The 56850-nt window shown below is 68.1% G+C and carries 33 protein-coding genes and 2 pseudogenes; 17 read left to right on the top strand and 18 right to left on the bottom strand.

The features are described from left to right. On the top strand, positions 1-387 hold a 387-nt coding region (locus ABZS66_RS27150), incomplete at its 5' end, for a transposase (RefSeq protein WP_354762329.1). A 1023-nt stretch (positions 388-1410) separates the two neighbouring features. On the opposite strand, the gene ABZS66_RS27145 is transcribed toward ABZS66_RS27150, so the two are convergent. From ABZS66_RS27145 to ABZS66_RS27135, 3 genes are all read right to left on the bottom strand, one after another. Continuing rightward, on the bottom strand, positions 1411-2619 hold the full coding sequence (locus tag ABZS66_RS27145; protein WP_354762327.1) for a histidine decarboxylase: 1209 nt from the start codon (positions 2617-2619) through the stop codon (positions 1411-1413). 261 nt (positions 2620-2880) lie between these two features. Beyond that, positions 2881-3756 carry a hypothetical protein gene (locus ABZS66_RS27140; protein WP_354762325.1) on the bottom strand — a complete coding sequence of 292 codons (876 nt, stop codon included), beginning with the start codon at positions 3754-3756 and terminating at the stop codon, positions 2881-2883. Between the two features lie 334 nt (positions 3757-4090). Continuing rightward, complete coding sequence (locus ABZS66_RS27135; RefSeq protein WP_354762323.1) at positions 4091-5566, bottom strand: APC family permease; 1476 nt, start codon at positions 5564-5566, stop codon at positions 4091-4093. 1123 nt (positions 5567-6689) lie between these two features. Here ABZS66_RS27135 and ABZS66_RS27130 point away from each other — a divergent pair. After that, positions 6690-8816: a BTAD domain-containing putative transcriptional regulator gene (locus ABZS66_RS27130; RefSeq protein ID WP_354762321.1), complete on the top strand. Its 2127-nt coding sequence runs from the start codon at positions 6690-6692 to the stop codon at positions 8814-8816. 84 nt (positions 8817-8900) lie between these two features. On the opposite strand, the gene ABZS66_RS27125 is transcribed toward ABZS66_RS27130, so the two are convergent. Continuing rightward, positions 8901-9986 (bottom strand): TDT family transporter, encoded by a 1086-nt coding sequence (locus ABZS66_RS27125; RefSeq protein WP_354762319.1) that lies wholly within the window; start codon positions 9984-9986, stop codon positions 8901-8903. A 118-nt stretch (positions 9987-10104) separates the two neighbouring features. Here ABZS66_RS27125 and ABZS66_RS27120 point away from each other — a divergent pair, with 118 nt between their 5' ends. Both ABZS66_RS27120 and ABZS66_RS27115 read left to right on the top strand, forming a co-directional pair. Then, positions 10105-10452 (top strand): LysR family transcriptional regulator, encoded by a 348-nt coding sequence (locus ABZS66_RS27120; RefSeq protein ID WP_354762317.1) that lies wholly within the window; start codon positions 10105-10107, stop codon positions 10450-10452. Positions 10453-10589: 137 nt separating this feature from the next. Beyond that, positions 10590-11078: a LysR substrate-binding domain-containing protein gene (locus tag ABZS66_RS27115; protein WP_354762315.1), complete on the top strand. Its 489-nt coding sequence runs from the start codon at positions 10590-10592 to the stop codon at positions 11076-11078. Positions 11079-11457: 379 nt separating this feature from the next. Here ABZS66_RS27115 and ABZS66_RS27110 read toward each other — a convergent pair whose 3' ends face one another. Then, positions 11458-12663, bottom strand: a complete 1206-nt coding sequence (locus ABZS66_RS27110) for an alpha/beta fold hydrolase (RefSeq protein WP_354762313.1) — start codon at positions 12661-12663, stop codon at positions 11458-11460. 171 nt (positions 12664-12834) lie between these two features. Between ABZS66_RS27110 and ABZS66_RS27105 the strand changes: the two genes are divergently transcribed. Next, positions 12835-13389 carry a TetR-like C-terminal domain-containing protein gene (locus tag ABZS66_RS27105; protein ID WP_354762311.1) on the top strand — a complete coding sequence of 185 codons (555 nt, stop codon included), beginning with the start codon at positions 12835-12837 and terminating at the stop codon, positions 13387-13389. Positions 13390-14669: 1280 nt separating this feature from the next. Then, complete coding sequence (locus ABZS66_RS27100) at positions 14670-15389, top strand: SDR family oxidoreductase (RefSeq protein WP_354762309.1); 720 nt, start codon at positions 14670-14672, stop codon at positions 15387-15389. A gap of 286 nt (positions 15390-15675) precedes the next feature. On the opposite strand, the gene ABZS66_RS27095 is transcribed toward ABZS66_RS27100, so the two are convergent. The 3 genes from ABZS66_RS27095 to ABZS66_RS27085 form a co-directional block, all read right to left on the bottom strand. Continuing rightward, positions 15676-17016: a hypothetical protein gene (locus ABZS66_RS27095; RefSeq protein ID WP_354762307.1), complete on the bottom strand. Its 1341-nt coding sequence runs from the start codon at positions 17014-17016 to the stop codon at positions 15676-15678. Then, positions 17013-17972, bottom strand: coding sequence for a hypothetical protein (locus tag ABZS66_RS27090; protein WP_354762305.1), 960 nt, complete (start codon positions 17970-17972; stop codon positions 17013-17015). Before ABZS66_RS27090 ends, ABZS66_RS27095 begins: the two co-directional genes overlap by 4 nt. Before the next feature lie 1412 nt (positions 17973-19384). Further along, entirely contained in the window at positions 19385-20818 is a 1434-nt protein-coding gene (locus ABZS66_RS27085; RefSeq protein WP_354762303.1) for an MFS transporter, read from the bottom strand. 127 nt (positions 20819-20945) lie between these two features. Between ABZS66_RS27085 and ABZS66_RS27080 the strand changes: the two genes are divergently transcribed. The 4 genes and pseudogenes from ABZS66_RS27080 to ABZS66_RS27065 all read left to right on the top strand — a co-directional run bounded on the left by ABZS66_RS27080 (position 20946) and on the right by ABZS66_RS27065 (position 25103). Beyond that, positions 20946-21620 (top strand): TetR/AcrR family transcriptional regulator C-terminal domain-containing protein, encoded by a 675-nt coding sequence (locus tag ABZS66_RS27080; RefSeq protein WP_354762301.1) that lies wholly within the window; start codon positions 20946-20948, stop codon positions 21618-21620. Between the two features lie 228 nt (positions 21621-21848). Next, positions 21849-22739 carry a hypothetical protein gene (locus ABZS66_RS27075; protein ID WP_354762299.1) on the top strand — a complete coding sequence of 297 codons (891 nt, stop codon included), beginning with the start codon at positions 21849-21851 and terminating at the stop codon, positions 22737-22739. A 211-nt stretch (positions 22740-22950) separates the two neighbouring features. After that, positions 22951-23810 (top strand): annotated as a pseudogene (locus tag ABZS66_RS27070) (IS5 family transposase). A gap of 219 nt (positions 23811-24029) precedes the next feature. Further along, positions 24030-25103 carry an IS110 family transposase gene (locus tag ABZS66_RS27065; RefSeq protein ID WP_354762297.1) on the top strand — a complete coding sequence of 358 codons (1074 nt, stop codon included), beginning with the start codon at positions 24030-24032 and terminating at the stop codon, positions 25101-25103. 368 nt (positions 25104-25471) lie between these two features. Here ABZS66_RS27065 and ABZS66_RS27060 read toward each other — a convergent pair whose 3' ends face one another. Further along, entirely contained in the window at positions 25472-30901 is a 5430-nt protein-coding gene (locus ABZS66_RS27060) for an AAA family ATPase (RefSeq protein WP_354762295.1), read from the bottom strand. Between the two features lie 1158 nt (positions 30902-32059). Here ABZS66_RS27060 and ABZS66_RS27055 point away from each other — a divergent pair. Then, positions 32060-33727 (top strand): ricin-type beta-trefoil lectin domain protein, encoded by a 1668-nt coding sequence (locus tag ABZS66_RS27055; protein WP_354762293.1) that lies wholly within the window; start codon positions 32060-32062, stop codon positions 33725-33727. Between the two features lie 91 nt (positions 33728-33818). Here ABZS66_RS27055 and ABZS66_RS27050 read toward each other — a convergent pair whose 3' ends face one another. Next, a complete protein-coding gene (locus ABZS66_RS27050; protein ID WP_354762291.1) occupies positions 33819-34385 on the bottom strand; it encodes a hypothetical protein in 567 nt (188 codons plus the stop codon). 118 nt (positions 34386-34503) lie between these two features. Here ABZS66_RS27050 and ABZS66_RS27045 point away from each other — a divergent pair, with 118 nt between their 5' ends. Then, positions 34504-34686, top strand: a complete 183-nt coding sequence (locus ABZS66_RS27045) for a glycosyl hydrolase-related protein (RefSeq protein WP_354762331.1) — start codon at positions 34504-34506, stop codon at positions 34684-34686. A gap of 416 nt (positions 34687-35102) precedes the next feature. Further along, the gene (locus tag ABZS66_RS27040; RefSeq protein WP_354762289.1) at positions 35103-35714 is read left to right on the top strand and encodes a hypothetical protein; all 612 of its coding nucleotides are present in this window, start codon (positions 35103-35105) and stop codon (positions 35712-35714) included. A 254-nt stretch (positions 35715-35968) separates the two neighbouring features. Here the strand turns inward: ABZS66_RS27040 and ABZS66_RS27035 are convergent, their stop codons facing one another. Further along, positions 35969-36823, bottom strand: coding sequence for an oxidoreductase (locus ABZS66_RS27035; protein ID WP_354762287.1), 855 nt, complete (start codon positions 36821-36823; stop codon positions 35969-35971). Positions 36824-36923: 100 nt separating this feature from the next. Between ABZS66_RS27035 and ABZS66_RS27030 the strand changes: the two genes are divergently transcribed. Then, positions 36924-37763, top strand: coding sequence for a helix-turn-helix transcriptional regulator (locus ABZS66_RS27030; RefSeq protein WP_354762285.1), 840 nt, complete (start codon positions 36924-36926; stop codon positions 37761-37763). Between the two features lie 203 nt (positions 37764-37966). Here ABZS66_RS27030 and ABZS66_RS27025 read toward each other — a convergent pair whose 3' ends face one another. Next, the gene (locus ABZS66_RS27025; protein ID WP_354762283.1) at positions 37967-38575 is read right to left on the bottom strand and encodes a transposase family protein; all 609 of its coding nucleotides are present in this window, start codon (positions 38573-38575) and stop codon (positions 37967-37969) included. A gap of 41 nt (positions 38576-38616) precedes the next feature. Between ABZS66_RS27025 and ABZS66_RS27020 the strand changes: the two genes are divergently transcribed. Beyond that, a complete protein-coding gene (locus ABZS66_RS27020; RefSeq protein ID WP_354762281.1) occupies positions 38617-39195 on the top strand; it encodes a TetR/AcrR family transcriptional regulator in 579 nt (192 codons plus the stop codon). Between the two features lie 292 nt (positions 39196-39487). On the opposite strand, the pseudogene ABZS66_RS27015 reads toward ABZS66_RS27020, so the two are convergent. Beyond that, positions 39488-39763, bottom strand: a pseudogene (locus tag ABZS66_RS27015) (DDE-type integrase/transposase/recombinase); the annotation flags it as partial. A gap of 879 nt (positions 39764-40642) precedes the next feature. On the opposite strand from ABZS66_RS27015, the gene ABZS66_RS27010 reads away from it, so the two are divergent. Continuing rightward, on the top strand, positions 40643-40858 hold the full coding sequence (locus ABZS66_RS27010) for a hypothetical protein (RefSeq protein WP_354762279.1): 216 nt from the start codon (positions 40643-40645) through the stop codon (positions 40856-40858). A 173-nt stretch (positions 40859-41031) separates the two neighbouring features. On the opposite strand, the gene ABZS66_RS27005 is transcribed toward ABZS66_RS27010, so the two are convergent. From ABZS66_RS27005 to ABZS66_RS26985, 5 genes are all read right to left on the bottom strand, one after another. Beyond that, complete coding sequence (locus ABZS66_RS27005) at positions 41032-42435, bottom strand: hypothetical protein (RefSeq protein ID WP_354762277.1); 1404 nt, start codon at positions 42433-42435, stop codon at positions 41032-41034. Next, positions 42425-43477: a TerB family tellurite resistance protein gene (locus ABZS66_RS27000; RefSeq protein WP_354762275.1), complete on the bottom strand. Its 1053-nt coding sequence runs from the start codon at positions 43475-43477 to the stop codon at positions 42425-42427. Before ABZS66_RS27000 ends, ABZS66_RS27005 begins: the two co-directional genes overlap by 11 nt. Positions 43478-43759: 282 nt before the next feature. Then, a complete protein-coding gene (locus ABZS66_RS26995; protein WP_354762273.1) occupies positions 43760-46966 on the bottom strand; it encodes an exonuclease domain-containing protein in 3207 nt (1068 codons plus the stop codon). A 2-nt stretch (positions 46967-46968) separates the two neighbouring features. Further along, complete coding sequence (locus tag ABZS66_RS26990; protein WP_354762271.1) at positions 46969-48303, bottom strand: ATP-binding protein; 1335 nt, start codon at positions 48301-48303, stop codon at positions 46969-46971. Further along, positions 48300-50477: a TerB N-terminal domain-containing protein gene (locus ABZS66_RS26985; RefSeq protein WP_354762269.1), complete on the bottom strand. Its 2178-nt coding sequence runs from the start codon at positions 50475-50477 to the stop codon at positions 48300-48302. The genes ABZS66_RS26990 and ABZS66_RS26985 overlap by 4 nt, the downstream gene beginning before the upstream one ends. A 600-nt stretch (positions 50478-51077) precedes the next feature. On the opposite strand from ABZS66_RS26985, the gene ABZS66_RS26980 reads away from it, so the two are divergent. After that, positions 51078-56348 (top strand): DUF3883 domain-containing protein, encoded by a 5271-nt coding sequence (locus ABZS66_RS26980; protein WP_354762267.1) that lies wholly within the window; start codon positions 51078-51080, stop codon positions 56346-56348. The last annotated feature ends 502 nt before the right edge of the window (positions 56349-56850 follow it).

The following is a 56850-nucleotide window of genomic DNA, read 5'->3' as shown; positions in this document are numbered from 1 at the left end:
GTCCACCGCGCCCGCAAAGGCGAACGGCGCAGCTTCGCCGAAACCGACTACGCCGCCCTGCTCGATGCCGCCCACCAGTACCTCAAGGCCCCGATCGTGGTCATCTGGGACAACCTCAACACCCACATCAGCGCCGCGATGCGACAACTGGCCGCCAGCCGGGACTGGCTCCACGTCATCCAACTGCCCGCCTACGCCCCGGACCTCAACCCCACCGAGGGCGTCTGGTCACACGTCAAACGCAGCCTGGGCAACCTCGCCGTGACCGGCGTGGACCAGCTCGCCGCCGTGGTCAAGAACCGGCTCAAGCGCATCCAGTACCGCCCCGACCTCCTGACCAGCTTCCTCACCCACACCGGCCTGACCCTCGACCCCGAACCGCCGTAACCCTGACCTTTCAACCTCTGTAGCAAGCACGGCCGGCGTTGTCGCGTCAGCAGGGCCCGGACCGCAGGGTCGGGCAGAAGCGGTAGCACCGGTGGCGGCGAGCATCGGCCCGGCTCAGCCGAGCCCACGCCAGAGTGGCGAGCCTGCGCCGCGGCGGCCTGCACCAACTCACCACCCCGCAGGCCCGCCGCACGCCACCTCGCCGCTCCCGCGGCCAAGGTCACCTCCGCCAGGAGGCGAAGAAGCCCCAACCCGACTCCGCACCAGCGGGTCAGACCGGACCGTCCAGTCGCAAGTCAGGACAGCCGCCTGAGAGCCGCTCGCACTCAACGGCAACTGTCGATGGTCAGCGTAGCCGCTGCGCCGCTGTCGCCGAACCGGAAGCGCATGCCCGAACGGTCAGCAGATCGACGTGGACACCGTCGCCCGTGATGCTGGGTCAGCGCCGCCAGCATCCGCAGCGCGGCGCCGCGTTGCGGAGGTGGGGTTTCGCACATCGGCGAGGCGGCGAGGATCGCGACAATCGCCGTCGACCCACTGTTGTCGGAATGAGCGAGGCGAACCGTGTAGCGAGTAGACCGGCGGCGTCAGATACCGGGTCACCGATCTGGCTGTCGTAACCAGTGAGCTCTCCGGCACCGCCGCAACGACGGCGGCAACAGCGCACTGTTCGCTGGCACACCTACCTGGCGCCGCAACACCATGACGGCGCAGCACCGCGGCCAATCGCCCGACACGGCTGGCGACGGACGGCCTCCTTTCGGGTTGCGGCTGAAGGCGCTGGGGAGACCGCGAGCCCCTTCCCTGTCCTCGCGGCCTCCCCAGCAGTCGCTGGGCGGTCATGGCACTGACCGCCGTATGGCGAGCGGGCACAGCTGAAACGGATTGTCTGCTACATCGCACAGTTCCGGCCCACAGCGGGCCCGGTGCCCGGTGTGCGGTGCATCGGCCGCAGCGGCCCGTTCTGTAGCCGTCCGCGTCGGCCGCTGGCGTGGCCCTGGCAGCTGAGCAGCAATCTCATGGTCAACATGCCAGTACGCTTTCCTCGGCGACGGCCAGCGGGGTGGTAGCCCGCAGCTGGCGGTCGGACGTTGGTCGTACGTCGGCGAGGTAGGCACCGATGAACCGGCGCACGGTCTCTTCGTCCTTGCCGGGCATGCAGATGATGTGGGCCCAGTCGCCGTGCACCGCGATCGGCCAGGTGTTCAAGAAGGTGTCGGACGGGCGCGGGAGCACGACGGTGCAGGCAAGTGGATGCTTCCAGGCGGGCACCTCAGCTTGGGTGAGGAGATCGACCGCGCGGGCCGCCATGTGCCGGGATGCCGCAGCTCGGCGGCGCAGTCCGTCGCGGCCGAAGGTCCGCAGCGCCCACCAGATCATCAGCGGGGTGTGCCCCGATCGGGACCCGGTGAGGGTCATGTCGGGTGCGCCGGTGTAGGTGCGAGTCGGTTCGGCAGGCACGCCTCGGCTGGCCCGCGCGACCACAACACCGCATGGGGTCGGTACGCCCAGGAACTTGTGTCCACTGACACTGATTGAGTCGGCACCGTCGCCCAAGTCGAAACCAGGCCGGGCCGCCGGGTCCAGGCCCGCGAGCGCCAAACCGGTGAGTGCGGCGTCTGCGTGCACGTACCGGCGGCCGGCGGGCACGCCAGCTGCGTCGAGTGCGGCGTGAACGCGCCGGACGTCGTCGATCGCCTCAGCCATGGTCGTGCCGATGGTGGCCACGACCGCGACAGCCGCGCGCCGCGGTCGCCCGGCAGCGACGGCGACCAACGCGTCGTAGTCCAGTTCGTCACGTGCGTCAGCCGGCACAACCACGAGCTGAATCCGCAATTCGCGAGCGAGTTTCGCAACGCACGTGTGGGCCGCGCTCGAGGCGTACAGCACGACACGACCGAATCGTTCCCGGGCCTGCAGCAGCCCGTAGCGCACGCCCTCGGTCCCACCGTTGGTGACGTATCCCGTGATGTCGTCGGCGGGCCCGCGCAGTAGGTCAGCGACCTCGGACACGACGTCCCGCTCGATCTGGAGGGTGTGTCCGCGGAAACCACGGCTGGCCGCGAACGGATGCCCGACGTTGTTCAGCGGCGTGTCCCAGAACCGTAGTAGCGGGAACACATCCAGGTCTGTCGCGTTCGGGTACCCGATGTCGGTGTCAGCGCTCTCGACAAGGCTGCGATGCAGCCCGCGCAAACGGGCCAGCAATCTGAGGTCGCTGACCGCGGTCACGCCAGAAGGTCCTTCCAGCCATCGCTGCGACCGGCCAGATGCAGCATTCCGCTCGATGTGCCAGGTACCGTCCCGCCCGAAGCCGGCATATCAGCGGGCGTGGCAACGCGGTCAGGGTTGTCGGGGTGAACAGGCGGCTCCGTCGTCATGCGGTTCGCCTCCGGCGGTCCGAGCGGATGCGTGGAAACGCGTGGTGACCCCGGACCGTTGCCTGGTGCGACTGCAGCGGATGTGCTTGCACGGGTTCGGTGTTGACGGTGTTCACGGCGCCCATCCCCAATAGATCATGCGGGTCAATTCGGCCAGGAAATGCCAGGCGTAGGCACGGGGGTGGTTCGGTGGAAGCTCGTTGAGCTCGCGTCTGAAGCGATACGCATGCACTGGGCCGGCAGAGCCGAGGTTCAGCGAAACGCTGGCCTCTCGTTCGATACGGTCATACTCGCGGCTGGCGTGACGCAATATACGGATCCGTCCGCCGTCGACGAGTTGGACGAGGGCTTCGCCCGGGACATCATGCGACGACTCCGCCTCGCGCAGCACCTGCTTCCACATGCCGTACGGAGTGTCGAGAGACGACAGCGCTACCCCTGCCAGCATGGGCCTCTGGCGCCAGTCTCGTTCCGTCCAGCCCTCATCTCGACGGTTGAGTAACGCCGCGCGGACATCGAAGTCGCGTTGACGCCATCCGTTGTACACCTGGTCCGTGAGCGCCCGCAGTATGCCTGCCGAGTCTGCGGTCTTTCGGCTCGCCGGCCAGGTGCGCGTGTCCGCGCGCAGCTCGTATCGGGTCGGTTCACGGCCGTCCTCGCCGAGACGCGTCGGGACCGCGAACAGAAGCGCGAGTGCAGTGGCACTGATCGGTCGAGTCCGGCGCATCTGCCACGCCTGGTATGCGTGGTTGATATTCAGCGCCGTAGCCCTGACCACGATCTGGATGCGTAGATCTTCGACTGCCCAGCGGCCATGTGGGCTGAGGTGCGCCTCTAGGCGCACGGGCAGTCCGCTGCGCAGCTCTGGTGTGGGTGGGCGCAGTTCGGCTGGGGCGCGGGTCAGCCACGCCGACTCCGGGCCAGCTACGTGGCCCGATGGCGCGAGATTCGTCTCGAATGGCCTCGCACCGGACGCCGCCACGTGCATGCCAGCGACCCATTGCGTCTCACCACTCGCGGCCAAGCTCGCGGGATGAAGGCTGCCGTGCCCGGACTGCTTAGTCGGTGGGCGCTGTGGTGTACTCGGGAACAGCACAGTAGCCCACTCACCGGGATACAGCTGTTGCTGCCTGTGCTGTGGCAGGTGTGACGCACCACTGCCATGCTGTGGGTATTGGTGGGTGGCATCGTCGGGGGCGGGCTGGTCAGTTCCGCCATCAGCGGGTGGCGGGACAGCATAGAGATAGGACCGGCGGGGAAGGCCGGCGGCTTGAACGGTGGGGTCCCAACGGTGGTCGTCGGGCCCGGTCGTCGGGCGCGGCCTAGACACGAATGTCTCCAAGCTGGTAGTCGGGGACGGTGACCTCGTCGGGCCGGCCGCGGCCTACGTTGGCGTATCGGTCGGCAAACCTGGTCTTGATGAGCCAGGCGTGCAGAAACCCGGCGGCGAGGGTCAACGCGACGGCACCGACGATCACGCCTTGCTGCCAGGAGTCGGCGGGAACACCGAGCAGTGCTGACTGGTTGGCCACAATGGTCCAGATCAAGGCGCCGCCGGCAGCGGCACCAGCGATCGGCAACGCGGTGCGGACCAGTACGTTCTCTGTCGTGCCGCCGCCTTTGCGGAAGTAAAGGACGGCCGAGATCGAGACGCCTACGAGCATCACTAGAATCGCGACGGCGGCGCCGGACGACAGCCAGATGAACATGCCCTGGATCGGGTCGGCCCCGGCCACCATGAAGATGGTGATCACTACACCGGCGACGGCAGTCTGCAGTAGTGATGCCGGAGCGGTCGCTCCGGCGAACCGTCCGGACCGTAGCCCGACCGTGCCGAGAACACTCGGGATGACACCTTCCCGCGCAACCGAGTGTACGTAGCGTCCGATTGTGTTGTGGAAACTCAGTGCCGCGATCAGCACGCTCGATACCAGCAGCATCTCGGCCAGGACACTGACCCCGGAACCGTAGTGGCGTTCCAGGATGCCGAACGGCAGGCCGTTCGTGGCGGTATTTCTCGCCGCGGCCACGATCTCGTCGGGTCCGGTCCAGACGGGCAACGCCCACGCGACCAACGCGTAGAACACCGGCAGGAAGACCAACGTGGCGACCGTCGCTTTGATCACGGTCTTGTCGGTCTTGCCCTCCTCGGCATATGCCGCGCCAGTGTCGAATCCGACGAACGCGGCAACAGACAATGCGAACACACCACCGACCTGACCCCGCTCATCCCACAGCGCACCGACGGTCAGCGGCGCCACACTGATGTGGCCGCCATGCGGGTGGGTAAATGCCGCCAGCACTAGGAGCGCGATCACACCGATCTCGGCCATCCCCACGACGGCGATGACGACCTTGCCCAGTGAGAAGTTGGCGACGCCGAAGACCGCAACAACCAGCCACCCGATCCAAGCCCACACCTGCCAACCGCCCACACCGGTGACGCCGGCCATCGTGGCGCCGAACAGCCCGTACAGCGAGATCTGGATGCTGTTGTACGCCACGATCGCCAGTACACCGAACGCGATCCCCCACGCCGGCCCCAAGCCAAGTGCCATGAACGCATACGCCGGCGCCGCATTCCCCGCCCGGTATGTCATCGCCAAATAGCCGACAGACAGCAGCGCCAGCGCCAACCCGATGATCGGGAATGACAACGGAACACCCAACACCCCGATCGTGGCGTACGTGGAGACCACACCACCGGCGAGTACGGCCATCGGCGACGACGCACCCACCTGAAACTGCCACGAAGTGAAACCATTGATGTGACGACGAATCAGCCCTACCCGCGGCATGTCGGCTCGCCCTCGTTCATGTCATGCGGCGCCGAGGCGGTCGGACACGTCACGGTCGTGCACGCCTGACCGTGTGTCTCGAACGCCGCCCGGCCGATCGGAACGACTGTCACCGCAAGCGGTCGCACCGGGCCAGGCATCCAGAACCGCTCCGTGCCTGTGGCCCGCCGCTGTGCCCGGGAACGCTTCACCGTGAACTGCGAGAAGTCATGACACGCCGCCCCCGGCACGAACGAGGGCCAATCGAGCCGAACGGCGCAACCGTGCTCAGCCCGAGAACGGCTACGAAAGAACAATCCCTGCCGCCGGCCGAATCGGCGAGCGAACACTGCCGGGGCCCGGCGGCGAACGCCGAATGTCGTCATTTTTCCACTCCAGGGGAACTTGCCCAACAACGGCGTCCGCGAGCTCGGTTCTCGGATCGCAATGCTCCCGAAGCCCGCGTCGCGCGGCGCACGCCGTCGGACCAAGCGGAGCATGGCGATCGAGACGACGTGGGCCGGCGAGTTAGGTACCGCGCCGCCCGGTCGATACCAGCCAGGATCCGACGGTTGGGCTGTGTCGCCCCGTGAACACGGAGACGAGCCAGCCCAACCGCCGGACGAGGCCGAGCGCACAGCCAACGGGGGACGGCCTGGCGCTCGAGCCTTCGGATCTGTGATGAAAACCAGGCACTGCCCCGAAACCGAGAACGTCGCCGCGCAGCGTGCTGGCTTCCGACAAAGGCTGACTGGGTGATGATCCTGCGACGTGGTCGGAATTGGACGAGCGATAGCGCATCGGTCATGTTCTGGCTTGCGCTACAGCGACTACGGGAGTGCGCGATGCACACCGGATGTGCCGCCACGGCCATGGTCGAAACTGCAGCGGTAGGGCTTGACCAGCTGGCGCAGTACCAACTTCATGCACGGTAAGACGTCGCTTCTCTCGGGATCGGTTCAAGACGCAGCAGAGATCGCCAACAGGATGTCGGCCCGCACTGTGGTTGCGCTGCGACCGCACTGCGATTGCACTGCGCGGCAAAATCGATCGCGACATGACTCGGTCGTCCACATCTCGGGCGAACCTCAGCCTTTGATCAAAGACTGGAACGCCTGCGAGCTGTTGTCGATACCGTCGCAGCGTGGTTACCAGTGGCGACGGGCCGCCGCTTGTCCGTGCGCTTGGTCCGATTGAGGTCGTGACAACGGACGGTCCAGTGAGCCTTGGTCGGCTGGAGTACAACCTGCTCGGCATCCTGGCGGCGAACGCGCAGCACGTGGTGACGGCGGATCGGCTCGTAGAGGGCTTGTGGGGCGCTCACCCACCTGCGTCGGCGCGCAACCGGGTGCAGGCGCTGGTCTCCTCGACGCGGCGGGCCCTTGGAGAGTCCGGCGGCCTGATCGTGACGCAGGCGCTCGGCTACCTGCTTCGAATCAACCACGGGCACTATGACGCCGATATGTTCGAGGCCCTCGCGCGCCTGGGCCGGCGGGCGTCCGAAGAATGCAGACATGCCGAGGCAATCCGCCTGCTGGGCGAAGCGCTGAGTTTGTGGCGTGGTCAGGCATTCGAGGGCATCACATCGTCTCTGGTCTTGCCCGAGGCAGCCCGTCTCGACGAGTTACGGTCGACGGTGTCGTCGGAGTGGGCGGACGCCAGATTGACCGTGGGAGAACATGCCGACTTGGTCGCAGACCTCTCTAGGCTGGTCGTGGCAGACCCGCTGCGTGAGCGACTACGTGGTCAGTTGATGGTGGCGCTGTACCGGTCCGGCCGGCAGGCCGAGGCTCTACGGGTCTACGCAGAAGGCGCTACAGCGTTGGCCGAGGAGCATGGCCTCGATGTTGGCCAGGAGCTACAGCGGCTGCGCCAGGCAATCCTCACCGATGATCCGGCCTTATGGGGCACATCAACGCTCGACCGGCCGGGTGAGGTATTGGCCCGAACCCTGCCGAACCCGGTACCTGCACAACTTCCTCCGGGCGTGCGTGATTTCATCGGTCGATGCGGCGAACTCGCGCAGCTCGACACGATCCTGGCCAGCCGGCAGCCCACCGCAGTGGCCATCTCCGCCCTGTCGGGAACTGCGGGCGTGGGCAAGACAGCCCTGGCGATTCACTGGGCCCATCGGGTCTCCGATCAGTTCCCGGACGGTCAGTTGTACATCGACCTGCGGGGCTTTGGGCCTGGCGGCTCGGCGATGAGCCCGGTCGAGGCGCTACGCGAGTTTGTGGAGGCGTTCGGAATCCCGCCCCAGCGAATTCCGAGGAGCGTCGGCGGGCTCGTCAGCCTGTACCGCAGCCTGCTCGGGGGCAGGAGGGTGCTCGTCGTGCTCGACAACGCTCGCGACGCCGAGCAGGTTCGCCCGCTGCTGCCCGGTGCGCCAGGCTGCCTGGTCGTAGTGACCAGCCGTACGGAGCTCACCAGTCTCGTCGCGGCTGAAGGAGCGCATCCGCTGACCCTCGATCTCCTTACGACAAGCGAGGCACGGGAACTGCTGGAACATCGCATCGACCAGTCCCGATGCCCTGTCGCACCGCACGCGTTGGACGAAGTCGTCGCCAGGTGCGCACGGCTGCCACTCGCCCTTGCCATCGCGGCCGCCCGTGCCGGCGCTCATCCCCGCCTACCAGTCGCAGCTCTGGCCGACCAACTCCGCGAGTCCAAATGCAGCCTTGACGCGTTCAACGGTGGTGACGCGGCAACCGACATACGAGCCGTGTTCTCGTGGTCGTACCACACACTCAGCACCGACGCCGCTCAACTGTTTCGGCTGCTCGGTGTCCATCCAGGACCAGACATCGCGGCACCGGCCGCGGCGAGCCTGACCGGCAGGACGCCGGCTGAGATCCGGCTGTTGCTGGAGGAGCTCGGCCGCGCACACCTCGTCACCGAACGCACGCGGGGACGCTACACGCTTCACAGACTACTCCGGGCCTACGCCAAAGAACTCGCCCATCGTTCAGAGTCCAATGGTGAGCTGCACTCGGCGGTACACCGAGCCCTCGACCACTACCTCCACACCGCCCACGCCGGCGCTGTTCTACTCAACCCTCACAGAAGCCTAATCAGGCCGGCCACCCCACAACCCGGCGTGACTCCCGATACTCTCAACGATCATGAGCACGCACTTGCGTGGTTCGCCTCCGAGCACGCCGTGCTGTTGGCCGTCATCGAACAGGCTGTCGACTGGGGATTCGGCACTCACAGCAGGCAGCTGTCCTGGACCCTCACCGACTTGCCGTCAGCGGCGTCGATGGTCTTGTAGTCCCCCATCTGACGGCGTTTCGATCATGCGATTCGGGTGTCCGTCGTGCGAGGTCGTGTGCGACGGTTCGGAGCAAGGCCAGGCTCAGGTCGGCGGCCGGAGCAGATGTCGCCGCCAGGCGCCGTGCGCGGTGCGGATGGCGGCCGTGGTCCAAGACGCGACGAGGAACAGATACAGCACGATGGCCAACGCGGTCAGGGCACGCACATCGCTGCGCGTGGCGAGGCCGAGGGTCCCGGTGACGAGGGCGCCGACGGGGAAGACGAAGCTCCACCAGGCCAGTGTGAACGGCAGGCCGCCGTCAGCGTTGCGGAGCGTCCGCCAGGTGATGGCCAAGGCCAAGGCGAGCCACAGCAGCGCGAACCCGAACGCGGGCAGACCGTAGAACAGGGCGAAGACCTGCGCGCCGGGGCCGTACGGGGCCGGCAGCACACCAGCGGCCGCAGCGCCGAGCAGGTGGGCTGCGGTGATCGACTGGCCGAGCGGGCCGAGAACGATCCACAGGGTCGGTACCAGCTTGGCCGGGCCGATGCGGTGTTGGACGAGCCGGGCCCAGAGCTGGGTCACGATAATCAGCGTGGCGACGAGGCTCACGCCGAACAAGGTGTAGCCGGCGATCACCACACCCAGCCGCAGCTGCCCGGCCGGCAGGTGCGGCACCAGAAGGGCGCCGTTGGCGGCCGACACCATCGGCGGCACGACCGACATCAACCACCCGCCGAACGCAGCATCCGCACCGATCTCGTGCCGCGTCATCATGAGGTAGGGAATCACGACCGCGGTGATCAAGCCGCCGACGGTACCGACGATCCAGAGCACCCCGTCGACGGCCACCGCGGCATGGAGTCCGAGCCAATCCCGGCCCAGCAGCAGCGCTCCCCCACCGACCGGCATCGCCGCCATCGGCGGCGCACCCCAGAACTGCGCCATCACCGGATCGGCTGCGTGCCCGAGCGCAGTCGCCCTGTCCCGACGCAGGTGCCCCGCGCAGGCCCATACGAGAGTCGCGGCGAGTCGCAGTCCGGGCAGATGGAGCGGCAATACTGCGGCGGCATTGGCGACGATGCCGGCGCCCATCACTGAGGCGAACCAATTCGGTCCCAGGTAGGCGAGCACTTCTGGGCGTCCTGGCTTGCGTGCGGCGATCGGAATGTCCATCAAAGCGGTCACGTGTCTCAATGTCCGACGGCAACGGCCGCACCGGTAGACGGCGATCGATTGTGACCTCATAGGCTGGCGTTATGCCCTTGCCACCGTTGGTGACCGACCTGACCAGCTTCGACCTGCTGTGTCGGTCGTCCGGCTCGGCAGCGTTGGTCGCGCCGCCGAGGCGCATCACATCTCCCAGCCGGCGGCCAGCGCCCGCCTGCGGCAGCTGAAACGGCAGCTCGGTGTCCCGCTCCTGCACCGCACCCCGCAGGGGTCCACGCTCACGGAGGCCGGCGCACTGGTCGCGGATCGGGCCCGGGCCGCTGTCGATGCGGCGGCAGCGTTGGCGGCGGGCGTCGCCACGCTGCGCGCCACCGCGGACAGCCGGCTCGTGGTGGCGGCCAGCCAGACCATCGCCGAATACCTGCTGCCAGGCTGGCTGGTGGCGCCGCGCCGGGCGCACCCCAGCCTCGGCGCCGTGCTGTAGGCCGGCGACTCCACGCAGGTGGCCGCACGCGTCCTCGCTGGTGACGCCGGGATCGGCTTCGTCGAAGGCCCCGATACACCCGCCGGCCTGCGCGCCGAGACCGTCGCCGAGGACCGCCTCGTCGCCCCGAGCCACCCGTGGGCCCGTCGCCGTCGCGGGATCACCCGGCCGAGCTCGCCGCCGCACCGCTGGTCGCCCGGGAGGCCGAGTCCGGCACCCGCCGGTCCCTCGAGGCGGCGCTGCGCGAACGTGGCTGCGGCCCCATCGCCACGCCGATGCTGGAACTGTCCTCGACAACCGCGATCAAGCATGCAGTCGCTGCTGGCAGCGACCCGGCAGTGCTGAGCTCCCTCGCGGTCACCACCGAACTCGCCACCGCCACGTTAGCCGCGGTGCCCGTTGTCGGACCCCCGCTGCGGCGCTGCCTGCGGATCGTGTGGCCGACCGGTCGGCAGCTCACCGGCCCCCCGCCCGCGACCTGTATGCCATCGCGCGCCACGCCGGATAGCAGCGGGCGGTCAGCGACAGCGCTTGGACGAGCACAGGATGGCGGTGGCCTCGCAGGAGGCGAGGCCACCGCTCTCGTCGTATCAGGCGGAACGATGCGGGGGGCTTGGATGACGTGAGGCCGCTGACTCGCGCGACCACGATAGTGACGGTGCAGCTCGGCTGGCTCGCCAACGGCCGGGAACAGTCGGACCGTCGGCGTCGACCCCCGCCATGGCCTGGGTCGGCGAAAACCTCGACCCGACGCGGCAGGCAGGGCTCTGTTGTACACACAGGACCCTATCGAGGCCGCCGTCGGCAGCGGGCAGGGCCGAGCCGTCGCCGGCGGCCGACGTCGATCACGATCGGGTTGGGCCGGTCCAGCTCTGGAATCCAAGGCGATGGCGCCGTGCAGCTGGGTAGCCTGGGTGGCCGCAGGCAGCAGCCGCGCGTCGACCTGGGCCAGCCGCACCTCCAGCATCGGCAGGGGCAAGCCAGAGAGATCGGACTACCAGTGTTCTACCGCTTCAGCAGGGTGGCGTCGAGCCAGTCGAACATGACCTGGTGCGCTCGCGCCAATGCGCCCATGTGGCAGTGCTCGCCTGCGCCTTCGGCGTCGCTCAGCGTGGCGAATGTGGTCGGCGCGTTGACAAGTGCTTGCTCGACCTTGGCCGGCTGGCCCTGGAGAAACGCGTCGGCGTCGGCGTCCATGACGAGCGTCGGTGCGGTGATCCGCTCGGCGATGCCTTCGAGGGTGTAGTCGCGGGTCTTGCGCAGCAGATCCGCGTAGGACCCGGCGCCCAGCGCCCACATGCCGTTGTGCAGGCCCCAGCGGACCTCGGTGCTGGCGCCGGCCAGCATCGCCAGCACTGGATTGGCGATGTCGTCGCGCTCCTCGGCCACCCATTGGGCCAGCGCAGGGGGAAGCACCCGGGCGAAGGCGGCGTGAAAGTCGTAGATGCCGTCGTCGAGGATGAGCGCTGCGATGCGCGGTTCGAACGCAGCAGCGCGGGCCACAAGGAAGCCGCCGAGGCTGTAGCCGAACAGGACGATCCGGTCGTCCGCGATCTCCGGCCGGCCGGCGGCGTAGTCGATGACCGGTGTAATGACCGCCTCCCAGTCTGGCCGGAAGACGAGCCCCTGTCGGCGCAGCGCCGCGCCTTGGCCTGGGCCGTCGAAGGCCAGCACGTTGTACCCGCGGCGGAGCGCGGCGGCGGCGATGGCGAAGTACGACTCCTCAAGTGTGGAGTCGTAGCCGCTGGTGTAGACGATGGTCGGCCGTGGGGCGCCGGAGTCGTCGACGAGGTAGAGGTAGCCGGGCAGGGTGGTGTCCTGGTAGGGAATTTCGATCGGCTCGACCGGCGTGTCGAACAGCGCGATCGCCTGGGCGAAGGTGTCGCGGGACAGCGTGGACAGTGCGGTCACCTCGGGGTCGGTGGCTGGGTGGTCACGCAGGAAGAACTCGGCGGTCCGGTAGTAGTTCGACGCGCGCAGCAGTGCTTCCCGGGCGCTGACACGGTGCCCGCCGGCGAGCGACTTCTCGCCGATGGCCTGGACCCGGGTCGCGGTCGTCTTCCAGGTCTGGTGCCAGGCATCTTCGCCGCCGTCCGCGATGTCGCGTGCGGCGGCCAAGATCTCGCCTAAGTCCGCGCCGCCGTACGTCGCGAACCCGGCCGCGCGTAAGGCTTCGAACGAGAACGAGGGGTTGTCGAAGAGGAACCGCATGACCGTCTCCTTACTCGGGGCTGGCACAGCCGCCGTCTCTTAGTCGAGACGGAACGGTTCCGTCTCGACTATCGGTTACACTAGCCGAGACGGCACCGTTCCGTCTCGTGCTAACCTATAAACATGATGGGTGTCGCATCACCAAGCCGCCGCCCGTCAGGGGGGCCGGTATTGCAGGACGAGCTGACGCAGGCCCTCATCGAAGGGTTCTTCGAAGAGCTCGCCGAGGTCGGCTACGGCAAGCTCTCCCTGGAGGCCGTCGCCAGGCGTGCCGGCGCCGGGAAGGCGGCCATCTACCGTCGCTGGTCATCGAAGCGCGAGATGACGGTCGCACTCGCCTCCCAGGTCGCTGTTTCGACGATCGGTGCGCCCGACACCGGCACCCTGCGTGGGGATCTCACCGCATTTCTGGACGAGGCGCTATCCGCCCTCCGTCATCCGCTCGCCTTCCGCATCATCCCGGATCTACTCGCCGAAGCAGCGCGGGACGAAGCCCTCGCCGACGCGCTCAAGACCGCTGTCCGCGCACCCCGGCGGGAAAACGCCGCGCGGATGCTGCGCCGTGCCGTGGAGCGCGGCGAACTGCCCGCAGACGTCGACATCGAACTGGCGTTGGACTTCCTGGTCGCGCCGCTCTATTGGCGGCTTTTCGTGACGCAGTTGCCAGCGAGTGCCGACTACCTCGAACGGCTCGTCACCACGCTCATCCACATGCTCGAAAGGTGACGGCGCGTTGCGCGCCGGTCGATCCGGCACAACCCGCCCCTCCGCCCACCGGCGCGAACCGTGCAGCAACTCCCAGCAACGCCACGCGGGCCGATGGCGAGGGCCCATCAGCTCCGGAGATCAGCGGGCCCGGCGCGCGCTGCACCGACCTTCCCGGACGGCCACTCGTTGCCATCCGTCGCCACTCGTCGCACCCGCCCGCGCCACGACAGCGGGCCGGCCGGTCCCCCGTCGCAACCCGGAGACGCGTCCGCCGGCCAGGTTCCCCTGAAGGCCCGGCAACCGTCGGCAAGCGAGAATGGGAGACCGATGACCGACGACGGGACCATCCGCCACCCCGGCCCGCGAACCGTGGGGATCCTGGGCTTCCTGGGCACGCCGCCTGTTGTCGAGCGCGGCGCAGGCCGTGGTGAGCTGGCTGCTGGACCGCATGCTGCATGACTGAGAGCCATCGTGGCTAATGGGCCGTCCGCGTCCCCTGCCATGCGGCTCCACGATGAACCTCCGACGTGCCCCACGCCGGCCCCGGCGCGTGCCACCGCCGCAGATCACGCCCAGGGCGCTACACGACCCCAAGGCGACCCAGTACCACCGCCTACCTGTAGCCCGGACCGTCCAAGCCGTTCAGTGCAGACCTAAGCGAAACGTAAAGATGACCTAAGCTGGGTTGCCGGATACATTCACCCGGGTCGCCGAAATACCGCCTCCGCTCCGGCGAGTTGAAGATCTTTGCCGGGGCCGATCTATGCATAGATGCGCATCGTCGACAGATCGCGGTGGTGAAGTTAACGTCCAACGCCCGTTCCAGCGCACACGCCCGATGCGTGCACGGCGACCTTGCCGAGCGGTCGCGCCGCCGCGACCAGCACCCATCATGCGGAGGTGTGAATACTTGGAGTCAGCGACATGGATCGGCTCGAAACACGTCGCCGTCGGAGCGGAGACGCAGGATGCGGCAGCGCCCAGCGGCGCATCCTGAAGCGTTGCAGGTGGTTGATAGCTGGGCCGAGTGCGGGCAGCTGGCAGGTGCGGCCGTTCGACCACGACACCTCGCCACCCGTAGCGCGTGGCGATTTCAGCCTTCCAATCGCAGGGCCACCGACCAGATTCAGACGCGTCGAGCTCGATTCGCCTGCCCATCTCGACATCAAGGCCAGACAATCAATGTGGGCTATATAACAGAAGACCGGGGTTAACCATCAACGGAATGTAGTCTTAGCGCCGTCGCGAGAGTACGCGTCGTTCAGTCTGAATGCCTCCCTGAAAGAAAGAGGACAGCCGTGGGTGCTGTGGTAATTATCGGTGGCACGTCAGGGATCGGCCTGGACATGGCAAAACACTATTTGACCAGAGGCCGCCCGGTAGTACTGACCGGTCGTGACCCCGAGCGCACCGAAAAGGTCGCAGCGGAAGTCAATGCTCTGTGCGCGCCGCCGGGCAGCGACGCCAGAGCCACCGGCCTCGCCGTTGACCTAAACCAACCGCACGACGTCGCCGCCGCGCTGGCCAGCACCGGTCAGGTCGACCGTCTCGCACTGGTAGCCATCGAGCGGGACCTGAACACCATCGTGGACTACAACATCGACAAGGCGATCCGGTTGACCACGCTCAAGCTGGTGGGCTACCACGCGGTGGCGGCCGCCCTCCGCACCCGCTTGTCACCGAACGGCTCGGTGCTCATCTTCGGAGGCATGGCGAAGGACCGGCCATATGCTGGCTCCACCACCGTCTCGACGATCAACGCCGGAGTTGTCGGCATGACCCGGACGCTCGCCGTCGAACTGGCACCACTCCGGGTCAACTCACTGCATACCTGGATGATCGAGGATTCCCCATTCTGGCGGGACAAACCCGAACGGCAGGAGTACGCGCGCAACTGCACCCTGACCGGCCGACTGTCCACCTCGGCGGAGGTGGTCGAAGCCGCGATATTCCTCCTGGAAAACGGGGCGGTGAACGCCGTCGACCTACGGGTCGACGGCGGACTGCGGACGGGATGACCACCAACGCCACGGACGGATGACGGTAGCCTGCCGGTCACCACGGGACGTTCGCCGAACGTGAGGGGTGCGGGCGCTGTCATGCGTGGGACCGTCATAATAAGGATCGCCGCCAAGCAGAACGGCATCGACCATGTCCGCCATTGCCGCCGAGCCAAGAGTTGTAGCGGCACGGTGGATGCCGCACGGTCGCATCAATCGACCCGCCGGGCCCCGCGGCGCCGGCCGAGACAGTGTCATCGGCCCGGCAGTCTCCCGCTCTCGATTGTGATGCGGCGCCAGAACGTCATGCCTGTGTCCCGACCGCACTGGGTCTGTTGGTGCACACGTCGGCGGCGCGCACGGTGGTCGTGGTGTAGGCGATTGCGACGCCGATGCAGTACTGCCGTGCATGTGGGTCGAGTCCGGTGAGGCGGTAGCTGGTGGTTGCGGCGGGCACGGTCGCGGCAACGACGGCTGGTGCGCTGTCCTTGGCGACGAACAGCAGCGCGGGTCGCCGCCCGCCGCTTGGATCGGTCCACGCAACGTCAAGAGACGTGCCGGCGTCCCGCACGATCCGCACATCTGTAGCCAGCTGCAACAGCGGCGACCGTGATGCTTGTATCGTGACGGCGCTGGCCATCGGCGACCGGTCCCGTCCCGGTTCGCGTGGCGGCAGCACCTGTGCGATGGTGATCATCACCGCGGCGATTGCTGCGGCGGTGCCGGCGCACACCACCGCACCGACGAGTAACCAGTACGGCAGCGGACGCCGCGCCTCACCCCGCCAACGCCCCTGACGCAGCCGATCCGGCCGGTTTCGTCTTGCTGCGACCGTCGACGATCGGCGGGAGCTGGTCGACGCTGTTGACGGCCGGTCGCGCTCGTGCCGTTCCGTCTCAAGGTCATCGGCCACGGCCGCCAACCGCACGACCAGCGGATGAACTGCGCCGAGAGTGCTGGCTGCGGCCGGATAGATCGAGGCAACGAGACCTCGAGCGGTGTCATGGTGGCCCAGCCGCGAGCGCAACTCGGCCAGCTCGACACCGACCCGAACGACCTCGACCGGTGCCGTACCGTACTCCGTGACCAGCCACCGATAGGCCAGGGTGAGGGTTGGTTCGGCGGTCTCGCCTCGGCCACGGGCGGCGATGATCCTGGCCACACCCGCCGTCGCCAGCAGCGCTGGCCACCGGGCCCGGGGATCGTCCTGGCGCGCGACGGCGTCGCGGTAGCAGGCCTCAGCATCGTCGAGCCGCCGCTGTGCGACCAGCATCCGGGCGCGGGTGATAGCGAGCATCGCCAACTGGTGGGGGCCGAGGCCGCCCCAGGCGGCAAGGTCATCGAGCAGTGCTTCGGCCTCGTCGGGCCAGCCGAGGGCAACCATGCTCTCAGCAAGCATACGGATGGCGTCGAATGCGTCCGTGTGCTCGACGGGCACCCCATGCTCCATAAGGGAGCGAACCTCGAGCAGCCTCTGATAGGCGTCGGGGAACCGGTAGGCCGCCAACAACGCATGCGCCTGGTCGATCAGCTCAGTCGAGGTTTCCGCAGCTGGCATGCCCGTGGGCCGCGCGTCCGTGTCAGGATCGATGCGGTGTTTCCCGGTGTGGCGTTTGCCGGCATGGACGGGTCGAATGGGGGTCACCAGGGCACCTCCGGGAGCCATGGCGCTGCGATCGACACGCCTTCCGGCGCCGTCCACGTGCCGTACGGTGATGTCGGGCAGACGCGGCCTGCTGCTGGCCGGGATATGGGGCTGTGCAGGGTGGGCGGCGAAAAGCGCGTGGTCGCGGCCGACTTCGCGGACGGTGGGCAGCTGCATCGGGTACTGCGGAGCAGGAGGGTTGTCTGTCGGCCCGCGGCGAGGTCGGCTGTCTCGTAGCTCAGCAACCGCCCGCTCGCCGCGTCGACGGCGAAGGTGTACGTGGTGGTGTCGTCGTCGAACTGGAAGGTGATGCTGCCATGGCCGACCCCGTCGGTGCGCTCGCCGACGATGGTGAGGCTGGGCAGCATGGCCAGTACACGCAGGACCCCGGCCCGTTGCCCCGCGTCGAGGTAGCGGACTCCGGCTAGGTCGGCGAGCGCCGCCATGACAGAGGCTGACTCTGCGGCGCCATGTGTGCGTTCGGCGATGCGCGACGCGAGGAGGTCGGCGTCGGCTGGGACCGGGTCACCGACGGGCGAGCGGACTTGGCCGGGCGCATAGGTGGTCACGACGTATGACGTCTGGTCGAGCAGGCTAGACAGGCTGGGCGCGGTGTCGGCGTTGCCACCGTTCAGGCTGACCCGGCGTTCTGCGACCGCGCCGGCGCCGGTCGAGGTGATCCACCGCGTCGATTCGACCACAAGGATGGCGGCGCCTATCTGCACGTGTCGGCGCAGGCGCACACAGCTGCCGGTTCCGGGCGCGAGGTCGCTCGCTGTGGGCGCGAGGTGCGCCGCCAGTGCGAGCAGCCGACCTTGGGGTGTGACCCAATGACGTTCGGTACGCTCGCTGGCCGGTTCGGCTGCGTGGGTCAGACGGAGGTGACCGTGGTCGGCAGCCGTCACGGCGAGCAGGGCGCAGGTGAGCAGCACTGCGGTGAATCGGATGTGGGTCACAACGGACGGCCTCGATGCAGGATGTTCGGCTGGGCTTGTTGCCGGTAACAGATCGGCTGGTGCATGCAGGTGTGGGCGGCCGCCCCGCTCGGCGGGGATTCCGAGGAGACCGCACAAGCTTCGCCCGTGCTGCGGGCTGCCCGGCGAATGCGTCGTGGTGGCCTGGGAGGTCTGACCGACCTGGGTGCAAAACCGAAATGGCAGACGACGCGCTCGTGAGTGTCATGGCACGATCCGCGTAACTTGCCTCGCACCCCGCTGCCTCCAGTGCGGGCGCGTTGCGACGGAGCTGGCGGCACGCCGCACGTCGGGCAGCAGGTCCAGGTGCTTCGGGCGGTGCCGCCGAACATACCGCGCTGGTGGCGGCGAGGCGGAGTGCCCGGGAGGTTCATCGTGTATCCGTCCGTGATCGAGGTCCGTCTCGTCGCCGTGCGCAGTTGAACAGTCAGGGAGGGACGTAGTTCGTAACGTTGGCGCGTTGCGCACTTGGCCGCTTGGCGAGCGGGTGGGACGACGAGATAGGCGGTGCTCCAGTCGTGACGCCCAGTCCGGTCCGGGCACAATGTTCCAGCCACGGCCGGCCTCCCTCGCTCAAAGCGCACCCACCATCGGCCGCGCACGACCGCACAACGCGCCGCCGCGGCATGCGGTTCACGTCCGCCGACAAGAACAGACCAAACTGCGGGCCGGGCCTCACCCTTACTGCCCTGCAGATACGCGCAACGCTTCCAAACGACGCAGTTGGGCCGTTCGTTCGTACTCGGCGCGGCAAGCGTCACATTGGATCGGTGACCGCTCAGTCACATCGCGTTTACCTCGACGAACCGACGGGCAGCGATCGCCACCGTCCAGCAGCCCATCGGACCCCTAGTGTGTTCGTCGACTTCTGCCGCCGGTTGCTGTCCGCCGTACGATCGCCGGCCACAGATCGTCCACACCTCGACCAACCGGGCCAGGCACACATCCTTGGTTCTGTGCGTGCAGATCCACGTCCGCTCCGTCCGGTCGGCCCGGACCCGTCGCAAGGACCTAGTCCCGGACGCAGGCGCGCTACCGCACGCCAGGCCACCTGGCGTGCGGTAGCACTACCGCCGGCAACCGCCCGCGGCGTGCGGTCACACCCTCCGCTTGCGCAGCCAGCCGACCAACCGGGACATCTCCGGCAACGGCAATGGCAGCCTGCCCGAGCGCTAGTTGATCGCCGAGCGCTCGCCCAGGACGCACGAGCCAGCCGAGTCGTCACTGTCCAACATGGACACCAGCATCTCGCTGACGGGACGCCGCACGGCCGCCCTTTAGAGATCGTCGAAGATCACCACCGTGGCTTCGCAGCCGCGGCTTTCCGTTGCAGCCGCCCGGTCCATCACGTCGTGGCCAGCCTTTGGCCTGGTCCGCAGCGTTTCCGCTCCCTGTCAAGCGCCGGTGGTCGCCTCGGCGATCTGTTCCGCGGTGGGGGTGAGCCTGGGCGAGATAAGAGTCACGATGATGTTGATGACCTCGAAGACCGCCGCCACGATCAGCCCCAGATGAAAGCCGTCCACGAGGGCCAGATGCTCGGATGCCCCCTGCGCAAGGGAGTGGGTGGTGCTGGATACCGCCAGGGTGGTGGCGATGGCGAGTCCCAGCGCTCCGCCGACCTGGTAGAAGGCGGACACGACGCCAGAGGCGGCTCCAGCCTCGTGGTGGGCGACGTCGGCGACAGCTGAGACTTGGGCCGTCACGCCGATAGGAATGATGCCGATGCCGAACAGGATGAGGCCGGGCAACAGGTCCGTGCTGTAGCTTGCGTTGGCGCCCGCACGCGACAGGAGCAACAGTCCGACCAAGGCGATGAGCAGGGCGCCCAGTTGCACGGCCCGGGTGCCGAACCGATGGACCAACTGGGTCGACACGACGGCCGACACAATGGCGGCAATGCCCATGGGCAGCAGCTTCACGCCGGTCTCCAGTGCCGAATCACCCAAGACCTGCTGCATATAGATGGCGGTCAGGAAGAACATGGTCAAGAAGGCCGCACCGTTGAGAGCGAGAGCCCCACTGGCCGTGCTCAGCGCGCGAGACTGGAAGAGCCGGAGGGGTACCAGCGGCGCCTCGGATCGCGCCTCGACCACAACGAAGGCGACCAGCAGCACGACACCGACAACGAGAGAGCCGATCACCTCGGCGGAACCCCAGCCAAGCGGCTCAGAGCGTACGACGCCGTACACCACACCCAAGAGGCCCACGGTGCTGAGCAGCGCGCCACCGATGTCGAAGCCTCCGCGTGCACCCTCGTGGCGGGGGAAGTGGGATACCAGGACGGGCGCGAGGAACAGCAAGACGATAACGATCGGGACGTTGACGAAGAACGTCCATCGCCAACTCAACGAGTCGACGAGCAGCCCTCCGGCCACGACGCCTAAGGTGCCGCCGAGGCCGCCGAGCCCACCCCACACGCCCATGGCGATGTTGCGGTCTCGGCCATGGGAAAAGGTCTTGGTCAGGATCGCCAGCGCCGCCGGGGACAGCAAGGCACCGCCCAGCCCTTGGACAGCCCGCGCCGTGATGAGCGTCTCGGGCGAGGGCGCGAGCCCGGCGACCAATGAGGTCACCCCGAACAGTACGAGGCCGATGACGAACACCCGTCGTGAGCCCAGCAGGTCAGCAGCCCGGCCGCCCAGCAGCAGAAAGCCGCCGAACAGCAGGGTGTAGGCGCTGATGACCCATTGCAGGCCGTCGGGTGAGAACTCTAGATCGGTCTGGATGCGTGGCAACGCGACGTTCACGATCGTCACGTCGAGCACCACGATGAACTGGGCGAGCGCCAATACGGCCAGCGTGCCCCAGGGATTGCGTTCGCGTTGCATTACCTACCCCATCGAACTGTGAGCCTACGTGTCGTAGGTGTACCGTGTAAGCTTATGCTGTACATGTACGGCGTAGATGTGCAACGTACACTAGCCCGCGAGGGGCCGACCAGGAGGCAAGGGGAACATGAGTGCACATGGGCGCTTAAGTCAGGAGATTTTGGCCCAAACGGCGCTGGCGTTGGCTGACGACGAAGGTGTGGAGTCGGTAACCGTCCGGCGCCTGGCCCAGCGTCACAGCGTCACTCCGATGGCGCTCTACCGGCACTTCAAGGACAAGGACGAGATCTTTGACTCGCTGGCCGAGCGGCTGCTGGCGAGCGTGGCCATCCCGGCACCGGACCGACGCCCGTGGCACGAGCAGACGCACGACTTGCTGACGGCGTTCGTAGCCGCCCTTCGTCCGCACCCGAATGCCGCTGGCCTCATCCTCGGCCGGATCTTGGACTCCAATCCCGGTCTTGTTGTGGCCGAACGTATGCTCGTGCTGTTGACGGAGGCCGGTTTCGGGGTGGAGGCGGCCGCAGAGACAGCCAGCCAGGCGCTGTGCTCAGTGGTCACTCTTGTCGTGACCGAGCCCGGCCGCAGGCGAGGCGCCGACGCCGAAGCCCGTGACGACGCCATCCGCGCCAAGAAGGCGACGCTCACCGCGCTCTCCCCGCGCCACTACCCCCATGTCGTAGCCGCCGCTAACGCCCTCGCCTCCTGCTCCAGTGAAGAGCAGTACTACGCCCGAGGCATTCGCATGATCGTGGCCGGCATTCGCGGTATCCAAGCTGCTCTCGAAACGGCGGTCGCCTGAGCGCGGCCGGTTTGCGTCTCCAGATCCCATCGTCGACGGCGCCACCCGACCCGTCACCCCGCCCGGAGCCTCAACCTCGGCGCTCCACCTTCGTCGGCAAGGAGCACCCGCTGCACAAGCCGTGCACCTTCAAGGCCCCGAACAGCCCCTCCTCACCGAGGAGCACAAGCACAGCCCTGCGCGTCGATCTCACCGACTGCATCCCCGAAATTTATTGAAAGGTCAACGATGGCAGACCAGAAAACCGGCATGGTGCCGGTCACCTACTTCCCAACGTCCAACCAGCGTCTCTTCGCAGCCAATGCGCAGCGCATCCGGAACACCCCTTACGCCCGCTACTTCGAAGGAGAACTGTTCCTGCGTAGCGACGTCCTCCCCGCGTTGCGTGCTCCGATGGATCACCGAGATGCCCTCGGGACTACCCCCGACGAGCTGAGCACCCTTCTCGACGGCGGCGACCACGCGGTGGAGAATGGATACTGCCTGCTCCCAGATGGAACCGCCTACGTCGCAAGCCGCACTTTCTTCCCAGGCGCCACCAGCGACATGCTCGCATGGTGGTTCTGGTGGTTCACGGGCGAAGACGAGCGGTACATCCTCTGGCACCCTTACACTCGAGTCGGCGTGGGTATGAAGGATCGTGACGCGCTCACCCGGCCGGGCCTCACTCACGAACAGCGCTATATCGGCAACACGGCGTGGACCGTCGAGTACGTGGGTGCGTCTCGGGTCAAGGCCGGTACCCACTTCGTCAAGCCTGCTGACTGGGGACTGGACGGCACTCGCTTCGCGGAGGCTGGGATCGGCGCGAGCGTGCTCGGGGAACTTATGACGAACGGTCTGCGGGTAGGCCGGATGCTTCGTCTGGCGCGCGAAATCGAGGGCGGGTTCGAGCTGCGCACGCGCTTTTGGATCGGCGATCGCGTGTTGTTGGGAAGGAACGGGCTCGACATCGGTCCAGCTCTGCGCGCGCTGGGGCTGAAGAAGTCGCTCGTCACTGACATGACGGCCTACGAGCAGTTCGCGAACGACCAGGCCGGCATGACACACCTAGCTCGATTGCTGCCCAGCCTCTATCGCGAATTTGGTCAGGACAATCAGGAAGGAGACGGAGCCTAGTGCTTCGTTGCTCAGCGGTGGTCCACAGACGTACGGCGCAGGGTGTGGCCGGTGGCGGTGGCCGTCCCTATACGCAGGGGCGGTCTCGCTGTTCTAGGCCGCGTTTCGTAAGCGGTCCGGTTCTGGAGTCGGGGCGTGGCGGTGGTCGATAACTGAAGAGGTCTCCGGTAGATGGTTCAGCGACCAAGCAGAACTTCATACCGGAGACCTCGTGGCCAGCGTAGTGGCGGCGAGGCGGCATGACCTCAGCGACTCGCAGTGGCAGCATCTTGTGGTGCTGCTGCCTGCGCAGCCGTGCTGGGGCAGGCCGCCCAAGTGGAGCAAGCGGCAGATCGTCGATGGCATCCGGTGGCGGGTGCGTACGGGGTCGCCGTGGCGTGACGTGCCCGCAGCGTATGCGCCGTGGCAAACGTTGTATCGGTGGTTTCGCCGGTGGCAGCGTGACGGCACGTGGGCTCGGGTTCTGGCCGGTCTGCAACAGTTGGCGGACGCGGCGGGGCGTATCGGCTGGACTGTCAGCGTGGACTCCACGATCAGCCGCGCGCATCAGCACGCCGCCGGTGCCCGCCGTACGGTCACGCGCAGAAAGAACCACCTGGCGGGCTCGTGGCGGAGCCGGCCGATCACGCGCTGGGCCGTTCCCGCGGCGGGTGGGGCACGAAGGCCCATCTGGTCTGCGAACAAGGCCGCAAAGTCCTCGCCACTGTTGTGACAGCGGGTCACCGCAATGACAGCCCGCAACTGCCGGTGGTACTCGGCCGTATCGCGGTAGCCCGCGTCGGTGCGGGACATCCGCGCAAGCGACCGGACCTGGTCCTGGCCGACCGGGCCTACACCTCCCGCGCCAACCGGGCATACCTGCGCCGGCGCGGGATCCGGGCATGCATCCCCAGCAAAGCCGACCAGGACGCCCACCGCCGGGCCAAAGGCTCCCGCGGCGGACGCCCGATCACAATCGACCCGGTCCTCTACCGCCTGCGCCACGCGGTCGAGTGCGGCATCAACCAGCTCAAACACCACCGAGCCATGGCCACCCGATACGACTGTGAGGATATTGGTGCGTCGCCTTGAGCCTTGGTCTGACCCGCGCTACGACCGGCCGGAACGTTCGTGCCCTGAGTTTGATCTGTCGACCCAGGTTTCGAGGCGACGCTCTGCCACCGGACCGGCTGACGTGTCTCAATAGGGGCCTTGCTGCGAACAAGGCACCATCACAGTCCTGACCGCCCTGCCGGCCCGGTGACGGCCACCCGTTCCCGAGCCATCAGGAGCCGACCGACCATGTCCAGCATGCCCGACCCAACCCCCTGCGGTCACGATTCCCGCGCCACCGCCGACGTCGTGCTGGGCGTGGACACTCATAAGGACGTGCATGTCGCCGCGGTGCTGACTGAGTTGGGTGCTCTGGCCGGCACCAACACCTTCCCCACGACCACCGCCGGCTACCAGCAGCTGCTGGAGTGGGCGCGGACATTCGGGCCGGTCCGCCGCGCCGGTGTCGAGTGCACCGGCTCCTACGGCGTCGCACTGACCCGTCACCTGCTCCAGGCCGGCGTCGAGGTGGTCGAAGTCAACCAGCCCGATCGCGGCGAGCGGCGCCGGCGCGGCAAGACCGACGCCGTCGACGCGGAAGCCGCAGCCCGCGCGGTGTTGTCCGGGCGAGCCGCCACCCTGGCGAAGTCCGGCGACGGACCAGTGGAGATGCTGCGCATGTTCCGGCTGGCGAAAGACTCCGCAACGAAGTCCCGAACGCAAGCGATCAACCAGCTCAAAGCCGTCCTCGTTCGCGCCGACCCCGCATTGCGCGACGCGCTGTCCGGGCTCAGCCTGCCCAAACTCGTCCGCCGCTGCACCGAGTTGGAAGCCACCGCACCCACCGACCCGGCGTCCGCAGCCGCATACACGCTGCAGTTGCTCGCCACCCGGATCGCTCACCTCACCGCGCAGATCGAAGACCTCACCGCCCGCATCACCAAAGCGATCGACGCACACACGCCAACCCTGCTCAAGCAATACGGCGTCGGACCCGACACCGCCGGCGCCCTCCTGCTCGCCATCGGCGACAACCCTGAACGCATGTCGAACGAGGCCGCCTTCGCCGCTCTCTGCAGCGTCAGCCCGATCGAAGCCTCATCCGGCAAGACCCAGCGTCGCCGCCTCAATCGAGGCGGCGACCGCCGTGCCAACTCCGCCCTCTACACCATCACCATCGCCAGACTCCGCTGGGATCACCGCACCCGCGCCTACGTCGAGCGACGAACCAGCGAAGGCAAGACCCGCCGCGAAGCCATCCGCTGCCTCAAGCGCTACATCGCCCGCGAGCTCTACCAACTGATCACTCGAGCCCAGCCCTCACCTGCTTGACATCCATAGGGGCATCAAACTCGCCGTCCGATTCGAAGCCACCGTCACCATCGCCGCCATCAACCAGTGGCTCAGGGCCTTACTAAACGCGAACTAGCGGCGGTGCTCGACATTCAGCCTTCCGGGTAAACGGTGGGTAACGGTCACTAGCTGCCCGCTCATCCGGCGGCGACACGCCAAACCCGTTGCAGTGCAACAAAAACCGCAACACCCGGTACAAAGGTGGTCCTTCGCAGATCAACTTCATAGAGCGCTGCCTCGACGATGACGTTCAAGGCGCCCTGCCTCCCAGCCGGGCTGCCGGCATGCACGCACATTGGCTTCGACCGGCAGACCGGCCGTGGAGGGCAGCGATCGTGTCGATCGAGTCATGGTTCATGGTGCGCCAGTGGAAGCTGCACGCGCAGGGTGGTCCCGGCCCCGCGCGGGCTGTGCAACGAGATCGTGCCGCCTAGCGCCTCCACGCGGTCCTTGAGGCCGACCAGGCCGGTACCCCGGGCGCAGTCGGCGCCGCCGGCGCCGTCGTCGCGGACCTCGACGTACAGCATGCCGGCGGTGACATCGGCTTCGACGGCGACCGTGACGAATGAGGCGCGTGCGTGCTTGGCCGCGTTGGTCAACGCCTCGGCGACGAAGTAGTACACGCTGATCTCGACTGGTTCGGGCAGCCGCGCTGGGGCGCGCACATCGAGCTCGACCGGGACCGGCGAGCGCCGGGCGAGCGTGCGCAGCGCCGCGCCGAGGCCCCCGTCGGTGAGGATGGCCGGGTGGATGCCGCGCGCGATCTCGCGCAGCCCATCCAGCGCGCCCTTCGCCTCGCTGACGGCCCGGTCGATCTCCGCGCCGACCGCGTCGAGCTCGGACGGCATGGCCGCCTGCGTCGCGCGCAACTGCAGCACCAGGGAGACCAACCGCTGCTGGGCGCCGTCGTGCAGATCGCGTTCGATGCGGCGGCGGGCCTGGTCGGCTGCAGCGACGATCCGCGCGCGCGAGGTGGTGAGCTCGGCGCGGCTTTCAGCGTTGGCGATGGCGGTCGCAATGAGCTCGGTGAAGTCGGCCAGGCGTTGCCCGGTGCTCGGCGGCAGCCGTTCGCACCGGGACCCCGCACTGATGACGCCCCAGACCCGGCCCTCGACCACAATCGGGCTCGCGACCACGGAGCACAGACCCGACACGATGGTCGCGGGCAGGCTCTGTGACGTGGGGTCGTCCACGTCGCAGCGAGCCGCGCGACCCGTCGCCTGGACCAGCCCCATCGCCGAGCGCGGGTGGGGCGTGACTCGCGAAACCAGCCGGGTGTGCTCGAACCCGATGCCGCCCATCACCGTCGCGTCCCCGTCGGACTCGAACCGCACGATCGCCGCGGCGTCGGCGTTGAAGAGCGTGCCGACCTTCTCGGCCACGGCCGCGAACACGAGATCCGGTCGCACACCGCGGGCGATCAGCGTCGCGACGCACCGCAGCGCCGCCTGCTCGTCGGCGATCCGGTGGAACTCGGCATACAGGTGGGCGTTGTCGAGTGACACGGCGAGCTGGCTGACGATCAGCTTGACGGCGTCGAGCCGCTCGGCGGTGAACGCACCGTGGATGAGGCGGTTCTCCAGCAGTAGGACGGCCTGCATCGTGCCGCGGGTATGGATGGGCACGGCCAGCAGCGAGCAGCGAGTCGCACCGGCGAGGTAGGGATCGCGGGCGAAGCGGTCGTCCCGGGTGGCGTCACCGACGACCAGCGCCTCGCCGGTGCGCCGGGCAAATCGCAGCACGGACAGCGGTACCGCGCGATCGAGACCGGACGCGCCGTAGGGCCTCGCCGGCAGCACCCAATGCCGCCGCTCGTCGCTCCAGAGCGCCAGGTGGACGGCGGTGGCGCCGGTCATCGCACCCAGCAGCCGCACGACGCGGGCATGCAACCGCTCGACGCTGGTCTCGGAGCTCAGGGCCCGCGAGACCGACAGGAGGCCGAGCAGGTCGAGCGTGCCGGTGGCGACAGTAGCCCGGTGATGCACGACGTCGCCGGGCCGGTCGCCGCGCTGCTCGGCATCGGGCTCGGACGGTGGCCGTAGGCTCGGGTACGCCCAGTCGAGCTGGTCGACCTTCGCGGTCGCACCCCACGCGAGGTACTCCCGGCGCGACTCGGCGAGTAAATCATGACCCGTGTGCTCGACGCCGTGGGCGAGGTGGAAGCGGGCCGCGCGCTCGGCGATCAGGGCCCGCTGCCATGTACGCCGCTGCCGTGCGGCCTCATGGCGTGCGGCGTCGAAGGCGAGGACGGCAGCCTGGAAGTCGCCGGCCGCCCAGGCCCGCTCGGCGTCGACCAGCCGCAGCAGGTGCAGGAAGTTCGCCGGCGCGTCCGCGGCGCGGGCAGCCAACCAGCCCGTCACCTCGTTCAACTCGGACAGCAGGCCGTCTCGCTCGCCGCCGTGAGCGTCCCGGGCTTGATCAGCGAGGGCTAGCCCGTGCAGGACGTGGGCCAGCGCGGTCGCGTAGAGCCCCAGCACCGTCGGCAGCAGAGGCATCGCCGCAGCCGCGTGCCGTGCCAGGGCGAGCGGGTCGTCGAAGACGGCGGCGGCAAGCGCGTGGTTGACGTGTGCATGGAACAATGCGAGCGGGTTGCCGACGTACATGTCGGGCACCGCCTCACTGGCCGCGGGCGCGCATTCGCCATGCAGCACACGACCCAGCCACCGGTAGCTGTCAAGCCACTGGCCGATTTGCTCGTTGCCGGTACGCCGCACGAACTCAAGGCCAGCCTCCACCTCGGCGACGCAGGCGTCCAGCGAGGCCGCGCCGTCCAGCAGGCCCACCCCCGCCGGATAGTAGGTGTAGCTGGCGCGGGTCAGATCGCCCCACGCGGTCAACCCCTCGCGGGCCCGCAGGCCCACGTCAACGCCGTTCTCGACCGGCTCGAACCAGCAGCAGAGCAGGGCGAGCAGCAGCCGCGCTTGCGACGTGTCGGGCTCGTAGCCGCGGGCATCGCCCAGCGCCAGGAGTCGGCGCATCGCCCGGTACCCGGCTGCGTAGTCACCCCGCAGCACCACGAGGTAGTACGCCGCGTGGCTAGCGGTCCCGACCAGGGTCGGGCCCAGGCCGTGATCGAGCCAGATCCGCAGCGCCTCCAGGCACAGCCAACTGAACGCGTCGGCGTCGGCGGCCAGGTAGGACGACGACAGGACGTTGCTGAGCAACTGGGACGTGGCCAGCAGCGTCGGGTCGGTGACCTCCGGGCGGGCCAGGTCGTCGGCGCTGTCGGTGCGGTCCAACCACTGGTACAGCCGTCCAAACTGATGGTCGAGCTCGGCGGGGAGCCGGTCCGTCGGCGGCGCGGTGATGCCGAGCTCCCGCAGCGACTCGACGCCGAGATCGATCGCGTCCGCGAAGCGGCTCCGCTGGGTCATGCTGCGCACCTGCACACACGTCGCGCCCACCCGGTCCCGGGCGCCGCTGCACAGACTCTCGATCATGCGGTACTGCTCGTCGGCCTCGTCCAGGCGCCCCAGGCCGTACAGCGCGGCATGGCGGCCGGTGTGCACCTGGATCAAAGCGGTCGTCTCGTCCCGATCGATCAGCCGCAGCGCGGCCGCCAGCAGGGCATCCACGAGCACAAAGTCCCCGATCAGCGCGGCCTGGCCGGCGGCGCGCCGCAGCAGCTCCGCTACCACCCTCCGCTCCGCGGGATCGTCGACCGCGTCGACCACCGGCAGGTACTGCTCCGCCGCCACCGCGAACAGCTCCGCCACCGCGGCGAGCCTCCGGGCCATAGCCAAGTGCAGCGTGCGCCGACGGCTCGGGTCCACCCCGCGCAATACCGCCTCACGGATCCGGTCATGGCGGAACCGCACCGCCTCCCGTTCCCCTGGCTCCGCCACCAGCAGGCCCTCGTCCAGCGCAGGTGCCAGCGCCTGTTCGACCGCGTCGACCGGAACGGCGACGGCGGTCCGCAGCACGCTCAACTCGGTCCGTCCGCCAAGGCACGCCATCGCCTCCACCACCTGCCGCGACCCCGGCGGCACAGCCTCGACCCGCTTCGCCAGTAGCCCGGCCACCTCCGACCGGCCCAGGTACGCGTGCACAGCCGCCGCGTCCCAGTGCCACCCTGCGGTCGTCGATGCCAGCACGCCGTCGCGGCGCAGCGCGTTGAGTAGTTCCACCGTCTCGTACGGATTGCCGGATGTGTACGGTTTGATCATCCGGGCCAGGCGAGCGGCCGCGGCCCGGTCCGAGTGGAGCATCTCGGCGACTACGTCGATGAGACCGGGTTCGGGCAGGTTGGCTAGTCGCAGGCTCCGGACGCCGGGCTGGCCGCGCCACCGGGACAACGACGCCGGCGACGACTGCGCGGCGCCCGCCTCGCCGTCGCGGTACGCGCCCACCAGCAGCAGGCCGTCGACCGGCTTGTCACACAGCACGACGTCGATGAAGCCGAGGGGTGTGCACCCCGCCCACTGCAGGTCGTCGACGAACACCACCACCGGACGGTTCCGCGAGGCGACCGCGCGCAGCACCTCCGCCGCCACATGCTGTGCCCGCACCTGCGCGGTCAGCGGGTCGCCCGGGTCGGGCGGCACCTTCAGAAGCGCCGCGAACTCCGGCACGACCGCCGTCAGCAGGCCCGCGTTCCGCCCGACCGCGGCCAGAATCCGCCCGCGAACCCTGGCTACCTCGCCTTCCGGCTCGGCCAACAGCAGCCGGCCGAGCGCACGGAACGCCTGGTACACCGCGTCGAACTCAAGATCTCGCCGGTACTGGTCAAACTTACCCGCCACAAACCAACCGTTGCGGGCCGTCACCATCGGTCGCAGCTCGTCGACCAGCACCGTCTTGCCCACCCCCGGCGCCCCGCCGACGAGCACCCCGCGACAGCAGCCCGACAGCGCGTCCGTGACCGCCGACTCCAGCGCCGCCACCTCCGCGTCACGACCCACCAGCCGCGAGGGCGGCACCAGCCGCAGCGGAACGTCGCGCTCGCCGACCCGCAGCCCGGCCGCCGCACGGGTGCCCGCGTCCCGCAGCCGCTCGAGGTCGTACAGCAGGCCATCTGCCGTCTGGTAGCGGTTGTCCGGCTCTTTCTCCAGCAGATGCATGATGATGTCGGACAACGGTGCGGGCACGGCCGGGTTCCGGCGCTCCGGCGGCACCGGCAGCCGGGCCAGATGGTCATGCGTGAGCTGCAACGGGCCGACCCGGCCGAACGGCGGCTGGCCGGTCGCCAGCTCGTAGAGCGTGGCGCCGAGCGCGTACAGGTCGGCCCGCTGGTCCACCGAACGGCCGGTGCGCCCGGTCTGCTCCGGCGCCAGATACGCCAGCGTCCCCACGATCTCGGTGTGGTGGGTGAAGTTCGGGCGAATCTCGGCCAGCACGGTCGCCAGCGCGAAGTCCACCAGGCACGGCGCGCCGTCGCGCGCGACGACGATGTTCGCTGGCGCGACGTCGCGGTGGACCACCCCGCACCGATGCACCCCCGCCACCGCCCGGGCGAGTGCCACCGCCGTCCCGACAAGGGCGTCGAACGCCAGTGGCTTAGCCACGTCGACCAGTCTCACGCTGCCGGCATCGGCCAGCACGATTGCCCCGGGATCGTGCGGCGCATCCACCAGCCGGGCCACGCCGTCGATGCCGCGCAGCCGCTCGAGGATCGCCTGCTCGTGCCGCAGCCGCCGTGGGGCGTCCGGCCCCAGCGGCTCCTTGCGCACCTGCGCGCCCCCGGCGCCGACGAGCCGGGTGACCCGGGTGCGCTCGCTCTCGTGGATAACCTCGACGCGAACGGGCGGATCGCGCTGCACCAGATCTCGCCTGGTCACCACCCGTCTGCTCCCATCCAACGCCCGTCTGGCAAGGACATACACCTCATGCCTTGCTTACACCAATTTGATTGCAATGGCGAGGGCATGGCACCCCGTCGGCCATCGAGCAACGTATGTGAATTCACCCCGCGAAGACTCCTCACTCTTTAGGGTGAACGCGCGCACCTCCGTAAACTGTCATTGACTTCCTCTTCGGGTCAGGATCGACAGCTGGTGAAAGACCCGCCTCCGGCTGCCCACCATGCCGAGCGTGCTGCACGAACAGGTGGCCTTCCCCGGACGGCTACCCATTGGTCGCCGGGCCGGGTCCGCGGCAGACGATGATGCTGCGGACCGGCGCCGGCCCGCACCGCTCGGCGCAGCGGCACTTCTGGGCGCACTGCGCGGACAGCGGGGGCACTGTCGGCGTCTGGCACGACCTGCTGGACGTCCCGAAGGGCTCGCACCACGTGCCCGTACGGCAACATGCCGCCGATCGGCATCGGGCGTGCGGCGGGCGTTCATACACGTGAGGGCTTAGCGGCGGTGACAGGAGCCGATGACCGGGTCGCGCCGCCAGCGACTACGCGTCGCCGCCGTGGCGGAGCGCGGCGTCGATAAGCACCTCTGCGACCCGCCGTGCCTGCCGCGCGGCCGCGGCCGTGCCGGCGGATCCAGGCGCCGTGGCGGCGTCATCGGGCAAGGAGGTACAGCGGAGAGCAGCAACGCGGTCGCCGACGAGACGACCCTGGCGCCGAAACCATGGGAGTCGAGCGTCGCTCTGAACGTGGCGTACCTGCAGTCGACGGGCCGTTCCTGCTACGTGTGCGAGGGCCGGCAGGCAGCCGTGCGGTTCGCCACCGAAACCGCATCGGCAACGTAGTCGGCGCCACGTCAATGCCCATCCACATGGTCAGCGCCGTGGAGCCCACCGAGCGGGGCCGGACGCTGACGAAGGCCGCATCGGCTGAGCCGGCCCAGCGCCGGGCAGGTGTGACCCATGTCAGCACGTCGTCCGGCACGACTCATGCGCACAAGAATGCGCACAAGAATGCGCACCACGACCGGACAACAGAGGCGCTTGGGAACATCCGCTCATCGATTTGTGAACCGAAGCGGAGTGCCGTCCGTTGTGCCCGGTGACCCGCTGCCCGTCGGAGAGATGGTGGCTGAGCGATGACGCCGAACGACGCTGACCGTAATCACTGGCAGCGCCGCCTCCGGGCGGTGCAGGCACAACCCAAAGAGCGAGGGCGCATCCGCAAGCCCAGCCCACGAACACTCGGCCTGCTGGTTCTTGCCCTGATCATCGGCGGCGGAGTAGCGGCGAGTTTTGAGCGGCGGTCGCCGATGGTCGACCCGGCCTTGCCCGGGGTGCCGGTGCCGGCCTCCCACGTCAAGGCGATCAATCAGGCCGCGCTGTCGTGCCCGACGTTGACCGGGCCGCGGGTCGCCGCGCAGGTCATGGCTGCGTCCGGATTCAACGCCAACGCCAGCGCCACGAATGGCGGGTCCGACATCGCCGGACTGACCGACGAGCAGTGGCAGCGGTGGATCCCATGGCCCAACGCACCGCGGATGGACCCCACGGCGAGCATCACCGCACTCGCCCACCACATGTGCGATCTAGTTGGCGAGCTGCGCCGAGTCGGGATGAACGGCGACCTGTGGCCCATCGCGCTCGCGGCACACCAGGCCGGCCTCAACGCGGTACTGACGGCTAAGGCGATCCCATCCGCCGTCACCGGCTACGTCGAGAGAGTGTCTGGGTACGCCGTCTGGTACACCCGCCAGCCCGAGTTCGGCTCCGATGTCCCGGACAGCTCGCCGAGCGGGGCGCCCGCGGTCACCGCCAAGCCGCGGCCAGTGCCCGACGAGTACGTCGCCGCCGTCACTGCGGCCGGGCGCACTTGCCAGACAATGACACCGCCGCGTATCGCCGCGCAGCTCATGGCCGCGTCGGGGTTCAACCCGAACCTGATCGGGACAAACGGCGGACAGGGCATCGCTCAGTTCCTCCCGGCCGTATGGAACAAGTACGGCGCCGCCGGCCAGTCACCTTGGGATCCAATGGTCGCCATCCCGGCGCTAGGCCGGACAATGTGCGGGCTGAGCAACGACCTCGCCGGGTTCGGCACCGACGCGTACCCAATGGCACTCGCCGCGTTTCAGTGGGGCTCAGACGCCGTCCAACAGGCCGGCGGGGTGCCGAACGCACCGAACATCCGCGAGTTCAACGCCAGAGTGCTGCGTTACGTCGACTACTACGCGAAAGACCCACGGCTCGGCGGGCCACCGACGAGCCTAGCCGCCAGTTCCCCTGCGCCACCCGCGGCCGCGGCCGGGAGCAACCCGCCACCCGCCAGCGGCGGCAGCACTCCCCCGGGGGCCACCAAACCGGTCGGCCCGGTGCCATCCACGACCAAGCCGGGCGTGACGACCGCACCACCAGCGGCCACGTCCGGTTACATGATCGTCGGATACGGCGGGAAGTGCGTAAGCGTGCCAGGCAACACCGCGATCGACGGCACACAGCTGCAGATGCGCGACTGCACCGGCGCGGCAGGCCAGCGCTGGACGAACGACGGCAATGGGTCGCTGCGCGCGCTTGGCATGTGCATGGACCTCGCCTGGGCATCCTCGACGAACGGCACGAAGGTTCAGCTCGCCCGGTGTAACGGCGGCTGGGCGCAGCGGTTCTTGGTCAACAACTCGCACGACCTAGTCAACAGCGAAGTCGGCAAGTGCGTCGACGTAAGGGACTGGAGCACCGCCAACGGCGCGCTGCTGCAGCTGTGGGACTGTGCCGGCACCGCCAACCAGAAGTTCAGCAAGAAGTCCTAGGGGCGGCGTCTGCGTTGCGAAGGCCATAGTCCCCGCGGCCTCCGCGTTACGACGTGGTGGGCGATGATGAGCGAGGCGGGTCCGACGAGGGTTACTGGAGTCGGCGCCGCACCATCTGCGCGTGCCGGATGACCTGCGCTTCGCCAAATTCGCGTACTGCGGCATGCCGGTAGAGGCGCTCGATCTCGTTGTTCAGCAACAGGTCGGGACACCCCTGGGTGCAGAGATCGAGCACCGCGCGCAGAAATCGAGCCGCGGCGGCGGCCAGTTGCACGTAGCTGGCGGAGCCGGTGGTCGTCACCCGCCACTCTCGGGGGGCTGTCGACTGCCAGCGGGTCACGTCGACAAGGTCTGCGTCGCGGATGAAACGGATCAACAGAGACCCGTCCGAAAAGGACAAGTCGGATCGCCCGTGCAAGGCGAGGTCGCGCAATGCGAACTCCAGGGAGAGCCCAACGTCGAGCAGGGGCATCTGCTCGGCCTCCATGACGAGGTTCCCGACCCGCAGCGTCACTGCGCCCAGCATCCACCTTTCGCGGACTTCCCACTCCGGTGCTTGCCGGATGTGATCCGCTTTGGTGCCGGCCGGTAGCAGCTCGGTGCCTTCTGCGCCGTCGAGGATCCGAAAACTGACGTCGACCCGCTCGTCGGGCTTCATGTCGCTCTCCAATGCTGGCCCGGCAGGTCGGCCTGACGTGGGACGGCCACCGCTTGATCATTGGGTGTTGTGCTGACAACCAATGATCTGGTGGTGGCCGTAGGCCATAGCGTAGAGCCTGCTGCCTGGCAGGTGGTGCTCGACGAGGCCCTCGATTGCGTCGCCCGACCTCACCGCCGCCTGGTCGACCGATCTCCTCGAACGCACTCTCGATCAGCGAACGTGGCGCCCTGAGAACGGCATCAAACTCGATCTCCGACCGTTCGAGATCGCAACCCCGCGAATCAGCCCGGCCCGGTAAGGGCTGGACTCTCCGACACGAACTTCGGGCCGGCTCGGGTCACTCTTCCCCCTCGGCTCAACCGTGGTCGGATGGATCATTGGGCGCGCGGCCGCTGACGCCGAGCTCGACCGGCTGAGCATCGGCAACCAATGCCTGACTCGAGATCACGCCCTTTGGGGTGGCCGGTGCTTCCGGACGTGTATTGAATCCAGGCATCCGCATCGAGGTCGAGCTCGAGTACACCCTCGACAACGGCGGCAAGCCAAGGCCGTTTCCTCTCGGTTGACCCGGTCTTCGAGGGTGCCGCCGACCCCAACGAGTTAGCCGGCTACGACTACGAAGTCAGAGATGCGTGGACTGGAGGGCAAGACCGCCGTCGTCGCCGGCGGCGGCACACGGGGAATCGGCAGGGCCACCGCCGCACGGCTGCGCACGTGTTCATCACCGGTCGGCGCAAGGTCGAGCTGGACGACGCGGTGAGGGTCATCGGCCAGAGTGCGACGGCGGTACCGGGCGACATTACCAACCCAAACGACCTGGACCGGAGCCCCAAGATCGTCGCTGCTCGCGGTCAGGGGCAGGATGTGCTGTTCGCCAACGCGGCCACAGCTTCGTTCACGACCATCAAGACTCAAGACGATCAGCGTCAACGTCAGGAGCGCCATCTTTCACGGTCACAAGGCACTTCCGGTGCGGAACGAGGGCACCTCGGTAATCATCAATGCCTCCACCGCCGCCGACCATCGCACTGCGGGTTCGGCGCCTGCGCTGCGTCCGAGGCGGCCGTTCGCGCCTGGGCGAACGAGCTCAAGGGTCGGATCGGCACCTCCGGGGTCACCGAACTCGTAGGGGAGGGAGAACTCGCGCAATTCAAGGCGAACGAGGGCGCCCAGATCGCCATCGCACGGATCGGGCGCCCGAACGAGGTCGCGGCCACGGCGGCCTTCCTCGCCTCCACTGACAGCAGCTTCATGGTCGACCGGTTGCCCCAGGGCGTCGTGGTGGAATCGTTGACGAAGTCCTCAACGAAGCCGGTCAGGTTCTGATGCAGGCTGTCCATCGGCACTCGGATTGCTGGACCGGGCCCTTCGTCATCGAGCGGCCGAACGAACTCCGCAGCCTGGTCATCGCGCTTGCCGACCGGCTCGCGACCTCCGCCCGCAGAGTCCGCCCCACACATGACCGCAGCCCCTCATGGTCCGCAGTCGTACAGCCCCCTGACCTCCCACCCAATGACGCGGACTGCGGACTGCTCGGCTCTGCCACCGTCAGAGGCCGCCGAACGAGGTGGCGATCCCCATCAGCCTCTGCCGGCGGGTAACTCCGGGAAGTCGGTGGAGCGGGAGAGCTCTTCCCAGGTGTCGAGGTCGTGATCGACGGCGTTGCGGCCGGCCCGGACCACTCGCAGGGCGTCGGAGCCGAGGACGAGGTGGCGCGGTGGCTGCGCCACGTCAAGGATGTGCAGGACGGCGGCGGCCGCGCGGGCGGGGTCGCCGAGTTGCCGGCCACTGGCTTCGCGGCGGGCGTCGCGGATGGGGTCGAACAGGCCGTCGTAGTCGGCGATGGTCCGTGGTGCCCTGGTCATCGAGCGCCCGGCCCAGTCGGTGCGGAACGACCCCGGCGCCACCGCGGTGACGTGGATGCCGAAGTCGGCGATCTCTTTGCCGAGAGATTCGAGGATGCCTTCGACCGCGTACTTGCTGCCGCAGTAGGCGGAGACCCCGGGAAAGCCGGCGAGGCCGCCCATAGAGGTGACGGCGACGATGTGGCCGCGGCGGCGTTCACGCATGAACGGCAGTACGGCCTGGATGGTGGCCACCGCGCCGAAGACGTTCACGTCGAACTGGGCGCGCAGTGCCGACAGCGGGGTCTCCTCAAAGGTGCCCTCAAGGCCGTACCCGGCGTTGGCGATCAGCACGTCGACGGGGCCGACTGCCTTCTCGGCATCGCTCGCCGCAGCGAAGATGGCAGCATCGTCGGTGACGTCGAGGACGCGGGCGTGTGCGCGTTCCGGGTGAAGGCCGGCGAAGGCCGTCGCGTCGGCGCCCTTGCGGACAGTTCCGACGACGGTGTGGCCGGCTTCCAGTGCGGCGAAGGCGAAGGCGCGGCCGAGGCCGCTGCTGACCCCGGTGATCAGGAAAGTTTTGGCAGTCATGCAGCAACCTTGTGCGCCAGCGCAGTCCACAGCCAGGACGAAAGTTTCCTGGACGTAGCATACCCAGGCACGCTGTCGGAGCCCGGCCTAGACTCAAGGAGTGACCGGTAACGCCCTTGGAGAGTTCCTTCGCGCACACCGTTCTCGTCTGCGTCCCGACGATGTCGGCCTGGCTTCGTATGGTACGCGGCGGGTGGCGGGGCTACGGCGGGAGGAGGTCGCCGTTCTGGTGGGTATGAACAGCGACTACTACGCCCGTCTGGAGCAGGGCCGCGAGCGAAGCCCGTCCCCGCAGATCCTCGAAGCGATCTGCGGTGCTCTGCGGATGGACGACCAGGCCCGCGAGCACCTGTACCGGCTGGCCGGAACGGCGCCGGACGCTCGGAGGACGCCGAGGGAGACCGTCAGCGGGCCGCTGCGGCACCTGCTCGACGGGTACGCCAGCGTCCCGGCTTTCGTGCTGAACCCCGCGAAGGACTTCATGGCGGTCAACGCACTGGCCGAGGCGCTGTTCTCTCCTTTCGAGACGGTGGACAACCTTGCCCGCATGACGTTCCTCGACCCGGCGGCCCAGCGGTTCTTCGCCCGGTGGGACAGCTTCGCCGAGGCCGTCGTGGCCGGTCTGCGCCACGCCAGCGGCCTCGACCCGCAGTACCTCCGCCTGCGAGAGCTGGTGCGTACGCTGAACGAGGACAGCGAAGCCTTCGCCGCGCTCTGGTCGTCACAGGCCGTCTACGGCAAGGCCCAGGACGCCACAGAACTCGAGCACCCCGACGTCGGACCGCTCTCGCTGACCTCCCAGTCCTTCGACGTCCGCGGAGCCCCGGGTCAACTCCTCGTCATCTACCAACCAGAGCCCGAGAGCCCCAGCGCCCAGGCACTCACCTTGCTCGGCACCCTCCACGCCACCCGACACCATCAGCCCTCCTCCGGACGGTAGGCCACCGCGGTGGTGCGACCGAATCTTGACAATGCAAGTGACGCGCCGGATCACGCGTGGATCAACCTCGCCAGGCCGCCAGATCGCCGGCGAGGTGCGTGCGGGAAGCGGCCGTCTCCTCCAGCAGGTGCCCGCGCAGAGATGGCCGGTCGCGATATGACCACCACCGCCCCGGCTGCGGTCGAAGAGCCAGTGAGGTGATCTCAGCAAGATAGGTAGCCGTGCTCGAAGTGCGTGAGCACGAGGGCGGCTCTGGCGATGTCGCTGATTTTCGTCGGTGCGGCGGTGACGTACTGCAAAACGCGCCAGCGTTGAGTCAGCAGGGCGAAGCCACGTTCGCCGATGCAGCGCATGGAGCGTAGCAGCATGTTGTAGGTGCGGGTGTCGATGTCGAGTTGGCGTCCATCAGCGGGTTGTTTGACCGGGGTGCAGACGCTGTGGACTGCGCCGTCGTAGCCGGGATCGGCCAAGGTCGGCAGGCCGCGGGTGGCTGCGGCGTACAACGCGCCCAGGGCGTGTGTCCGGGCGGCACTCAGGTCGTGGATCGACCCGGGTTCCACACCGGACACCCAGATCGGCAGTCCGTCCGGGCGCATCACGGCTTGGATGTTTCCGCCGAAGTCGTGGGTATTCCCGGAATACCACACGTCGATGGTTCTGCCTTTCTTGCTGACGGTTTTCTCGTGGCATTGGTCGACGTCGACGACTTTGCCGTCCAGAATGACGTGGGACCAGCCCTCGGCCTGGGCCCGCTCCAACGCGTTGGTCAGGTCCGAGGCCTGCGCGTTAATCGGATTACCTATCCGTTTCACTGTAGCATAACCGGATGAGTCATCCGGTTATGCTTGTGAGCATGACCACCGCCCCACTGCGCAAGGACGCCGCCCGCAACTGGCAACGCATCGTCGAGGTGGGCCGCCGGCTCGTGGACGGGGGAACACCCATCCAGCTCAACGACGTCGCGCGAACCGCCTCGGTCGGAGTGGCCACGGTCTACCGGCATTTCCCCACCCCGGAGGCACTGCTCGAAACCCTCGCCACCCCCGGGCTCGAGACGCTAGTCTCGCGCGCCGAGCGGGCGCTGTCCGACGACGACCCATGGACGGCACTCCGCGACTTCCTATTTGCGGCCATCCACGCGCAGATCACCGACGCGACGCTCTCTCCGGTGTTCGCCACACCGGTGAACGTCCTGCCGCACACCACCGAACTGAAGCAACGGCTCGCCGGACTTTTCGGCCAGCTCATCGGCCGAGCGCACGCGGCCAGTACGGTCGACCCGGCCATCACCCAGGCCGACATAGTGCCGCTGATGTGCGGGGTGGCGTTCGCCGCAAACGTCCATCCGGCCGCGAACATCGAGGACCGCGCGGCCACCGCCCGCCGCTACCTCACCGTGATACTGGAAGGGCTCCGCACCCGCGAACAGTGACATTCGACCCGTTCGATCAGCGCCGTCGCCGAATACGCTCGCAGAGTCATGGGTGCCGAGCACATCGACGACCGGGCACTAGACGAATGAGCATGCGCATGTGCGTGGATGGCACGCTCATGGCAATCCGCCTGGGTGACCGAGACGCTATTGTGCGGCTCCGCGTGGAGCGAAGGAACGACTGATGGACTGCCCGGCGTGGACGAGTTGCCGGGCAGGCTGTAGACGCGCCGACTCATATCCCCACAGTGCGACGGAGACGCCGCCATGTTGGTCGAGAGCATCTGCGAGTGCTGCCGCGGGTGCGTCGGGCGGCGGCCAGGACGTCCACGACGAGGTCGGTGCGCATGTGGTCAGCGATCGCCCAGCCCGCGAGGCGTCGGGAGTACAGGTCGATGACGGTGGCCAGGTAGAGGAACCCGCGCTCACCGACGGGCAGGTAGGCGATGTCACCGACGTAGCGCTGATTGACCGCCGTGGCGGTGAAGTCCCGGCCGATCAGATCCAGGCCCTTCGCCGCGGCCGGGTCCGGGATCGTAATCGACACCCGCCGGCGTAGCCGCAGCCCCGGACTCGGTAGCGGCGCATCACCCGGGCCACCTTCTTGCGGTATCTGCTGGACTTGCGGATCGAGCGACGCATTCCCCCGTTCGTTCACAGCCCGATCGACAGCCTCCCGACCAAGCCGCAGCCATGATCGTATGGCGCTGCGCCGCTCCGTGCTGCCCCGTCCTCGCCCCGTGAGCACGTCGCCGGCGGCGACCGCCGGACGCTCGTACAGGTCAACGTGAAGGCCTGCTCAGCAGAAGCTACTCACCCACACCAGTACCACGACCGAGCCGAGGACGTGGCAACCGCCCTGGCGTCCTCGGCGACCACGTACACCCGGCGGACGACGACGCCCCGGCGATACGCGCCGTGTACGGCGAATTGCTTCACGAGCTCGCTCAACACGTGGCCGCCGATGCGCAATGCAGTACGGCCACGCGATCAACCTGCTCGACCCTGCGGCGACCTTGGACGTCGACTTGGAACGCGCCCGTCTCCTCGCCCACCACCTCGGAAACCGCTTCTGGTTCGGCTTCCCGAACCTCGATGACAAGGACCCTGCAGCGCCTCTACGACAAGTGCCCGCCAGCAGCGAGACCTCCGCCGCCGAGGAATGCACGCGTCGCACGCTCTGGCGCTGCTCCGCGCAGGTCCCAGATCGGCGTCCCAGTGCTGGCCTTCGCCAGCTTGGTTACGGCCTTACGGAGGACCGCCCGGGTTGCGCCGCCGACCAAGGCTGAGCCGACGACGCCTCGGACCCGATCTGCGACGTCCGGATCGAGCTTCGCCATCCCTACGTCTTGGGTGGTGTTTGAGTCTTCGACTCCGTCGAGGATCCGAAGCGCTCGATCGACCGCGCGAGGTGAGTGGCGTACCGACGCTCGTAGCGTGTCGTGTGATGTCGCATCTGCGTTCGAGCACGCTTGACCTGCGCGCCACCAACGGCACCCGCGACCACGCCGCCCCGACCCTTGATACCGCCACTGATGATGACGACGAGCGGAACAAGCGGCAAGACCATCGTCGGCACATACTCAGGGACTGCAAGGCGATGCGCAAGTCCCGCGTTCGTCTCGCACGCGAATGGTATCGCCACGGTGACTCGAACGGTTGATGGGTTGCGCTCGCAACTGCCGCCGGCCGTGGACCATGGCGACTGGGTTCGACCAGTAACCTCTTCCGTGCCAGAGCCACCATGCCACGTTTCGAGGCGAGAATGTGCCCGCGGATTCGATGTATAGACAGTCAGATCGACAGTCTGCCCAGGCTCGTGATTCGGCTCGCCGATCACGATTGCCTGTCGGATTCGGTGAGGAGCGATTCCCATTCGTTCGCCAGGGCCTGACTGATGCGATGATCGCGGGCGATGGCTTCTTTGAACCAGGCGATGGTGGCGGGTGCCATGGCGAGGATCTGGTTGTAGTTGAGGGCGGCTGGGTTCATGCCGAACAGCAGCCCGGTCTTGAGCAGCGTGCCTGAGGTGGCGATGGTGTGTCCGAGCAGCAGCATGGAGGTGAGTTTGGCGTGCTCCAGCTTCCGTTGCGCTGCGGTACCGCCGGTGGCGTAGCTCTTGAGAAGCCAGTACCCGCGGATGATCGCGGACACGACGCCAGGAGTGATCCCCATGGTGAAGAAATGGCGCAGGTCGTAGCCGTTCGTATACATGTAGCGGGCGACGTCGGTCCAGGGCACCTTGACACCGGAGGGGCCTAAAGCGAACGGGGAATCAATCTGGCCGAGCTGCAGCAGGCTGAACAACGGAGGCTGCAGGCCGGCGGGAGTATAGACGTCCGAGAGCAGATGGCGCACCTGGGTGATGAGAGCGTTGATCAGGTCGATCGGGGTGGCGTCGACTGCGACCTGGACCAGGTGCCCTGCCTTGTCGATGTAGGTGCCGGTGCCGTGCATGAGATCTGCCACGCCGACGAGGAGACCCAGGGCCGGATCGTGGCCGAGGCTCTGGAGCCGATGGGTAGCCGGCCGCATGCCGCTGACCAGGCCCCCGGTGGCCTGCGTGGTGGGGGCGTCATAGGGCACCTTGGCCAGTTTCTCGAACCGCTTGAAGAAGCGGTCGTGCACATTTTGTGCGCGATCACGGTCCTGGAGCCACTTGGTGAGGGGCGATCCCGCGTACTTCGTGTCTAGGAAGGTGGAGTCCTGCGGGATGCGGACGAGGATGACGTCAAGGAGGGTCGCGAGGACGCCGGCAACCAGAACGACCGTCCAGTCGGTCTTGTCCCAGCTGACGTCGCCATGCTCCTCGGCGTAGCTGCGCAGGCTGCGAGTGATCTGGCTGGAGGGCAGAACCTGCGGGAGCGGGTCCCGGGTCAAATCGATACCCAACAGGCCCAACCGGGCTTCGGCGAGCCTGACGAGCTGACCGAAGTCGCCCTCGGTCGGGACGATGGGCACGGCGTACCGGGGGCGGCTCGGTGTCTCGACACTCGCGGTAGTCACTGCGCTCGACTGGGACTCTTGGGCTGGCACGAGGACGCCCATGGCCTGGAGACGGGCGCGCACCGCGTCGAACTCGGATTCGACCGAGTCCAGGGTGTCGCTGACGCGACGTTCGCGTTCGAGGACCTCCTTGAGGTCGAATTCCACCTGGTCGAACAAGCCCCGCAGTTCGGTCAGCGTGACGGCCTGGTAAGCCACGACCGAGGCAGCGGCCGAAAGCTGGTCACCCGACACGGAGCGGCTCCCGCCGTTCGAAGGCCTCCTGACTGGTCTGCAGATTCACCAGGGCCAGTTCAAAGGCAGCCAACTCGGCCCTGAGCGTGGCGAGTCGCTCTTCGTTCCTCGTGGTCTGGGTGAGGTAGGCCTCCATCCGATGAGCGAGCCCCGCGATGTCGTCGGTGAGCTCGGCCATTGCCCGCTGGTGATGCTTGATGACTTGCTGAATCAGATACTCGCGTCGCTTCTCTCGTTCACGCTCGTTGGTGGCCAGCACGTAACGCGCGCCCTGATGGACCGCGACCCCGAGAATCACCACCGTGCCGATCCCGGTGACCATCGCGCTCAGGCCCAGCAGACCGCCGAACCCCAGGGCCGCCAGACCCGAGGTGATTCCCGCCCCGCCGAGACCGGAGACGCTGCCGGCAAGACTGACCGCGGCGATCGGGGCACCGAACGCAGCCGCCTTGGCAGCGAGGTCCTTGGTGGTCGTCTCCAGCTGGCTGGTCGTGATCCTGCCGGAAGCGAAGTCCTCTTCGGTAACCACAAGCCGTTCGGTCGCCTGCACGACCTTGTCAGCTGACTCGGGGAACACGAGTCCCGCGACCAGCACAATCCGCTCACGCTCGGCGTCCGCAGCATGCCTGTCAGCACGCGAAATGCGCACCAGATCGCGGACCAGCACCGTGAGCACCGGCTCGCGCTGATCCTCCTCGAGGAGATCGTGCAATTCCCTGGACAGCTCCACCGTGGCGTCGGTAACCCCTGCGCCGCTCGCTGCATCGCGTTGCGCCCCAGTGATTTCACTGCGCAACTGCGATCGCGCTTCACCGTCGAGACCGATCGTTGATGCGAACAGGTACAGATTCGCGATCTCCCGAGGATCGAGAAGGGCGTCGACCAGCGCCAAGCTCACCAACACCCGGCAATAGAGCAACTTCGCCTCGACGCTGAGCGCGGACAAGTCAGCGGAATCAGCGCGGTTGCGAGACGACCGCGCCGACAGGCTGCCCTTGACGTCCGCGACCTTCGCCTTCACCTGCTCGGCGGACTGCTTCACTCTCTCCTGGGCATCGCCAGCAGCATCAGCGACACGCTGCCTCGCGGCACTCGTGCTGTCGACAACCCTCCGTCCAGCGGCGCCGGCAAAACCCTTCAGCCGTCCAAGCCCAACTTCACGAGGATCCATCGCCATCCCTTTCACGTCCGTTGGCGCAGGCAATCGGTAGCCACCGACAAGACGACGTCCTCCCGACGCCCGGCTGCCACCGCCGCGTTCCTAGCTGTTGCACACCCTGGCCCATGTCCTCATCCGCGAGATAGCGACGTCATCCACCTCGATTCAGCGGCGCGGGCGCGTGGGCTGGCTGGCGAGTGCGGCGGCCAGTCGGACCAGCTGGGCGGTCGTCGCCGGGTCGGCCGGGGCGGCGGCGCCGAGCTCGGCGAGGTACCGCGCGTTGAGTCGCTCGACCTCGGCTGCGCCGAGCCCCCAGGATCGGGCGATTTCGAGCAGGTAGGCGCCCTCATCGTCGGTCAGCATCCCGTCGCGGAGGGAGCGGTCGAGTACGTCGAGGTACGCGTCACCGCGGTGGTCTCCTGTGGCCGCGGCCCCAACGCGAGCGGCGATCCCGGCGAGGCTCCCGATCGGCGGCGTGTGGACCGCTTGTCGCCGCCCCGATCTCGGTATCGCAGGCCGGGCCGTCAGCGCCGCGAGCACGCCGTCCTGGTCCCGGAGCCACGACACTGGGAACGAGGCCGGCCGGCACCCGAGCTCGGCCAGGTCGCCCGGCTCCAATAGCCGCAGGGCGTACCGGAACAGCGCGGCTGTCGCGGTCGCGTCGCCGAGGGCGGTGTGGGCGTCGTCGAGTGGAATCTTCGCGGCCGCGCAGCAGTCGGCGAGCCGCCGCGACGCGCCGCTGCCCAGCCGGTCCGCGAGCTCGAGCGTGCAGATCGTCGGACGGGGGTGGGGGTCGAGGCCGAGACGGCGGTACTCGGCCTCGAGGAACCCGACGTCGAAGCGGGCGTTGTGCGCGACCAGGATGTGCCCGTCGAGCCGCTCGGCGAGGGACCGGGCGATCGCCGCGAAGTGCGGAGCAGACCGCAGGTCCTCGTCAGTCAGGCCGTGCGTGTGCGTCGGCCCCGCATCGCGGCCGGGGTTGACCAGCGTCGTCCAGCGGTCGACGATCTCGCCGGCCGGGTCGAGCTTGACGACCGCGATTTCGACGATGCGGTCGTGGTGCTGGGCCGCGAACCCGGTGGTCTCGACGTCGACCGCTGCGAACGGGGTCCGGCCGAGCGCTGCCGTTGCACCGGCCGCCGTTGCGGGTGCCGGTAGGATGACGTCGGGTCCGGTCGGCGTGGCATTAGCGAGTTCACGGATCGCGTCCCAGGCCGCTGATACGTCGACGGCTCGTGCAGCGTGGGCCAGGATGGCGAGGTCGTCACTGAGGTAATCGTCGTACTTGTCGACGGTGCGGTCGCCGGCGAGAGCTGCCAGGTCGATCGCCGACGGCGGGTCCGCTGCGGCCAGGGCGGCGAGGTGGGCCCGCAGCTCGGCGGGGTCCGCGCCGCGCACGGACAGGGCCGGCCCTTCCAGCCCGACGCTGAGCCCGCGGGCGGTCAGCGCCAACGCCAACGTGCCCATCACCTTGTCGCCGCGCCACGGGAACAGCAGCGTGTCCCGGCCCATGCCGATCATCGGCCGCTCGTCGAGCAAGAACCGCCGATACGCGTCGCTGCCCTCCTCGAACAGCGCGCGGGCGGCCGCGTCGAGATAGCGCGGCGGCGACGCGGTCCGGTACAGCTCGAGCATCCGGCGCCGTACCGCATCCGCGACCGCCCCGCCGCCACCGGCGAACGGCGGCACCCGTCCACCGGCGGACGGGCGCAGGTCGATAACCTTCTGACGACCGTCGATGGCGACGACTTCCCAGCGCCGCCCGCTGAAGATCAGCAGCATGCCCGGCGCGATCGGGTGGTCGACCGGCAGGGTGCCGATGGTCCGGCCGCCGGCGATCAGGCGGTACTCCTCGACGGTGCGGAACGCGGCGTAGAACGTGTAGTGGTTGATCAGCCGGTCGCCGGTGCCGCCGGCCAGCAGCAGCCCGCTGTGGTCCTGAACGAGCAGGTCGGCCGCGCCCATCGCGCGCAGCAACGCGGCGAACGTCGCCCGGTCGACCCGTGCGAACGGCCCGTGCCCGCACAGCGCCTCGAACAGCCCCGCCGGGTGGGCGCCGCCGCGCTGGGCGACGACGGACAGCACCTGCTGGATGAGTGTCGACAGGTGCGGGTTGTCCCGGTCCGGCGGCTCGTACCAGCGGGCGAGGAGCAGGTCGACGACCGCGGCGGCCTGGAACACCCGCACCCGCAGCGCGTCGATGGGTGAGGACTGCCCGTCGAGGGCCTGCTCGGCGATGTACATCCGCAGCACTGCCGGCTGGTCGCCGCGCCGGCCCGAGCGGCCGAGGCGCTGGCGCAGCGCCGCCACGTGGTGCGGCGGGCCGATCTGGGCGACCGAGTCGACCGAGCCGATGTCGATGCCCATCTCCAGCGTCGACGTGCACACTGCAGTTACCGGCGTTGAACGGTCCTTGAGCCGTGCCTCGACGTGCTCGCGGATGTCCTTGGCCAGGTTGCCGTGGTGCGGCAGGAACTCGTTCGGCACCCGCAGACGTTCGGACATGCGGGTGAGCCGGTCGGTGTAGTGCTCGACCGCCGCCCGGCTGTTGGCGAAGACCAGGTTGTCGCTGCCGCGCAGCGTCTCGAACAGGTGCTGAGCGATCGCGGCCTCGTGTGGAGGGTCCTCGCCCTCGCTCGGTCGTCGGGCCACGTATCCGCGCAATTGGAGCCGGATCTCGCCGCTGTCGTCGGCGCTCTCGATGATGACGACGTCCGGGCCGCGCCCTGGACGCAGGAAGTCGGCAGCGGCGGTGAAGTCGCCGAGCGTGGCGGACAGCCCGACCCGGGGCACGGCCCGGCGCACGACGAGCTCGAGGCGATGCAGGAGGGACTGGAGCTGGGCGCCGCGCTCGGTGCCGACGAAGGAGTGCAGTTCGTCGACGACGACATGTTGCAGTCCGGCGAAGAGGGTGGCGATCCGCCCGCCGTGCAGCACGAACAGCGCCTCCAGCGACTCCGGCGTGATCAGCAGTACCCCGGACGGCGCCCGCAGGACCTGCTGCTTCTGCGACTGGGGTACGTCCCCGTGCCAGCGGTGCACGGCGACGTTGTGGTCGCCGAACAGCGCCGTCAGCCGGTCACGCTGGTCGTTGATCAACGCCTTCAATGGTCCGATGTAGACGGCCGTGACGCCAGCCCGGTCGGGGTCGGTGAGCAGCGCTGAGGCGATCGGCAGCCATGCGGCCTCGGTCTTGCCGCTGGCCGTCGCCGCGGCCAGGATGACGTCCCGGTCGCCGGCGAGGATCGGCGCGACTGCCCGCTCCTGCACGTCGCGCAGCCCGCGCCAGCCCTGGTCGTACACCCACCGCTGCACAGCGGGGTGCAGCCGGCCGAACTGCGTCGAGAGGCGCTGCGACACCGGACCGGTCACGGCTACAGCCGGAACGACGCGAGGTCGTCGTCGTCCGCCGCCGGGTCCGCCCCGGGCAACGCCGCGAGGTCCGGGTCGCGGTCCTGCTCGATCTCGGCCGCGTCGACGAGGGACCGCCAGTCGAGGTCACGGTGCTGGTCGAGGACGGCGAGCAGGTCGAGGAAGCTGCGGATCGTCGTGCGCGGCGTGCGGAAGTACGCGTCCCCGATCCGGCCGGCGCAGTGCGCCATGAACGCCTCGATCGCGGCGTCGGGCACGAGATACGCCGTCTCGTCGCCGCCGGCCCACACATGCCGCAGCTTCATCAGCAGGACGTAGAAGTCCTCCGGCGACAGGTTCGCCAGGCGGATCACCGTCCCGGAGTGGTCGACCCGCCCGTCGCCCGCGAACGCGTTCTCGACCAGCCGCGACTGCAGCGCCGAGTACGAGTACAGCCCGCGCCTGGTGTCCATGAGGAAGTCGGGGGTACCGCCGAACACGAACCCGAGATGTGCGGCGGTGCCCTGGATGCTGTCGTTGACGATCCGCAGGATCTGCTCGTAGTTGGCGTTGCGGGCCTGCGAGTTGTGCAGCTTGTACAGATTCACCATCTCGTCAAGACAGACGAGCAGCCCGCCGAAACCGGCCATGCGTACGAACCGGGCCAGCAGCTTGAGGTGGTCGTAGAACGTCGAGTCGTCGACGATCGTGCGGACTCCGAGCGCGTTGCGTGCGTCGGTGCGGGTTGTGAACTCTCCCCGTAGCCATCGCACGGCGTCCGCCTTGAGCTGGTCGTTCTCCTGGTCGTGGCCCTCCCAGTATTTGGCGACGACCTCGGCGAAGTCGTAGCCGCCGGTGAGTTCGGACAGCTCGGTCAGGCGGCGCCGGATGACCACGTGCGGGCTTTCCCCCGCCTCCCGCGCGCTGGTCAGCACCTGCGACACGAACCGCTCGACGACGTTGGCGAGGGCGCCGCCGTCCGGCTTCGCGCGGGTCGCCATGTTGCGCATCAGCTCCGCGTACAGGGCCCGGGCCTGCCCGCCGGTGGCGTGCAGCCGCCGGTCTGGCGACAGGTCGGCGTGGACGGTGACGAGCCGCTTCTCCAGTGCGATCGAGCGGATGAGCTGGAGGAAGAACGTCTTGCCGGAGCCGTAGTCGCCGATGACGAACCGGCTGCCGGCGCCGCCGTCGGCGATCCGGTCGATGTCGGCGACGAGCGCCTGGACCTCGGCGGCCCGGCCGACCTGGATGTGGTGCTGACCGGTTCGTGGTACGACACCGGCTCGCAGCGCCTGGACGACAGCGTCGCGGTCCTTGGGCCGGATGCGGGAGCCGTACGCGGCGGCGTTGATCGTCATGCCAGCAACCCTTCAAGGATCTCGGTGTTCACGTCGAGCGTTTCGTCGCCGTCGACCACGGTGTCGCCGAGCCGGTCGAGCGCGGCCTCGTTGAGCACGTCGAGCGCGCCCGCCGGCAACAGCCCGCACTCCGCGGCCAGCCGGTCGAACTCCAGGCGGCTCCACGACGGCTTCGCCGCCAGCAGCCGGATCAGGCGGCTATGTGCCGCGTCGAGCCCGTCGACCGCCGCCACCGCCGGTTGCGGCGGATCGGCGGGCTTGCCCGGTGCCGCGTCCTGCGGCTCGTCCTCGACGAAGATGGTCGCGAGCAGCGCGGAGACACTCGCCGTGTCAGCCAGCTTGGCGGCGATCGCGGCGTCGTCCAGGGCGAAGCCGGTCCGCGTCATCGGGCTGGCCGGTCGGCGGGCCGGTCGCGGTGGCAGCAGATGCTCGTCATCGACAGGCGCTCGCTCACGGACGACGACCGGCCCGCTCACCGCATCGTGGAGGCGGCCGAAGACGTCGCCGCCGTCGAGGTCCAGCAGCTTGTAGATCTTCGTGAGGGTGGCGACCTCGCCGGGGGAAACCACCCCGTCGACGGCAGCCACAGAAACGGCGAACTCCGCGATGTCACGCTTGGTCGCCGCGTCCAATCCGGCCAGCCGCCGCTTCAGCCCGGTCAGCTTGACACCGGTCGCGGTCAACCAGCGAGTGTGCGCCGCGAGCCGGTCGGTCTCGGCGGCCGTCAGCTGGAACGCCTGCCGGACATGCCCGACGAGGTGCTCATGCTCCGCAGCGCTGACCTCCCCGTCAGCCTGACTCACCGCGACGGCCAGATGCAGCAGCAGCGTCACCGCCAGATACGGCGGCCGCGCAGAGGCCGGAGCGTCCGGGCCGCACCGGAACAGCACAGCCGGGCCCTCGGCGAGCGTCGGGCCGCCCATACGAACGTCCGGCTCGACACCGAACCCGAGCCGCCCGAGCAGCTGCACCAGCCCGACGGACTCGGCCTTCGTCGCCTTACCCGGCGTGACCGGCCCCCAGAACCGCAGCAGGTCGGCCGCGTCGATAACACCCCGCTCGACGTTCTCCTCGCACCAGTCGCGCAGCGGCGCGACCTGACCGGCCCGGCCGGCCAGCAGCTCCCCCGGCAACAACGCGGCCTCGGCGAACGACCCCCGCTTGTCAGGGTTGCGGCCAACCCACCGGCTGTAGGCGTCGAGATCGTTCGTGACGGAGCCGACAAGATCGCGGAGGCGGGCCGAGGCCGAAGGCTCCTCGAGGACGTCCGGAGCCCGCATACGCACGGTCACCTTGCCGATGCCGGCGCTCGCCGGATCATACTCACTGGTCAGCTGCCGGCCGCCGGCGCCGAGCACGATTCCAGCACCGAACCGTTCCGCATAGCGGATCGCGAACAGCTCCCGAAACTCGTCGGGACAGCGCTCCTGCGGGGTACGGGCGTAAATCGACGGATGGAACCAGGCCCACGTACGGGCCCACTCCACCGGGACGGGTTCACCGTCACGGGCGAAACAGCCAAGGCCGATACGCAGCGCGATCGGCGGCGACCAACAGTCCCCGACAGCCGGTGGCGGCTCATCGGGGACGGTGATGCTACCGCTGCCGTCGCCGACCAGGTCGAGCACGGTGAGGAAGTCGGTGGCGTACGAGCGGAACGACCGGCTCTCACCGTAGATGCCCAGCAGCCGCCGCACCTCGACCGCGATCGTCGCAAGCTCGTAGCGGACGGTCCCGTCGTGCTTGAGATCGCTCAGCACCCGACGCTCAAGGCCGTAGAAGAAGAGGAAGACATACCCGATCGGAGCCCGAGGATACCGGCGCCCGTCAGCCAGCCACGCCAAGTACGCCGCCCGCGCACCCGGCGGGATCGTCGCGTACGACGGCCAATACGGCAGATTACTCCCGTCCCAGTCGGGCCGCGCCGGGTCCACGGGCAGACCGGGGTCGATCAACGCCGGCTCACTCCCGCCACGCGCGTCACGCAACCCACGGCCGGTGTAGAACATCCCACCCGGAATGCGGTGCCCGGCAACGTTGAGGACCTGCCCCGGCGGCACCCACACCGCCTGCGGACCGACCGCGTGCAGCACCGGCCGCGGCGCGACGACGGGCGCCGCACCGGACCGGCCCGCCATACTCGCGCCGTCCCACGCCCCGCCGTGCTGCCCCATGCCGCGAAAAGCTAGCGGCAATCCCGCGGCGGCGCCGCGTGCCACGGGAGTTTGTGCGCGTTTAGGTGGCGCGGATCAGACAATCGGCCACCGGCCCGCGCCGTGTGGCCCACGCACTCCGGGAATCCCACCACAGGCGCCGACGGCGGCCACGCCGGAGGAGCGTCTTCGCCAGCACCAGGCGGCCGAACGCAACTCAGCCCGGCGGGCGCAGCCGAAACTTTAGCCAGAGCAGATGGGCGACGTCGCCACACCAGCGGATGGCGGCAATTCGGTGAGGAGGTGTGCGAGGTGTTGGGTGACTTGATGGCAGCGTTGGACATCACGCGGGTGTAGTAGCGCATGAGAGTGGTGGGGGTCGTGGCCGAGTCGTTCTGCGATCTCGTGGATGCCGTAGCCGGTGTCGAGCATGGCGGATGCGATGAGGGCCGGATCTGGTGCGGTCCAATCGGGTGGGTGTCTAGGGCGCCGTACGATCGACCGTAGTCGTGATCTACCAGGTACGGGTAGGCCGCTGGGCAACGCACGCGTGGTCATGAGGATGTCGGTGGGCTGTCCAGCGAGTGGTAGGTAGTCCGGGCGTCAGATGGGGGTGCAGTCATGCGTGAGGAATTCCGCCGCCGAATCCTTACCGAAGCTGATGGTGTGGCAAAGCTGTACCTGTACGGCAAGGAGATCGACCAGCCCGCGACACGCGAGCAGAAGGAGTTCATCGAAGGGATCGTCGCGACCGACTATGACGGGCGGACGCTGGTCGAGCTTCTGCAGAACGGCCACGACGCTCATCCATCGGGCGTAGCCAGCGGCCGACTCGAGTTTCTCCTGCGAGAGGACGAGGGCCCTTGGGGCGTGTTGTACGTGGCAAACGGCGGCCGTCCGGTTGGTCACGGTGACTTCACCGCAATGTGCCACATCGCCATGTCAAACAAACGTCCGGATGAGGGCATCGGAAACAAGGGCGTCGGCTTCAAGAGTGTGCTCCAGCTGGCGGACAGTCCTGAGATCTACAGCCGCGCCGACGCCGACTCTGGCACATTCGACGGGTACTGCTTCCGGTTCGCACAGCCTGGCGACTTCGACACTCTCGCCACGCGCGTGGCTCCCGACCAGCCAGGGCTTGGGGCAGAGCTGAGGGACAACGTCGCGTCCCTCAAGGTTCCCGTTCCGCTGGACGGCTGCCCTGACGAGGTCTATTCCCTCCAGTCGAAGGGCTTCGCGACCGTGGTGCGCCTGGTGCTGCGCTCCGCTGAGGCCCGCGACCGGGCCCGTCGGCAGTTGAACGAGCTCACGTTATCGGAAGTTCCGTTCCACCTGTTCCTGGACCGGGTCGCGGAGATCACGGTCACCCGGGTGCGCCCGGACAGCAAGGTGCTCAGAACAGTGTGTGCCAGGCGCGTGGTCTCCACGTTCACCCGCGATGACCTCGCCGTGGATGAAGTGGCGTTACAAGGGTCGCAGCGCTTTCTCGTGCTGCGCCTGCGGGTCGGAGAGGACGCCATCAAGGAAGCGATCGCACGCAGCCGAAGCGAAGGACACCTGAGCCGAGGTTGGGAGCAGTGGCGCGGCGCCGCGCAGGTATGCGTGGCGTTGCCGCTCGGCATGCCGTTGGCGCTAGGCCGGCTGTACACCTTTCTCCCCATGGGAGAGGGCGCACTGGCACCGCTCGCCGGGTTCGTCAATGCCCCCTTCTTCGCCAGGCTTGACCGGCGCAGCCTCGACGCCACGATCCCTCTGAACAATCTCCTCCTCGACCAGGCGGCCGTCCTGTGTGCGCGCGTCACGCGCCTTGCCCTCGACGGCGAGGTGGACATGCCAGCAGAGGTGGTCCTGGATCTAGTGACGTGGCAGCAACCTCAGCTACCGCGCCTGATCAGGGCCTTCGAAGCGTTGGGCGAGGACATCACCGAGGTCGCCTTCATACCGGCTCTGGGTGGACGGCATCCACGCGCAGCACTGAACAGCGGCTGGCTGTGGGAGAGCAAGGGCACCCGCTTCACCTCCGAGGCGGTCGCCGCAGCTGGCATCGACAACCTCATCGATCCAGGCCTGCACCCGCACCGGCTGCGCCGGCTCAAAAAGCTGGCCACCGACCTCCAACTGCCCCTCGACCCGAGCGATACAGAACTCGCCGCATGGGCCGAGGCACACGCCCGCCGCCTCGGCGGTCAACCCATTGACCCATCAGCGTGGGCCGAGTTCTACGACGATCTCGCCAAGACGATGAGGAGCGGCTCACCGCTGGCCGGCCGGCGCATCCTCATCGACGAACATGGCCACGTCATCTCAGCCGGCACCGGCAAAGAGGGCGCTGTCACGGTCTTCATCTCCCCGCAGCAGGGCGACGGCGATGATACGCCGGCGTTAAGCCCACCCGCTGCGATCGCCGCACGGCTGGCGTTCACCCACCCAGGCATTCCCTGGCGCTTCCCCGACGCTGGACGAAAATCCCGGCCGGGCCGCATCTGGCTGGAGCAGCACGACCTGCTGCGCGAGTACCGCACCGACGCCGTCCTCGACCTCGTCGGCTCCGCCATGCAGGCAGCCGGCTCCGCCGACGAGACGTATCTACGAGCGTGTCTGACCTTCGCCTTCGAGGTCTGGCACAACACGTCACGCAATGTCGCGCCCGAGGTAGTGGCCCGAGCCGGCCTGCTTGTTCCCGTGTTGCGCGGATGGCGGCCCGCCAGAGGGGCCCAGTTCGGAATCGGGTGGACGGGGCCCCACCAAAGCGAGGACGATCTCCTCACACGGTTTCTCGCTCGGACGGCTCAGGTCTCGCGCTCACTGGACGACCTGGCCGGACGGGTCATTCCAAACCCGCAGGCGCTGCTCCAGGACGACGATGCGGATGTGGACGCGCTGCGCGTGTTCCTCGAACACGCTGGCGTACAGCACGGGCTCATGCCCGTGTGGTATCCCCGCGCGCTGTTCTGCCTGAACGGCGAACGGGTCGGCACTCCTGAGATGGCGCCGATGTTTTCGATCGGCGTGGCCGCAGAACATCAGCAGGTGTGGCGCGATGTCGCCAGCCGATGGCCCCGGCAGCCCCCTCAATATCCAACGGTCGAATATGAGCCAGCCAGCGACGTCGCTGTCCTACCCGGACAGTTCGACTACCATACGTTCGATCGCGAATCTCGACGTCTCTACGCGGAACTCCTCCTCCATGGCCTCGACCGCTGGCCAGACACAGCGGTGGAGTTCCAGTACAAGCGGGCCAACTACCGCACGGTTGCATGGCCGACGTTGCTCGCCGCGTTCCTGGCCTCCGCCGAGTGGCTGCCGCAGACCACACCAGGCCAGCGCTCCGAGGTCGAGTTCCAGTCGCCAGCGGACGCCTGGTGGTTGCAGACCACTGACACTCCGGACTACCTGCCCGCCCAGCCGGCGTCGTTGCGCAACCTCGCCACCGCCCGGGTGCTCGACCGGCTGCGAAAGGTCGGAATACGGTACTGGGACGACCCGGCGACCGCCGCGCACCGCTTGGTCGAGCTCACCGGCATCGTCGCCTCCGGGGCGCTCGGTGCACGCGGCCAACTTAGTCTGGCCGTACGCAAGGCGTACGAGGCGGCCTGGCGCGACCTCATCAACACCGCGGGTGCGGTCCCAGCCAACGGCAGGCTCGAGATCGTCGCCTCCCGTACCGGGCGTCTCCTCGTAGTCCCCGTCGACGGCGACGACGAGACCGTCTATGTCGCCGAAGAGTCTGGGGTGGCACAAGAGCGCCTACTGCAACAGGCACCGATCCTGATGCTGCCGATCCGGGACCTCAAACTCGCCGAACAGGCCCACGATCTACTCAAAGCGGCCGGAGCTCGCTGCCTGCGCAGCACCGGCGACGCAGAAGTGAGCGTTACCGTCGACGGGACGCCTGCCGTAACGGCACCGCATGCCCCGCTTCTCGCCATGGTCGGGCCGTGGCTGACCACCCTCATCCTCAGCGTGATGGAGTTTCACAGCCGTGTGTTCCCGCCCACCACAGCCGCTCAACTGACTCAAGCGGCACACCGCCTGGACACGGCGACGATCACAGTCACCGTCAGCATAACCACCTCCGTCGATGGCCACGTTGTGCAAGACCCACGCCCGTCGCGTTCCTTCCTACTCGACGCGGATGACTCGCCCCGACTGGTTGTCGCAGGCACCGGTCACCCGTCGACATGGCGCGTGCTGCAGGCCGCAACCACGGCAATCGCCGAACTCGTGGGCATGCCGACCGTCGCCGACACCCTGCGACTCGCATTGGTAGATCTTCAACAGCGCTGTGGTGATATCGACCCAACGCCCGCAGACATCGCCGTTGTGCTAGGGATTGGCACCGACGATGTGACGGCCCTGATGGCCGACCGCGCCTCGTGGCTGTCCGACCTATCGCACCTGCTCCCTGTCCTGGCATGTCTCGACGTCGCCCTCGCCGAGGAACTCCGCGGCGTCCACGACCAGATCGACAGCTCGGAGTCGCTCCGCACGTGGCTCACCCCGAGGCTGGTCAGGCACCATCTGACCGCAGAGGCAGTGCTCGATCTGGCCGACCGCGGTGACCTGCTCGCGGCCGTGCGGACTCTCGAAATCGACCTCGCAGACGCCAACGCCGGACTTCGCGCCATGGCCCTACCACCACTGCACAACCGCGACGGGCACGCCCGACAGTTCACTGCCTATCTGCAACAGCATCGGCAGGGCCTCGAGGACCGTATCCGGGACGCCTTCCTACCCGTCTACCGGGCCGGACAGCCGCTACAGGAGTATCTGCGCCTGCGACACTTGCCCGGGCTCGTACCAGACGAGGCGTGGCTTGATGGGTACTGGGACCTACCCGACGACCTTCTCGCCGACCATGCGGAGCGCTGGCTTCACGAACACGTCCCGGACGGAACCGGCGAGGCGGCGCCCATTTCGATCGATGCGACCAGGGAGGCCAACCGCCGTAACCTGAGCAGGATCCTTAGCGTCGCACGACCGCTCGTCGAGGCGTGGCTGCAACGCCACACCGGCGGTCACGGCCAACGGCCCGCCGATTTCACCCACGTCGCGGATATAGCCACCGAGGCTGGGTTCCTAGACTTCGAGCGGCTCACCTCACACACTGTCGTGACCTGGCTTAAGGCCAACGACCAGTGGCCCACCGGGATGCCGCCGACCACCAACCAGACCGAACTTGGATTGACCGATCAAGATATCATCGACGCTCGGCAGCGCCTCGACCAAGCCAAAGACCAGCAACATCGCGCTCAGACGTACGTCACGGTCGACGGCAAGACCTACTCAAACGAGCCGACCGACCTCCTCGCCCTCGCCGACGCAGTACGAGCCACCATCAGCCCGCAACTCCTTGATACGGCGCCGGAGCCGTCCACACTCGTGGGCCTCGACACCGCGGCAATGCCGAGCACGTCTCCTCGCGCGGGCGAAGGGCGCATCTGGAGTACCGTCACCACAGCCCCTCCGCCGGAGACACTCCGACTGATCGGGCTGACCGGCGAAATCGTCGCGGGAGAGTGGCTACGCCGTCAGTACGGCATCGCGCCGGAGGATAGTTGGGTGTCGAGTTACCGCAAGGACATCCTTGGCGACAGCCGCGGCGACGACAGCCTCGGCTACGACTTCCGCATCGTCACCGCCGACCGCGTACGGCTGTTCGAGGTCAAGACCACCACCGGCGAGCATCTCGAGTTCACGCTTGGCGAGACGGAGGTCCGCCGCGCACAGAACCTCGCCTCGGAGGAGGAGTACGCAATTCTCTTCATCACCCACGTCCTCAACGCAGGCCAGCGCCGTATCATCCTGCTGCCCAACCCGCTCGGCCACGGCGGACTCGGCCACTACCGCGTTGTCGGCCGTGCGATCCGACTCCAATTCGAACTGCAATAGTCAACGCCGCATCGCCAAGAAAGCCGCCGCGATCTGTTCGGCGCCCGCGTAGCAGAAAGGTCCGCTACCCGACGGCCCAAGACGCCTTCATCCGCCCGCAGTTAGCCCACGCCAGCCTGCGGATCGACCTCCGAGGCTCGACGTCTCCTGCCCGCTACCGTGCCAGAACGGTTCGCGCATGACATGAGCTGGCCGCCCGGGTCATGGTCCGGCGGCCACGGCCGAGCCCATTGTGACCTTCGGCCCTGGGCAGACAACGCGGAGGGCAGCAGGTCACTGTCCCCCTCGCCGTTGCAGATCGACCGCCCACAACCAGCGAGTCTGTGCGACGCCATGTGCGCGCCGACACCGTTACCCGCCGGATTCGGCCAATTCCGTTTCAGCCGAATTGCGGTGGGCACGTGGTCCAAAAAGGAGGGAGGTTCGTCAAGGCCGGCGAGGTCAACGCGACCACGCACCTGCTGCTCCTCGGCGACTGGAGCACCCCGGGCGACAACCTGTA

The organism is Dactylosporangium sp. NPDC005572 (genome assembly GCF_040605515.1).
GTDB lineage: Bacteria > Actinomycetota > Actinomycetes > Mycobacteriales > Micromonosporaceae > Dactylosporangium.
Note: the sequence above shows the minus strand (reverse complement) of the source record. Positions and strands in the feature narration are given on the sequence as shown.

What these genes read in the sequence shown, in the direction of transcription:
- ABZS66_RS27140 (WP_354762325.1), bottom strand. Translation starts at nt 3,756, where the DNA reads ATGCACGTGGCGGCGTCCGGTGCGAGGCCATTCGAGACGAATCTCGCG.
- ABZS66_RS27135 (WP_354762323.1), bottom strand. Translation starts at nt 5,566, where the DNA reads ATGCCGCGGGTAGGGCTGATTCGTCGTCACATCAATGGTTTCACTTCG.
- ABZS66_RS27110 (WP_354762313.1), bottom strand. Translation starts at nt 12,663, where the DNA reads ATGCGGTTCCTCTTCGACAACCCCTCGTTCTCGTTCGAAGCCTTACGC.
- ABZS66_RS27085 (WP_354762303.1), bottom strand. Translation starts at nt 20,818, where the DNA reads ATGCAACGCGAACGCAATCCCTGGGGCACGCTGGCCGTATTGGCGCTC.
- ABZS66_RS27080 (WP_354762301.1), top strand. Translation starts at nt 20,946, where the DNA reads ATGAGTGCACATGGGCGCTTAAGTCAGGAGATTTTGGCCCAAACGGCG.
- ABZS66_RS27075 (WP_354762299.1), top strand. Translation starts at nt 21,849, where the DNA reads ATGGCAGACCAGAAAACCGGCATGGTGCCGGTCACCTACTTCCCAACG.
- ABZS66_RS27065 (WP_354762297.1), top strand. Translation starts at nt 24,030, where the DNA reads ATGCCCGACCCAACCCCCTGCGGTCACGATTCCCGCGCCACCGCCGAC.
- ABZS66_RS27055 (WP_354762293.1), top strand. Translation starts at nt 32,060, where the DNA reads ATGACGCCGAACGACGCTGACCGTAATCACTGGCAGCGCCGCCTCCGG.
- ABZS66_RS27050 (WP_354762291.1), bottom strand. Translation starts at nt 34,385, where the DNA reads ATGAAGCCCGACGAGCGGGTCGACGTCAGTTTTCGGATCCTCGACGGC.
- ABZS66_RS27035 (WP_354762287.1), bottom strand. Translation starts at nt 36,823, where the DNA reads ATGACTGCCAAAACTTTCCTGATCACCGGGGTCAGCAGCGGCCTCGGC.
- ABZS66_RS27020 (WP_354762281.1), top strand. Translation starts at nt 38,617, where the DNA reads ATGACCACCGCCCCACTGCGCAAGGACGCCGCCCGCAACTGGCAACGC.
- ABZS66_RS27010 (WP_354762279.1), top strand. Translation starts at nt 40,643, where the DNA reads ATGTCGCATCTGCGTTCGAGCACGCTTGACCTGCGCGCCACCAACGGC.
- ABZS66_RS26990 (WP_354762271.1), bottom strand. Translation starts at nt 48,303, where the DNA reads ATGACGATCAACGCCGCCGCGTACGGCTCCCGCATCCGGCCCAAGGAC.
- ABZS66_RS26985 (WP_354762269.1), bottom strand. Translation starts at nt 50,477, where the DNA reads ATGGGGCAGCACGGCGGGGCGTGGGACGGCGCGAGTATGGCGGGCCGG.
- ABZS66_RS26980 (WP_354762267.1), top strand. Translation starts at nt 51,078, where the DNA reads ATGCGTGAGGAATTCCGCCGCCGAATCCTTACCGAAGCTGATGGTGTG.